This is a genomic window from Mesorhizobium sp. M0145 (assembly GCF_040322355.1).
Classification (GTDB): domain Bacteria; phylum Pseudomonadota; class Alphaproteobacteria; order Rhizobiales; family Rhizobiaceae; genus Mesorhizobium.
Genome location: NZ_JAMYTK010000001.1, coordinates 389,730 through 446,861, shown reverse-complemented (window position 1 = coordinate 446,861; position 57,132 = coordinate 389,730). Strand labels below are relative to the sequence as shown.

The 57,132-nt window shown below is 62.7% G+C and carries 49 protein-coding genes (1 of these 49 cut by a window edge); 25 read left to right on the top strand and 24 right to left on the bottom strand.

What is annotated here, in order from left to right; all coding sequences use genetic code 11:
- The 8 genes from phnC to phnG all read right to left on the bottom strand — a co-directional run.
- Nucleotides 1–625, bottom strand: partial view of a phosphonate ABC transporter ATP-binding protein gene (phnC, locus tag NKJ28_RS02250; protein ID WP_023675197.1) — the 5' portion only. Its footprint begins 224 nt before the window's first position; only the first 625 of its 849 coding nucleotides appear in the window; its start codon is at nt 623–625; its stop codon lies off the left edge, out of view.
- A 235-nt stretch (nt 626–860) separates the two neighbouring features.
- The gene (locus tag NKJ28_RS02245; protein ID WP_352633816.1) at nt 861–1,478 is read right to left on the bottom strand and encodes a DapH/DapD/GlmU-related protein; all 618 of its coding nucleotides are present in this window, start codon (nt 1,476–1,478) and stop codon (nt 861–863) included.
- Nucleotides 1,475–2,182 (bottom strand): phosphonate C-P lyase system protein PhnL, encoded by a 708-nt coding sequence (gene phnL, locus NKJ28_RS02240; protein ID WP_352633814.1) that lies wholly within the window; start codon nt 2,180–2,182, stop codon nt 1,475–1,477. Before phnL ends, NKJ28_RS02245 begins: the two co-directional genes overlap by 4 nt.
- Nucleotides 2,183–2,408: 226 nt before the next feature.
- On the bottom strand, nt 2,409–3,185 hold the full coding sequence (gene phnK, locus NKJ28_RS02235) for a phosphonate C-P lyase system protein PhnK (RefSeq protein ID WP_352633812.1): 777 nt from the start codon (nt 3,183–3,185) through the stop codon (nt 2,409–2,411).
- Entirely contained in the window at nt 3,182–4,141 is a 960-nt protein-coding gene (locus tag NKJ28_RS02230; protein WP_352633810.1) for an alpha-D-ribose 1-methylphosphonate 5-phosphate C-P-lyase PhnJ, read from the bottom strand. Before NKJ28_RS02230 ends, phnK begins: the two co-directional genes overlap by 4 nt.
- Before the next feature lie 265 nt (nt 4,142–4,406).
- The gene (locus NKJ28_RS02225; RefSeq protein ID WP_352633808.1) at nt 4,407–5,519 is read right to left on the bottom strand and encodes a carbon-phosphorus lyase complex subunit; all 1,113 of its coding nucleotides are present in this window, start codon (nt 5,517–5,519) and stop codon (nt 4,407–4,409) included.
- Nucleotide 5,520: 1 nt separating this feature from the next.
- Nucleotides 5,521–6,129: a phosphonate C-P lyase system protein PhnH gene (gene phnH / locus NKJ28_RS02220; protein WP_352633806.1), complete on the bottom strand. Its 609-nt coding sequence runs from the start codon at nt 6,127–6,129 to the stop codon at nt 5,521–5,523.
- A complete protein-coding gene (gene phnG / locus NKJ28_RS02215) occupies nt 6,129–6,590 on the bottom strand; it encodes a phosphonate C-P lyase system protein PhnG (protein ID WP_352613115.1) in 462 nt (153 codons plus the stop codon). The genes phnH and phnG overlap by 1 nt, the downstream gene beginning before the upstream one ends.
- A gap of 135 nt (nt 6,591–6,725) precedes the next feature.
- Here phnG and phnF point away from each other — a divergent pair, with 135 nt between their 5' ends.
- Complete coding sequence (phnF, locus tag NKJ28_RS02210; protein ID WP_023675205.1) at nt 6,726–7,469, top strand: phosphonate metabolism transcriptional regulator PhnF; 744 nt, start codon at nt 6,726–6,728, stop codon at nt 7,467–7,469.
- A gap of 18 nt (nt 7,470–7,487) precedes the next feature.
- Here the strand turns inward: phnF and NKJ28_RS02205 are convergent, their stop codons facing one another.
- From NKJ28_RS02205 to NKJ28_RS02185, 5 genes are all read right to left on the bottom strand, one after another.
- Nucleotides 7,488–8,504 carry a zinc-binding alcohol dehydrogenase family protein gene (locus NKJ28_RS02205; protein WP_023675206.1) on the bottom strand — a complete coding sequence of 339 codons (1,017 nt, stop codon included), beginning with the start codon at nt 8,502–8,504 and terminating at the stop codon, nt 7,488–7,490.
- A 70-nt stretch (nt 8,505–8,574) separates the two neighbouring features.
- Nucleotides 8,575–9,540, bottom strand: coding sequence for an ABC transporter permease (locus NKJ28_RS02200; RefSeq protein ID WP_352448376.1), 966 nt, complete (start codon nt 9,538–9,540; stop codon nt 8,575–8,577).
- Nucleotides 9,537–11,090 carry a sugar ABC transporter ATP-binding protein gene (locus NKJ28_RS02195; RefSeq protein WP_352633803.1) on the bottom strand — a complete coding sequence of 518 codons (1,554 nt, stop codon included), beginning with the start codon at nt 11,088–11,090 and terminating at the stop codon, nt 9,537–9,539. The genes NKJ28_RS02200 and NKJ28_RS02195 overlap by 4 nt, the downstream gene beginning before the upstream one ends.
- A gap of 103 nt (nt 11,091–11,193) precedes the next feature.
- The gene (locus tag NKJ28_RS02190) at nt 11,194–12,189 is read right to left on the bottom strand and encodes an ABC transporter substrate-binding protein (RefSeq protein WP_023675208.1); all 996 of its coding nucleotides are present in this window, start codon (nt 12,187–12,189) and stop codon (nt 11,194–11,196) included.
- A 329-nt stretch (nt 12,190–12,518) separates the two neighbouring features.
- The gene (locus tag NKJ28_RS02185) at nt 12,519–14,024 is read right to left on the bottom strand and encodes a UxaA family hydrolase (RefSeq protein ID WP_023675209.1); all 1,506 of its coding nucleotides are present in this window, start codon (nt 14,022–14,024) and stop codon (nt 12,519–12,521) included.
- 256 nt (nt 14,025–14,280) lie between these two features.
- Between NKJ28_RS02185 and NKJ28_RS02180 the strand changes: the two genes are divergently transcribed.
- The 7 genes from NKJ28_RS02180 to NKJ28_RS02150 all read left to right on the top strand — a co-directional run bounded on the left by NKJ28_RS02180 (nt 14,281) and on the right by NKJ28_RS02150 (nt 20,664).
- Nucleotides 14,281–15,183, top strand: a complete 903-nt coding sequence (locus tag NKJ28_RS02180; RefSeq protein ID WP_352448373.1) for a GntR family transcriptional regulator — start codon at nt 14,281–14,283, stop codon at nt 15,181–15,183.
- A gap of 119 nt (nt 15,184–15,302) precedes the next feature.
- A complete protein-coding gene (locus NKJ28_RS02175; protein WP_023675211.1) occupies nt 15,303–15,659 on the top strand; it encodes a DUF2946 family protein in 357 nt (118 codons plus the stop codon).
- A gap of 101 nt (nt 15,660–15,760) precedes the next feature.
- Nucleotides 15,761–16,297: a copper chaperone PCu(A)C gene (locus NKJ28_RS02170; RefSeq protein ID WP_023675212.1), complete on the top strand. Its 537-nt coding sequence runs from the start codon at nt 15,761–15,763 to the stop codon at nt 16,295–16,297.
- A gap of 25 nt (nt 16,298–16,322) precedes the next feature.
- Nucleotides 16,323–16,841, top strand: coding sequence for a YcnI family copper-binding membrane protein (locus NKJ28_RS02165; protein WP_352633799.1), 519 nt, complete (start codon nt 16,323–16,325; stop codon nt 16,839–16,841).
- A 56-nt stretch (nt 16,842–16,897) separates the two neighbouring features.
- On the top strand, nt 16,898–18,526 hold the full coding sequence (locus tag NKJ28_RS02160; protein ID WP_352633797.1) for a copper resistance CopC/CopD family protein: 1,629 nt from the start codon (nt 16,898–16,900) through the stop codon (nt 18,524–18,526).
- A 295-nt stretch (nt 18,527–18,821) separates the two neighbouring features.
- A complete protein-coding gene (gnd, locus tag NKJ28_RS02155; protein WP_352633795.1) occupies nt 18,822–20,246 on the top strand; it encodes an NADP-dependent phosphogluconate dehydrogenase in 1,425 nt (474 codons plus the stop codon).
- A 187-nt stretch (nt 20,247–20,433) separates the two neighbouring features.
- Nucleotides 20,434–20,664: a hypothetical protein gene (locus NKJ28_RS02150; protein WP_095488311.1), complete on the top strand. Its 231-nt coding sequence runs from the start codon at nt 20,434–20,436 to the stop codon at nt 20,662–20,664.
- A 236-nt stretch (nt 20,665–20,900) separates the two neighbouring features.
- Here NKJ28_RS02150 and NKJ28_RS02145 read toward each other — a convergent pair whose 3' ends face one another.
- Together NKJ28_RS02145 and NKJ28_RS02140 are read right to left on the bottom strand one after the other, a co-directional pair.
- Nucleotides 20,901–25,652, bottom strand: a complete 4,752-nt coding sequence (locus NKJ28_RS02145; protein ID WP_352633793.1) for an NACHT domain-containing protein — start codon at nt 25,650–25,652, stop codon at nt 20,901–20,903.
- 477 nt (nt 25,653–26,129) lie between these two features.
- Nucleotides 26,130–27,179 carry a LacI family transcriptional regulator gene (locus NKJ28_RS02140; RefSeq protein WP_352633791.1) on the bottom strand — a complete coding sequence of 350 codons (1,050 nt, stop codon included), beginning with the start codon at nt 27,177–27,179 and terminating at the stop codon, nt 26,130–26,132.
- A gap of 393 nt (nt 27,180–27,572) precedes the next feature.
- On the opposite strand from NKJ28_RS02140, the gene NKJ28_RS02135 reads away from it, so the two are divergent.
- The 8 genes from NKJ28_RS02135 to NKJ28_RS02100 all read left to right on the top strand — a co-directional run bounded on the left by NKJ28_RS02135 (nt 27,573) and on the right by NKJ28_RS02100 (nt 35,813).
- The gene (locus tag NKJ28_RS02135; protein WP_352456792.1) at nt 27,573–28,811 is read left to right on the top strand and encodes an ABC transporter substrate-binding protein; all 1,239 of its coding nucleotides are present in this window, start codon (nt 27,573–27,575) and stop codon (nt 28,809–28,811) included.
- Nucleotides 28,812–28,918: 107 nt separating this feature from the next.
- The gene (locus tag NKJ28_RS02130; protein ID WP_352633789.1) at nt 28,919–29,812 is read left to right on the top strand and encodes a carbohydrate ABC transporter permease; all 894 of its coding nucleotides are present in this window, start codon (nt 28,919–28,921) and stop codon (nt 29,810–29,812) included.
- Entirely contained in the window at nt 29,805–30,740 is a 936-nt protein-coding gene (locus NKJ28_RS02125) for a carbohydrate ABC transporter permease (protein WP_352620230.1), read from the top strand. The genes NKJ28_RS02130 and NKJ28_RS02125 overlap by 8 nt, the downstream gene beginning before the upstream one ends.
- A gap of 5 nt (nt 30,741–30,745) precedes the next feature.
- Nucleotides 30,746–31,858, top strand: a complete 1,113-nt coding sequence (locus NKJ28_RS02120; protein WP_352448362.1) for an ABC transporter ATP-binding protein — start codon at nt 30,746–30,748, stop codon at nt 31,856–31,858.
- An 87-nt stretch (nt 31,859–31,945) separates the two neighbouring features.
- A complete protein-coding gene (locus NKJ28_RS02115) occupies nt 31,946–32,692 on the top strand; it encodes a sugar phosphate isomerase/epimerase family protein (protein WP_352568260.1) in 747 nt (248 codons plus the stop codon).
- Between the two features lie 12 nt (nt 32,693–32,704).
- Nucleotides 32,705–33,853 (top strand): Gfo/Idh/MocA family protein, encoded by a 1,149-nt coding sequence (locus NKJ28_RS02110; protein WP_352633787.1) that lies wholly within the window; start codon nt 32,705–32,707, stop codon nt 33,851–33,853.
- Nucleotides 33,854–33,991: 138 nt separating this feature from the next.
- Nucleotides 33,992–35,038, top strand: coding sequence for an L-glyceraldehyde 3-phosphate reductase (mgrA, locus tag NKJ28_RS02105; protein WP_352633785.1), 1,047 nt, complete (start codon nt 33,992–33,994; stop codon nt 35,036–35,038).
- A gap of 82 nt (nt 35,039–35,120) precedes the next feature.
- Entirely contained in the window at nt 35,121–35,813 is a 693-nt protein-coding gene (locus NKJ28_RS02100) for a molybdate ABC transporter substrate-binding protein (RefSeq protein WP_352568257.1), read from the top strand.
- A 47-nt stretch (nt 35,814–35,860) separates the two neighbouring features.
- On the opposite strand, the gene NKJ28_RS02095 is transcribed toward NKJ28_RS02100, so the two are convergent.
- Entirely contained in the window at nt 35,861–36,190 is a 330-nt protein-coding gene (locus NKJ28_RS02095; protein WP_352577436.1) for a DUF2934 domain-containing protein, read from the bottom strand.
- 190 nt (nt 36,191–36,380) lie between these two features.
- On the opposite strand from NKJ28_RS02095, the gene NKJ28_RS02090 reads away from it, so the two are divergent.
- Nucleotides 36,381–36,731, top strand: a complete 351-nt coding sequence (locus tag NKJ28_RS02090; RefSeq protein ID WP_023675228.1) for a hypothetical protein — start codon at nt 36,381–36,383, stop codon at nt 36,729–36,731.
- A gap of 67 nt (nt 36,732–36,798) precedes the next feature.
- Here NKJ28_RS02090 and NKJ28_RS02085 read toward each other — a convergent pair whose 3' ends face one another.
- On the bottom strand, nt 36,799–37,887 hold the full coding sequence (locus NKJ28_RS02085; RefSeq protein WP_352633783.1) for a S1 family serine peptidase: 1,089 nt from the start codon (nt 37,885–37,887) through the stop codon (nt 36,799–36,801).
- A gap of 391 nt (nt 37,888–38,278) precedes the next feature.
- Here NKJ28_RS02085 and NKJ28_RS02080 point away from each other — a divergent pair, with 391 nt between their 5' ends.
- Nucleotides 38,279–39,361 carry a trypsin-like serine peptidase gene (locus NKJ28_RS02080; protein ID WP_352456782.1) on the top strand — a complete coding sequence of 361 codons (1,083 nt, stop codon included), beginning with the start codon at nt 38,279–38,281 and terminating at the stop codon, nt 39,359–39,361.
- 84 nt (nt 39,362–39,445) lie between these two features.
- On the opposite strand, the gene NKJ28_RS02075 is transcribed toward NKJ28_RS02080, so the two are convergent.
- The 3 genes from NKJ28_RS02075 to NKJ28_RS02065 form a co-directional block, all read right to left on the bottom strand.
- Complete coding sequence (locus NKJ28_RS02075; protein WP_352448354.1) at nt 39,446–40,150, bottom strand: DUF4760 domain-containing protein; 705 nt, start codon at nt 40,148–40,150, stop codon at nt 39,446–39,448.
- On the bottom strand, nt 40,147–40,527 hold the full coding sequence (locus tag NKJ28_RS02070) for a hypothetical protein (RefSeq protein WP_352568253.1): 381 nt from the start codon (nt 40,525–40,527) through the stop codon (nt 40,147–40,149). Before NKJ28_RS02070 ends, NKJ28_RS02075 begins: the two co-directional genes overlap by 4 nt.
- 102 nt (nt 40,528–40,629) lie before the next feature.
- The gene (locus NKJ28_RS02065) at nt 40,630–42,831 is read right to left on the bottom strand and encodes a caspase family protein (protein WP_352633780.1); all 2,202 of its coding nucleotides are present in this window, start codon (nt 42,829–42,831) and stop codon (nt 40,630–40,632) included.
- A 211-nt stretch (nt 42,832–43,042) separates the two neighbouring features.
- On the opposite strand from NKJ28_RS02065, the gene NKJ28_RS02060 reads away from it, so the two are divergent.
- On the top strand, nt 43,043–43,447 hold the full coding sequence (locus NKJ28_RS02060; protein ID WP_023675234.1) for a Fur family transcriptional regulator: 405 nt from the start codon (nt 43,043–43,045) through the stop codon (nt 43,445–43,447).
- 261 nt (nt 43,448–43,708) lie between these two features.
- Here the strand turns inward: NKJ28_RS02060 and polA are convergent, their stop codons facing one another.
- On the bottom strand, nt 43,709–46,657 hold the full coding sequence (gene polA, locus NKJ28_RS02055) for a DNA polymerase I (protein ID WP_352634306.1): 2,949 nt from the start codon (nt 46,655–46,657) through the stop codon (nt 43,709–43,711).
- Between the two features lie 449 nt (nt 46,658–47,106).
- Between polA and NKJ28_RS02050 the strand changes: the two genes are divergently transcribed.
- From NKJ28_RS02050 to NKJ28_RS02030, 5 genes are all read left to right on the top strand, one after another.
- Nucleotides 47,107–48,492 carry a M20/M25/M40 family metallo-hydrolase gene (locus NKJ28_RS02050; RefSeq protein WP_352633778.1) on the top strand — a complete coding sequence of 462 codons (1,386 nt, stop codon included), beginning with the start codon at nt 47,107–47,109 and terminating at the stop codon, nt 48,490–48,492.
- Nucleotides 48,493–48,595: 103 nt separating this feature from the next.
- A complete protein-coding gene (locus NKJ28_RS02045; RefSeq protein ID WP_023675237.1) occupies nt 48,596–49,216 on the top strand; it encodes a ribonuclease D in 621 nt (206 codons plus the stop codon).
- Between the two features lie 43 nt (nt 49,217–49,259).
- Nucleotides 49,260–49,511: a hypothetical protein gene (locus NKJ28_RS02040; protein ID WP_023675238.1), complete on the top strand. Its 252-nt coding sequence runs from the start codon at nt 49,260–49,262 to the stop codon at nt 49,509–49,511.
- A 291-nt stretch (nt 49,512–49,802) separates the two neighbouring features.
- Nucleotides 49,803–52,055 (top strand): transglycosylase domain-containing protein, encoded by a 2,253-nt coding sequence (locus NKJ28_RS02035; RefSeq protein ID WP_352633776.1) that lies wholly within the window; start codon nt 49,803–49,805, stop codon nt 52,053–52,055.
- A gap of 61 nt (nt 52,056–52,116) precedes the next feature.
- Nucleotides 52,117–52,869 carry an SDR family NAD(P)-dependent oxidoreductase gene (locus NKJ28_RS02030; RefSeq protein WP_352633774.1) on the top strand — a complete coding sequence of 251 codons (753 nt, stop codon included), beginning with the start codon at nt 52,117–52,119 and terminating at the stop codon, nt 52,867–52,869.
- Between the two features lie 87 nt (nt 52,870–52,956).
- On the opposite strand, the gene NKJ28_RS02025 is transcribed toward NKJ28_RS02030, so the two are convergent.
- Nucleotides 52,957–53,409 carry a hypothetical protein gene (locus NKJ28_RS02025; protein WP_352633772.1) on the bottom strand — a complete coding sequence of 151 codons (453 nt, stop codon included), beginning with the start codon at nt 53,407–53,409 and terminating at the stop codon, nt 52,957–52,959.
- A gap of 177 nt (nt 53,410–53,586) precedes the next feature.
- Between NKJ28_RS02025 and NKJ28_RS02020 the strand changes: the two genes are divergently transcribed.
- Nucleotides 53,587–54,354, top strand: a complete 768-nt coding sequence (locus NKJ28_RS02020; protein WP_352633770.1) for a hypothetical protein — start codon at nt 53,587–53,589, stop codon at nt 54,352–54,354.
- Between the two features lie 297 nt (nt 54,355–54,651).
- Here the strand turns inward: NKJ28_RS02020 and NKJ28_RS02015 are convergent, their stop codons facing one another.
- Nucleotides 54,652–56,406 carry a cation:proton antiporter domain-containing protein gene (locus NKJ28_RS02015; RefSeq protein ID WP_352633768.1) on the bottom strand — a complete coding sequence of 585 codons (1,755 nt, stop codon included), beginning with the start codon at nt 56,404–56,406 and terminating at the stop codon, nt 54,652–54,654.
- A gap of 225 nt (nt 56,407–56,631) precedes the next feature.
- Complete coding sequence (locus NKJ28_RS02010) at nt 56,632–57,081, bottom strand: baeRF12 domain-containing protein (RefSeq protein WP_023675241.1); 450 nt, start codon at nt 57,079–57,081, stop codon at nt 56,632–56,634.
- Nucleotides 57,082–57,132: the final 51 nt, after the last annotated feature.

Below are 57,132 nucleotides of genomic sequence, written 5' to 3'. Positions count from 1 at the left end.
CCAGCGTATGCAGATTTGTGATGACGGTGATGCCCTCGCGCAAATTGATGTCCTGCAGCGAATCCATCACCACCTTGGCGTTGAGCGGATCGAGCGAGGCAATCGGCTCATCCGCCAGCAACACCTTCGGCTGCTGCATCATGGCGCGCGCAATCGCAACGCGCTGCTGCTGGCCGCCGGAAAGGGTGCCGGCCGGCTGCAGGGCGGTGCGGGCGATGTCGAGGCGCTCGAGGGCTGCAACCGCCTCGGCGCATTCACCGCGGGAGAACATGCCAAATAGGTTGGACAGCGTCGAGCGGTGGTTGAGCCGGCCGAGCAGCACATTGGTCAGCACATCGAGGCGCGGCACGAGATTGAACTGCTGGAAGATCATGGCGCAGTCGCGCTGCCATCGCCGGAGCGGCGAGCCGCGCAACCCGGAGACCTCGACGCCGTTGAACAGGATGGATCCCTGGCTGGGATCGATGAGGCGGTTAATCATGCGCAGCAACGTCGATTTGCCGGCGCCGGAGCGGCCAATGATGCCGACCATCTGGCCTTGCGGAATCGCGATGTGAACATTGCTGACGGCGGTGTTCTTGCCGAACCGGCGGGTGACGCCGCGGATTTCGAGCGTAGCTGACATGGTGCAGGCTCCAGTCCAATCGCAATTGAAGGTCTGTTTACCCTGGCTAGCGCAGCCGCATGAACCTGCGGTGTCGGAACGATGTCAGTTTTGTTACTGCCCACAGCCTGGAGCGGGGCGGGATCAACTCGGCGCGAGAAGCTCGAATGGTGAATGGTGATAAGAACGGCTTCCCTGAGCCTCGAAACCTGTCCGCTGCCCCCATTCACATTCACCATTCACCATTTCACGACCCTCAGCCGCCATATTTCTCCAGAAACGCCTCCGCCGACAATTCCCGAAAATCGTCGAGCGCGGCGCGCAGCCTTGCGTGGTCCCAGTCCCACCAGGCGAGCGCCTGGTAGCGCTCCGCGGTGCGGCGGTCGAAGCGTTCGCGGATCGGCTTGGCCGGTACGCCGGCGACGATGGTGTAGGGCGCGACGTCCTTCGACACCACCGCACCGGCACCGACCGCCGCGCCATCGCCGACGGTGACGCCCGGCAGGATGGTCGAGCCGTGGCCGAGCCAGGTGTCGTGGCCGATGGTGACGCGTTTGGCGCGGCGCTTGGCGAAGAATTCGCTCTCGTGCTCGGCGTCGTCCCAATAATCCGAGGCGCGATAGGTGAAATGGTGCAGCGTCGGCCGCCAGGTCGGATGGTTGGTAGCGTTGATGCGCACGCTTGCGGCGATGTTGGCGAATTTGCCGATCGTTGCGCACCAGACGCCGCAGTCCTGCATCATGTAGGAATAGTCGCCGAGCGTGCTTTCGGCAACCCGGCAGCGCTCGGCGATCTCGGTCCAGCGGCCAAGCGTCGAGTTCTCGACTTCCGCCGTCTCGTGGATCAGCGGCGCCTCCGACAGTTTCCTGGTCATGCGGCGATTTTCCCGGCGGCGAAGGCGGTCACGTCGATGACGCGATCGGCGACCGCCTCACGCACGTCGTGATCGTGGAAGATGCCGAGCAAAGCGACCCCCGCTGCCTTCTTGGCGGCGATCAGGGAAATCACCACATCGCGGTTCCTGGCGTCGAGCGAAGCGGTCGGCTCGTCGAGCAGCAGGATCGGGTGCTCGGTGATGAAGCCGCGCGCGATGTTGACGCGCTGCTGTTCACCGCCGGAGAACGTCGCCGGCGGCAGCGCCCAGAGCTTCTCCGGCAGGTTGAGCTGCGCCAGCAAGGCGCGTGCCTTGCCGTGCGCGACCTCGCGCTCCTCGCCGCGCTCGACCAGCGGTTCGGCCACGACATCGAGCGCAGAGACACGCGGCACGGTGCGCAGGAACTGGCTGACATAGCCGATGGTAAGCCGGCGCACGGCAAGCACGGTGCGCGGGCTGGCCGAGGCGAGATCGATGAGCCCGCCCTCGTGCTGGACGATGATCTGGCCTTCATCGGCGGCATAATTTCCGTAGAGCATTTTCAGGATCGAGCTCTTGCCGGCGCCGGACGGGCCGCCGAGCACGGCGCATTCGCCGGCCCTGATCGCGAACGAGACACCGGCGACCACCGGCAGTTTGATGCCGTCGCGCAGATGCATGGTGAAGCTCTTCGCGACATCGGAGACAACGAGCGGGGTTGCCATCAGAGGGTTCTCCAATCGTCATTCGTCTGCGGGCCAACACCCCCCTCTGGCCTGCCCTCTTTGCCAAAACTTGCCATCTCCCCCTCAAGGGGGGAGATTGGCAGTCGCATTCGGTTTCGCCATTCTCCTGTGTCGCAGAACGGGCGGGCCATAAAAGCTGCTGATCTCCCCCCTTGAGGGGGAGATGGCCGGCAGGCCAGAGGGGGGTACGCCGGAGCAATCATCGTCACACCTGCAGAATCGAGGAGACAAGCAACTGGGTATAAGGCGCGCGCGGATCGTCGAGGACGCGGTCGGTGAGGCCGCTTTCGACGACGCGGCCGTCCTTCATCACCATCATGCGCTGCGACAACAGCCGCGCCACGGCGAGATCGTGGGTGACGACGATGGCGGCCAGGCCGAGATCGGTGACCAGGCCGCGCAACAGATCGAGCAGGCGCGCCTGCACCGAGACGTCGAGGCCGCCGGTCGGCTCGTCCATGAACACCAGCCGCGGCCCGGTGACGAGGTTGCGGGCGATCTGCAGGCGCTGGCGCATGCCTCCGGAAAAGGCGCGCGGCTCGTCGTCGATGCGGTCTTCGTCGATCTCGACACGAGACAACCAGTCGAGCGCCGTTGCGCGGATCCTGCCATAGTGACGGTCGCCGACCGCCATCAGCCGCTCGCCGACATTGGCGCCGGCCGACACCGTCATGCGCAACCCGTCGGCCGGGTTCTGATGGACAAAACCCCAATCGGTGCGCATCAGGAAGCGGCGCTCGGCCTCGCTCATGCGGTAGAGTTCGCGAAACTGGCCGTCGCGCATCCGGTAGCTGGCGGTGCCGGAGCTGGGCAGCAGTCGAGTTGACAGGCAGTTGAGCAAAGTCGTCTTGCCGGAACCGGATTCGCCGACCACCGCCAGCACTTCGCCCGGCCACAGGTCAAAAGTGACGTTCTCGCAGCCGACGCGCGAGCCGTAGAATTTGGACAGCGCCGAAACGCGCAGCAGCGGTTCGTCGGTCATTGCTTCTCCTTACCCTCCCCCTCGTGGGGAGGGTCGGCGCGTAGCGCCGGGGTGGGGGGTGAGGCGGTGGCAGTACCCCCACCCGCGCCTTCGGCGCGACCTCCCCACAAGGGGGAGGTAGGGGCGTTGCGCCGCTTCTCGCAATAATCGGTATCGGAGCAGACGAACATGTGGCCGCCATGGTCGTCGAGGATGACCTCGTCGAGATAGACGTTCTCGGCCGCGCACAGCGCGCAGGGCTGGTCGAAGGTCTGCACCTCGAACGGATGGTCCTCGAAATCGAGGCTGACCACATCGGTGAACGGCGGCAGCGCATAGATGCGCTTTTCGCGGCCGGCGCCGAACAATTGCAGAGCCGGCGAACGGTGCATCTTCGGATTGTCGAATTTCGGCGTCGGCGAGGGATCCATCACATAGCGGCCCTCGACCTTGACCGGATAGGCATAGGTGGTGGCGATGCGGCCGTGCCTGGCGATGTCCTCGTAGAGCTTGACATGCATGAGGCCGTATTCCTCCAGCGCATGCATTTTGCGCGTTTCCGTTTCGCGCGGCTCGAGGAAGCGCAGCGGCTCGGGGATCGGCACCTGGTAGACCAGCACCTGGCCAGCACTGAGCGGATATTCAGGTATGCGGTGGCGGGTCTGGATGATGGTCGCCTTGGCCGTCTCGGTGGTGACCGCGACATTGGCCACTTTCTTGAAGAAGGCGCGGATCGAAACCGCATTGGTGGTGTCGTCGGCGCCCTGGTCGATGACCTTCAGCACATCGTCCGGGCCGATGATCGAAGCGGTGACCTGGACGCCGCCGGTGCCCCAACCATAGGGCATCGGCATTTCGCGCGAGGCGAACGGCACCTGATAGCCAGGAATGGCGATGCCCTTGAGGATCGCCCGACGGATCATCCGCTTGGTCTGTTCGTCAAGATAGGCGAAGTTGTAGGTGGCGATGTCGGTCATGGCGATCGCTTCCGCTCTGTGCTACCGAATTGAGTTCCAAGACACGGAAAAGGGGCTGGGCTCCGATGACCCCGACCGGATGGATGCGCCTCGGGATCCTGTTGCTGGTGTTCGTCGGGGTGGTTGCCTTTGTGCTTCGAAGAATGGTTCTTCCTGAGCCGAGGGAAGGCGCGCAAGGCGAGACCATTGGCGGCAGTAGCGGTTACGGCGGATCCGGAGGCCATTCCCCAGACGGGGGAGGTCACGGTGGTGGAGCTAACTGAAGTCATTCCGCTGCCTGCCTCTTCTCTTCGCCCCTGCCGGAATTTTCGCGGGCGTCGTGCTCGGTGCGCATGCGGCGCACGAGGTCGAGCTCGGCCTGGAAGTCGACATAATGCGGCAGCTTCAGATGCTCGACGAAGCCGGTCGCCTGGACATTGTCGGAATGCGAGATGACGAACTCCTCGTCCTGGGCGGCGGCGATGACATCCTCACCCAACTCCGAGGCGCGCAGCGCGCGGTCGCATAGTGCCATGGCCATCGCCTTGCGCTCGCTCTGGCCGAAGACGAGGCCGTAGCCGCGGGTGAATTGCGGCGGCGCCTTGGCCGAGCCCTTGAACTGGTTGACCATCTGGCATTCGGTGACGCGGATGCTGCCGAGCGGCACGGCAAAGGGCAGTTCCGGCACGTCCAGTTCCAGTTCGACCTCGCCGATGCGAACCTCGCCGACGAAGGGATGGTTGCGCGCGTAGCCGCGCTGGGTGGAATAGCCGAGCGCCAGCAGAAACCCCTCGTCGCCGCGCGACAGCGCCTGCAGGCGGATGTCGCGCGCCATCGGGAATTCGAGCGGCTCGCGGGTGATGTCGCCGGGGACATGATCCCCAGGCATGTCGCCGTCGGGCTCGATCAGGCCTTCGCGGGCGAGGATGGCCGAGACGCGCGGCATGGCTTCCGCCTCGCCTGCACGCTGCTCCGGCTCGGCGACATCGCCGCCGGCGGCAAGTTCGGGATCGAGCAGCCGGTGGGTGTAGTCGAAAGTCGGGCCGAGCAACTGGCCGCCGGGCAGGTCCTTGTAGGTCGCCGACACCCGCCGCTCGACCAGCATCGTGCCGGTGTCGATCGCCCTGGTGTAGCCGAAACGCGGCAGCGTGGTGCGATAGGCGCGAACCAGGAAGATCGCCTCGATAATGTCGCCGCGCGCCTGGACGATCGCCAATGCCGCCAGTTCCCTGTCGTAGAGCGAACCTTCGCTCATCACCCGGTCGACGCCGAGCGCCAGCTGCTCGACGATCTGGTCTAGACGAAGTGCCGGCACCGAACGGTCGCCGCGCCGGCGGTCGGCGAGCAATTTGTGAGCATTGCGAATGGCCGTCTCGCCACCCTTTACCGCCACATACATGCTACACCTCCATGATCTTGATGCGCGTCGTGCGCGGCAGGCAGGCAATTGCGTCGAACGTGGCGAGAATGATATCGACGCCACGCGGAAAACGCTGGTTGTTCTGCTTCCATTGCTCGACGAAATGGCGCGGCATTTGCGCCGGCGCGATCGTCGCCGTCTTCTCGATGCCCGGGCCTTCGAGCACCAGCGCAGCGCCGGAGATGAGATCGCCGACCTCGAGGATCAGCGTCGTGGAGCGATCGGGATAATCCTGGGTGCCTTGCGAAAACCCGTCGAGCGCCATCATCTCGGCCGGCGTGGCGATCAGCGCGAAATGCGCGTCGGCCGGGGTGTTGGCCAGCGGCGCGCCGGTATGGAAGCCAAGCCAGGATTTCACCGCCGACACCTGCAAAGCCGGGTCGAGCCAGAGCGGCGTGTCGTTGTCGCACAGCGCCAGCGCAACGGCGCCGGCGGTGGCCGACAGCGGCGCCGGTGGGTGGGCAAGGGCCGGCAAGGGCTGGACGCTGCCCGGCCGCGCCATCGCGTCCATCACGGCACGGAATACGGTCTGGGCATTGAATACCGGATCGGCGAAGCCGCCTTCAATGGATTGAGTGGCGATATCCATCAGTCTTCTCCGCGCACCATGGTGAAGAAATCGACCTTGGTCGCCGCCGTCTCGGCGCGGCGCTGTTCACGCGCCTTGGCCAGTGCCGCCTGCAAGGGCGCAACGATCCTGGTCTCGACCTCGTTGCGGTGGGCAGGATCCTGCCAGAGCGCGTCGGCGATTGCAGCCAGCCTTGCCTTCTGCTTGTCGCGGCCAAGCGCGTAGCAGTGGCCGACATGGCCGGACGCAAGCCGCACCGTGGCACGGGTGACCGTCGCCTCGCCGACATTGAAGGGCGCGCCGCCGCCGCCGATGCGGCCGCGTACCGTAACCAGGCCGGTTTCGGGGCCACGCAGAAGTTCCGCTTCGCAAGGCAGGCCGGCTTCGTCCCAGAGGCGGACGATGTCGTCGCCGGCCGATTGCGCCAGCGTCGCCATCACGGCCTTGCGCTCGGCCTGCTCTCGCGCTTCCCGTCCTCGCATGGCCGGTGCTCCTCGTCTGCGTTCATTTGTCTATTGATATAGACAACTATACAAATTATATCCATTATCTAGCGCGTGTCCATGACGGGCACGTGACACGGGCCAAAAGATCGGCGCGAGGAATTGGGGCGGGAGATGATCGGACAAGCCAACAGCATCGAGCGGCGCAGCGGTGTCGCGCTGTGGCGGCAGATCGCCGATCAGATCCTGCATTCGATTGCCGTCGGCGATTTTCCCGAAAATGCGGCGCTGCCGCCGGAGATCGCGTTGGCCGGACGCTATGGCGTCAACCGCCACACGGTGCGCAGCGCTATCGCAGCGCTGGTGCAGGAGGGCGTGCTCAGGGCGGAGCAAGGGCGCGGCACCTTCGTGCTGTCGCGCAAGCGGCTGTCTTATCCGATCGGCGCCCGCACCCGCTTTTCCGAGGGATTGCAAGGACAGGCGTCCGAGCGGCATATCACCTTGCTCGCGTCATCGATCGAGCCGGCCAACCGTCGTGTCGCAGAGGGCTTAGGCCTTGCGACGGGGGCCGATGTGATACGCCTGGAAACGCGCGGCGAAGCCGATGGAATGCCGGTGTCTCGTGCGGCCGGCTGGTTCGATGCCAGGCGCTTTGCCGGCATCGATGCCGCCATGGCGGAAACCGGTTCGATCACCGCATCGCTGGCACGTTTCGGCATCGACGACTATCTCAGGCAATCGACTGTGCTGTCGGCGCGCCATGCCGATGCCGCCGACCTTGCGGACCTCGAGCTGCAGCCCGGCGCCATCGTGCTGGTGACGGTCGCCGTCAACGTCACGCCCGACGGTCAGCCGATACAGTTTTCGGAGTCGCGCTTCCCGGCCGAGCGGATCGAGCTCAAATTGTCGGCGCTCTGAGATGCGGCAGCCCTGGCATCATCCGACTTGAATGACGGCCTTGATCAGGCCGGACTTCTCATGCGCCCAGCGGGCGAGGTCGTGCGGCGTCTCGCCAAGCGTGGTGCGGTGGGTGACCAGCTTTGTCAGCGGCAGCGCGCCGTTGCGGATCGAGGCGGCGACATGGTCGAAATCGGCACGCAGGGCGTTGCGGCTGCCGATCAGCATCATCTCGCGCTTGTGGAATTCGGGATCGGAAAAGGCGATGTCGTCCTTGACGACGCTAACCAGGACCAGCGCCCCGCCGTGCGCGACATGGGCGAAGGCCGACTGCACCGACCGGGTGTTGCCGGTGGCATCGAAAACCACGTCGAAGCCGTCGCCGCCGGTTGCTTCCCGCACCAGGTCGGCAGCAGCGCCCCGCGAGCCGTCGAGGGTCGCGAAGCCGAGTTCGCTTTCGGCGAAACCCAGCCTCTCCGCACTCATGTCGAGCAGCGTCACGTCGAGCCCGGCGATGCGGGCGAACAGCGCCGTGCCGAGCCCGATCGGGCCGGCACCAATGACCAGTGTGCGCGCACCTGGATCAGCGAGCGAGCGCCGCACGGCATGGGCGCCGATCGCCAGGAATTCGACGGCGGCGGCATCGGCCAGCGACAGGCCGTTTGCCGGATAAAGATTTTGCGCCGGCACCAGGATCTGCTCGCACATGGCGCCGTCGCGGTGGACGCCGAGCACCTCGATCCTGACGCAGCAATTCGGCTTGCCTTGCCGGCAGGCGATGCATTTGCCGCAGGCGAGATAGGGATTGACGATCACCGCTTCGCCGACGGCGAGATCGACGTCCTCACTAACCTCGATCACGGTGCCGGAAACCTCGTGGCCCATGATGCGGGGATAGGCGAGGAACGGGTGCTTGCCTTCGAAGATGTGATAGTCGGTGCCGCAGATGCCGACATGGCTGACGGCGACCAGCGCCCAGCCGGCGGGGGGCGCGCCAGGCGCCGGACGGTCTTCGAGGACAAGTTCGCCGGGCGAGCGGCAGACGACGGCTTTCATGCTTCAATCCAGTCGGTTCATGGCACCGCCGGCCCTGCTGTCGCGAGGCCGGCGGTTATTGGGAGGCAGTCTATTTGCCGCGGCGGCGCAGCCCGTCGAAATAGACGATGACGATGATCAGCACGCCGGTGATGATGCGCTGCCAGAAGGCGTTGACGTTGAGCAGATTGGCGCCGTTGTTGATGGTGGCAAGGATGAAGGCGCCGAGCAGCGGTCCGTGCACGGAGCCGACAGCGCCGAACAGCGAGGTGCCGCCGATCACCGAGGAGGCGATCGCCTGCAATTCCCAGCCCTCGGCCTGCGTCGGATTGCCGATGCCGATGCGCGAGGCAAGCAGCACGCCGACGAAGGCCGCACACAGGCCCGACAGCGTGTAGGCCATGTAGATGGTGCGCTGGACGTTGACGCCTGACAGGCGCGACGCCTCGGCGTTGGAGCCGACCGAGAACAGATAGCGGCCCCAGCGGCTGTGGTGCAGGAAGATGTAGGCTGGGATGCCGACCAGGATCACCATCCAGAACAGATTGGGGACGCCGGCGAAGGAACTGCGCGAGAACGTCTGGAAGGCGTCGTTGTTGATCGAGATCGAGTTGCCATTGGTCATCAACAGACCGATGCCGCGCAGCGAGGTCAGCGTTGCCAGGGTGATGATGAAGGGCGGCAGGCCCATCTTGACGATGCCGAACCCATGGAACATGCCGATGGCGACGCCGACCAGCAAGGTGATCAGGATGGCGAGGAAAACCGGTGTGCCGGCGTTGATCAGCATCGCGACGATGACGGTGGCGAAGCCGACCACGGCGCCGACGGAAAGGTCGATGCCGCCGGTGATGATGACGAAGGTCTGGCCGACCGCCAGGATGGCGATCATCGACCCTTGCCGTAACAGGTTGGAGATGTTGTTGGCGGAGGCGAAGCTCGGCGTCGCCACCGACAGGATGATCCATAAAAGAACCAGCAGCGCCAGCAGTGTCAGCCCGAACAGGGCGTTGTAGTTGCGTTTCGGCCTTTCGGCAGCGATCGCCTCGGTGCTCATATCTTCCCTCCCGGTCTTTCTTGTTTCTCGGCCAGCGCCTGGGTGAGGATCTCCTCGTGATCAGCGGTACGAAACCCATGCGTGGCCACCAGCTTGCCGCGCCGGAACACGTGCAGCGTGTCGGCGAGCTCATAGACCTCGGGCAGGTAGGACGAGATCAGGATGATGCCGGCTCCCTTGGACAACAGCGCGCCGAACAGGCGGTAGATCTCGGCCTTGGTGCCGACATCGACGCCGACAGTCGGCTCATCGAAGATGAATAGCTTGGCGCCGTGGGCGAGCCATTTGCCGATGACGATCTTCTGCTGGTTGCCGCCGGACAGGCTGGAGGCCAGCGCGCCGCGCGTCGGCGTCTTGATGCGCAGGTCGGCGATCTGGCGATCGGCTTGCGCCTTTTCCTGCGCGCGGGAGATCAGCAGATTGCTCGAGATGCGCTTGTAGATCGGCAGATTGAGGTTGAGTCCGACCGGCAGGTTGAGGCAGAGGCCCTGGTCGCGGCGGCTTTCCGGGGCCAGCGCCATGCCGAGCCTGATCGCGTCATGTTCGGAATTGACCTTGACCTCCTTGCCCTCCCACAGGATCTGGCCGGCCGATTTGCGGTGCCGGCCATAGAGCGTGGTGACGAACTCGCTGCGCCCGGCGCCGATCAGGCCATAGAGGCCGACGATCTCGCCGGCACGGACGGACATCGAGACATTTTCGAAACCCTTGCCGGACAGGTTCCTGGTTTCGACGATGGTCGCGCCGGGGGTGAAATGCTCCTTGTGGTAGACCTGCTCGATCGAGCGGTTGATCATCATCTTGACCAGCTCGGCGTCATTGGTCTCGGCAATGTTCCTGGTGCCGACCAGCGTGCCGTCGCGCAGCACCGAGACGCGGTCGGCGAGATCGAACACTTCTTCCATGCGATGGCTGATGTAGATGATGGTGACGCCTTCGCCCTTCAGCCGGCGGATCAGCGTGAACAGCTGGTCGGCCTCCTTGCGGGTAAGATAGGCGGTCGGCTCGTCGAAGATCAGGAATTTGGTGCCGCGCACGGTGGCGCGGGCGGCGGCGATCAACTGCTGCTGGCCGATGGTCAGGTCACCCAGCATGACATGCGCCGGCAGGTCGAAGCCGAGATCGTCGATGATCTTCTGCGCCTGCCTGATCATCGCCCGCTGCTGCAGGATGCCGAAGCGGGAATCCTCTTCGCCGAGGAACATGTTGGCGGCGACGGTGAGATGGCGGCACAGGACGACTTCCTGATGCACGGCATTGATGCCGAGCGCCATCGCCTCATGCGGCGTTGCCAATGCGGCAGGCTTGCCCTCCCAGATGACGTCGCCGGAGGTGCGCGGCATGACGCCGGTAAGAAGCTTGATCAGGGTGGATTTGCCGGCGCCGTTCTCGCCAACGATGGCGTGGATCTCGCCGGCCTTGAAGGCGAGATCGACCGGCTTCAGCGCATGGGTGCCGGGATAGCGCTTTTCCAGCCCGCGGAGTTCGAGGATGGTCCTGCCCGGTTCCAGCGTTGGGGCCGGATGGAGTTCCTGCGCCGTCGACATCATGACAATCCTCCCAGATTGGCCCCCAAAGATTGGCCTCGCGATTGGCACGAGTGGGATGTTTCCGGGGCGAAAGGCCCCGGAAACAGTTCACTTGCGGCTATGCTCAGTCGAGCTTCGGGTTGAGCAGCGCGTCGATCTTCGGATCCTTCATGTTGGCCTTGGTAACCAAATTGGCGCCGGTATCGACATTGGCCTCGACCTTCTCGCCCTTCGAGGCGGCGAGCGCCGTCTTGATGCCGTCATAGCCCATCCGGTACGGATCCTGAACGACGAGAGCCGAAATGACGCCGTCATTGAGGAACTTGATCAGCTTCTCGTCGCTGTCGAAACCGACCAGCCCGACCTTGCCGGCAAGACTGTTCTCGGCGATCGCCTGACCGACGCCCTGCGCCATGATCAGGTTGGAGGCGAAGATGCCCTTGAGGTTGGGGTTGGCGGTGATCAGGTCGGTGGCGATGTTGAGGCCGGTGGTGGCCTGGCCGTCGGCGTATTTGTCGGCGACCAGCTTGAGGCCGGGATATTTGGCGGCGAGCTGTTCCTTGAAACCCTGGGCGCGCTGTTCGAGCGAGCCGGCACCCGGAAGCGCGGTGATCAGGGCGACGTCGCCCTCGACCTTGCCGCCATTGGCTTCGCCGATGGCTGCGGCAAGGCCGTCAGCGGCGACGCGGCCGCCCTGGATGTTGTCGGTGGTCAGGAACGAGGTGAAGGCCTTGGAGTCGGCGCCGGAGTCGATGCCGATGATCTTGACCTTGGTGGCGGCCTCGTCGATCGGCTTGCCGAGCGCCTTGGCTTCGGTCGGCGCAATGACGACGGCCGCCGGGTTGCCGGCGACGGCATTTTCGAGGATCGAGATCTGGCCGTTGACGTCGGTCTCGGCCTGGGCGCCGAGCTCCGGCACGTTGACGCCGAGATCCTTGCCGGCCTTGCGGGCGCCGGCCAGAACGATCTGCCAGTAGAAGGACGTGGTGTCCTTGACGATGATCGGAATGGTCGCGTCGGCCGCGGATGCCGGCGCCGAATGCATCACGCCGGCAAGCATCGAGGCGGCTGCGAGTGCCACGAAGGCGCGGCGATTGAGAATGCTGGTCACGAATTTCATTAGGAGTCCTCCCTAAGTCGCCCGGTGAATGTTACGGAAGCTCCATTCGGATGGCGCGGCCCAAACGGAACTTTATCAATAAAAAACATTTACCGCATTTTGATAGTGCATCACCTCGGTCGGCGCAAGCGATGTTTGATGGCCGCTCGAATGGCTGGGCGGGAAAGCTTGCTCCCTCGGAACTCCGCTGCCAATCTCCTCCAATACGTCGCATGGAATATTAATTCCATCATCCAGTCAATATGGAATGTTCATTCTTTTTCGGGAGCGTTGGAACTGTGACGCCTGGCGATCACGTCCGGTGTTCGCGACTATTGCGCATGTCCGGCTTAGAGCGTCGCTCCGAGATGCCAAGGCACGAACTCGTTGTCGCCGTAGCCGAACTCTTCGCTCTTGGTCTTGCGGCCCGAAGCCGTCTCGACGATCAGTTCGAAGATCTCGCGGCCCATGCCGGCGATGGTCTTTTCGCCCGAGGCGATGACGCCGCAATTCACGTCCATGTCCTCTTCCATCGTGTGATACATGGTCGAGTTGCTGGCGACCTTAATCGACGGCGTCGGCCGGCAGCCGAAGCAGGAGCCGCGGCCTGTGGTGAAGACGATGACGTTGGCGCCGCCCGCCACCTGGCCGGTGGCCGAGACCGGGTCGTAGCCGGGCGTGTCCATGAACACCAGCCCGTGCCCGATGACCTTTTCGGCATAGCCGAAGACGCCGTTGAGCGGCGTCTGGCCGCCCTTGGCGACCGCGCCGAGCGACTTTTCCAGGATGGTGGTCAGGCCGCCGCGCTTGTTGCCCGGCGAGGGGTTGTTGTCGATGGAAGCGCCATGTTTGGCGACATGGTCTTCCCACCATTTCACGTAACCGTCGAGCTTGGCGGCGATCTCGGGGGTGGCGGCGCGATAGGCGAGCAGGTGCTCGGCGCCGTAGATCTCCGTCGTCTCGGAGAGGATGCCGACACCGCCGACGCCGGCCAAAATGTCGACCGCGGCACCCAGCGCCGGATTGGCGGTAATGCCGGACATACCGTCGGAGCCGCCGCATTGCAGGCCGACGACGATCTCGCTGACCGGGATCGGCTCACGCTGAAGCTTGCCGACCTCCTCGGCGATCTCGGCCAGCACGACCAACGCCTTCTCGACCGATTTGCGCGAGCCGCCGGCTTCCTGGATGTTGAAATGACGTTTTCCCGCGGCAACGCCCTTCTGGCCGTAGAGGGTGAGCTGGTTGACCTCGCAGCCGAGCCCGACCATCAGCACACCACCAAAATTCGGATGACGGGCGTAGCCGGCCAGCGTGCGATGCAGCACCATCATGCCGTCGCCGGTGGCGCTCATGCCGCAGCCCTGGCCGTGGACGATCGGGACGAAGCCGTCGATGCCGGGATATTGCGGCAGAAGCGTGCGGTTCGCCGCGTCAGCGATGGCGTGGCAGACGGTGGCCGAGCAATTGACGCTGGCGAGAATGCCGATGAAGTTGCGCGTGCCGGCGCGGCCGTCGGCGCGGCGGTAGCCCATGAAGGTGCGGGCGCGGTCGGCCTCAGTCGCATGCACTGCCTCGCTCGGCGGCACCACCGGCAAACGCCCGCTTTCGAAGACCAGATTGTGCGAATGGACATGCTCGCCGGGCGCGATGTCTTGCGTGGCGCGGCCGATCGCCTGGGCGTATTTGACCACGGCCTCGCCGGCCGCAATCGGCTTGATCGCCACTTTGTGGCCCGGCTCGATCACTGCGGCGGCGACGGCGCCGCCCGGCAGCACGGTGCCGATCTCGATGCGGCCATTGGCGACCGCGACATTGTCGGCGGGAGACAGAAGAATGCTGTTTGCGGCGTTCACGGGAGCTTCCTGGGTGTGTTCCTGGGTGCGCGAGCGGATTGACACGCGGCTCTTAACATATAATGTCTTTTATCGTGAAAAAACATTTTTGCGTCAATTGTTTTTTCGCCAGAGCGCGACGCGTCTTTTGGATGCGAGAAGTAGGCTCTACAACCAAAACTAGCGTTGCGCATGATGTTTTCCGAAAAGGTACCGGTTTCATGCGCGAGAAACGCTTCACACTGGCCGCAAACGCAGATGCGCCACGGGGCAGGGGATGTCGAAGAGCAACAACGTTTACAAGGACGCCTATAATCGCGGTCTGAGGCTGCTCGACGAAACCAGGAGCCTGCCTTCGGAGCCGGAGCTGGGTACGCTGCTCGGCGTCAGCCGCACGACGGTCCGCACTATCCTTGCGCGCATGGAAGAAACCGGGCTGATCGACTGGAACAAGCGCAGCAAGACGGTCCTGCGCGAACCGCGACCGGACGATTTCTTCCCCGAGGAAGAAACCGACACGCTGGCCGAGATCATCGAGCGCTCCTTCATGCGGCGGCTGCTTGCCAGCGGTGCCGAAGCCGGCATGCAGATCAACGAGCTCGAACTGGCGCGCGAGATCGGCGTCGGCACCACCAGCGTGCGCGAATTCCTGATCCGCTTCTCGCGCTTCGGGCTGATCGAGAAGCGCCGCAACAGCCACTGGGTGCTGAAAGGCTTTACCCGCGCCTTCGCGCTGGAGCTGACCGAAATCCGCGAGATGTTCGAACTGCGCTCGGCCGCAGCCTTTGCCGCTCTGCCCGAGGACAGCCCGGTGTGGGCCGACCTCGACCGCCTGGAAGACGAGCATCACCGGCTGGAGCGCGAGATCGCCGTGCGCTTCAACGAATTCTCCGAGCTTGACGAGCGCTTTCACCGGCTGATCCATCGGGCGTCGCACAACCGCTTCATCGTCGATTTCTACGACGTCATCGCCATGATCTTCCACTACCACTACCAGTGGAACAAGGCGCAGGAGCGCGAGCGCAACGAAGTCGCGGTCCAGGAGCATCTCGCCTATATCGCCGCGCTCAAATCGCGCGATCTCGCCAAGGTCGACGCCGCCTGCCGCAAGCACCTGAAATCGGCCCGCCACACGCTGCTGACGTCCATTCCCGAGGGCAGGCAGCCGCAACGCGCGTGATTGTGTTGCGTTGCCGCAGCAACGTTTTGGCGATTTTCCGGCCGCCGGCTCCGTGCTAGAGAGCTGACGTTGCTGCGTGAAGAGGCTGGTTCTTGACCATACGCCGGAGACGATGGAGCATGCCGGTCGCGTTCGCCGCGGCGTGGCTTTTCATGCTCCAGTCGATATTCGGCGCGTTTGCTTCCGGCGTCGCGCCGAACGCCTCGCAATTCGATGCTTTCGGCAACACGATCTGCACCCATGACGGTGCGGCGCAACTCCCCGCCGGCGATCCGCATCAGCAGCACATGCCGGCTTGCTGCATGCTTGGCTGCAATCTCGTTTCGGCGGTCTACGCGCCGCTGGATGCAGCCGGGAGCCTGGCTCGCAGCCTTTCCATCGAAACCATCGCCTTTTTCCTGCCGGCCTTCCGGCATCGCGATTTCGCCCGCGCCCGCACTCCGTCCAATCCGCGTGCACCACCGGCGACGGCCTGATCCGTTCTGGTTCGCGCCGCGCAGCGCTTTGCCGGCGCGTTTATCGACATCGTTCGCGACCGGCAATCGGCGCGATCCCCCTTAAAGTCCACGGAGCAATCATGTCTCACTCTTTTCGCGCTGCCGCATCCAGCCGCAGGCGCTTCGCACTGGGTAGTTTCGAGCAGCGTCTCGGCATCGCCCTTTGCGTTCTTGCCCTCCTGTTCGCCAGCGCCCAGACGGTGTTGGCACACGAGTTCAAGCTTGGCGATCTCGAGATCGGGCACCCCTGGTCGCGCGCCACGCCAGCCGGCGCCAAGGTGGCCGGCGGCTACTTCACCATCACCAACACCGGCAGTGCGCCGGATCGCCTGCTGTCGATCACCTCCGACATTTCGGCCAAGGCCGAACTGCACGAGATGGGCGTCAGCAATGGCGTCATGACCATGCGGCCGGTCACCGGCGGCCTCGAAATCCCGGCTGGCGGCAAGGTCGCGCTGGCGCCTAACGGCTATCATTTGATGTTCATGGATTTGAAGCGGCAGCCCAAGGAGGGCGAAACGTTCTCCGCCACGCTGACCTTCGAGAAAGCCGGGCCCGTGCAGATTGAATTCGCCGTCCAAGGCATCGGCAGCGCGGCGCCCCAGGACGACGACTGACTTGGCCGCTTCGAGAGGTACCGTCATGAAGAAATCTCTTTTGCCCGGCTGCGTGCTTCTTGTCCTCGGGACCAGCGCGGCCTTTGCCCACATCACGCTCGAAACGCCGGAGGCGGCGGTGGGCTCGACCTACAAGGCGGTTCTTCGGGTGCCGCATGGCTGCGAGGGCAAGGCGACGACCGCGCTGCGCGTGCAGATCCCGGAAGGGGTGCTCTCGGTCAAACCGATGCCGAAGCCGGGTTGGACACTGCAGGTCAAGAACGGCAAATACGAAAAGTCCTACCAGCTCTACGGCCAGGCACTGACCAGCGGCGTCAAGGAGATCGACTGGAGCGCCGGCAGCCTGCCGGACGAGTTCTACGATGAATTCGTCTTTCGCGCGACGCTGGCGTCCGACCTGCCGGCAGGCCAGACGCTGCATTTCCCGGTGGTGCAGGAATGTGACGGGGTTGCCGATCGCTGGATCGAAATTCCGGCGGCCGGGCAGGCTGAGGACGCGCTGGAATTTCCGGCGCCCGGCCTCAAGCTGCTGCCGAAGAAGTGATCCTTACGCGGCGCGCTCTATCCGAAAGAGCGCGCCGCTGTCTTTGTGGCGGTGACATGAGCCCGGCATCCATCCTGCGAACGGCCTGCACAACCGGCCGGCTTGCCATCGGCCTGCTGGCTGCGATTGTGCTGCTTGCCACCATTGCCGCGCCAAACGCAGCCTTCGCCCATGCGGCGCTGATCAAGGCCGAGCCGGCTGACGGTGCGGTCCTGGCGCAGAGCCCGTCGCAGATGTCGCTGACCTTCAGCGAGCCGGTTTCGCCGCTGGTGCTGACGCTGGTGCGGCCCGACGAGACGTCGATCCCGCTGAGCTCTTTCCGGCTCAGCGGCCAGACCGTCGAGATCGACAATCCGCAGGCGCTGACGTCGGGCACGCATGTGCTGAGCTGGCGGGTAATCTCCGCCGACGGCCATCCGGTCGGCGGCTCGGTGCTGTTCTCGGTCGGTGCGCCGAGTGCTGCACCGGCCGCCTCCGAAGCTGTCGACCGGGCGCTTCGAACGGCGATCTGGATCGGCAAGGTTTTTCTATACATCGGCCTGTTTTTCGGTGCCGGCGGTGCCTTTGCGCTAGGCTGGCTGGCGCAAGGCGGCCGATCCGGCCAGAACATGATCGTCGCCGCGATCCTGTGCGGGCTGGCCGCCGCACTTTTGTCGCTCGGTTTCCAGGGGCTGGATGCACTCGGCGCGCCGCTTGCCCGGCTGGCGCAGCCGGTCATCTGGCAGACCGGGCTTGGCACCAGCTTCGGCTGGACGGTGCTGATCGCGCTGATGGCGCTCGGCCTGAGCCTATTATCGCTGGTCGTGCCGCCCGCCGACGCAAAGCCGCTGGCCTTGGCCGGACTGGTTGGCGTTGGCGCAGCACTTGCCGCCAGCGGGCATGCCAGTGCCGCCGAGCCGCAATGGCTGACCCGGCCGATGGTGTTTCTGCACGCCACTGGTATCGCGATTTGGTCCGGGGCGCTGGCGCCGCTCGGTCTTGCCTTGAAACGGCAGCCGGACAAAACCGGGCCGTTGCTGCGCCGGTTTTCACGAGCGATCCTGTTCGTCGTGGCGGTGCTTGCGGCAGCCGGCATCGTGCTCGCCGTCATCCAGGTGCAAACGCCGTCGGCGCTGGTCCATACCGCTTACGGCCGGCTGCTGCTGCTCAAGCTGGTGCTGCTCGTCTTTCTGTTCACGCTCGCCGCCGTCAATCGCTTCAAGCTTACGGCCCCGGCTGAGGCGGGCGAAACGGAAGTCCAGCGGCGGCTGGCCTGCTCGATCGCCATCGAGGTGCTGATCGTGCTGGCGATCTTCGGCGTTGCCGCCGGCTGGCGCTTCACGCCGCCGCCGCGCGCGCTGGCGATCGCCGCGGCACAGCCGGCGTCGGTGCATATCCACACGCTGCAAGCGATGGCCGACCTCAGCATTGCGCCCGGCCATGCCGGACCTGTTGCCGCTTCGATCTTCATCATGACCGGCGATTTCGGCCCGCTCGACGCCAAGCAGGTAACGCTGGTGCTGTCAAAGCCCGATTCCGGCATCGAACCCATCAGGCGCCCGGCGACGAGGCTTGGCGACGGCACCTGGCGCGTCGACGATCTCGTCATTCCGGTCGCCGGCCGGTGGACGGCGCGGCTCGATATCCTGGTCTCGGATTTCGAGATGGTGAAGATAGAGGCGCCGATCGACATCAGGCCGGAGTGACGTGCTGATATTCAGGTGATGCCGGCCTGCAAATGGCGGTATCCTGCGCTTCTGGTGATCACGTACTTTGAGTACGCTCCGCTCCGGTTCTCGGAAACCACCTGTTGGGTCGCTTACGCGCCCGTCTTCGACTCCGGCGCGGCCTGACCTGAAGCTCAGCACGCCTCAGGCTGCAACACAATTCGGCGAGGCGGTTGACGCGGCCGCGAACCCCCGTCAATCATCGCCATCAAGAATGGGCGTCCAACCCAATCGCGGGCTCAAACCAACAAGATCCGAAAGCAGGGAAGAAACGATGGAAAAAGCCGAAATAGGCCTGATCGGCCTTGGCACGATGGGCTCCAACCTGGCGCTCAATATCGCCGAGAAGGGGCACCGCATCGCAGTCTTCAACCGCACCGCGGCGCGCACCGATGCCTTTGTCGAAAATGCCGGCGCGCTTCGGGATAGGGTGGTGCCCTGCTACAGCCTCGAAGAACTGGCCGCCGCGATCCGGCCGCCGCGGCCGATCATCATCATGGTGCTGGCCGGCAAGCCGGTCGACGAGCAGATCGCGGCATTGCGCGGCGTGCTGTCGGCCAACGACATCGTCATCGACGCCGGCAATGCCAATTTCCGCGATACGATGCGGCGCTTCTCCGAGCTTACCGATTCGGGCCTGACCTTCATCGGCATGGGCGTGTCCGGCGGCGAGGAGGGCGCACGCCACGGTCCCTCTATCATGGTCGGCGGCACCGAAGAGTCCTGGAAGCGCGTCGAAAAGGTGCTGACCGCGATCTCGGCCAAGTTCAAGGGCGAGCCTTGCGCGGCGTGGCTTGGCACCGACGGCGCCGGCCATTTCGTCAAGACCATCCACAACGGCATCGAATATGCCGACATGCAGATGATCGCCGAGATCTACGGCATCTTGCGCGACGGGCTCGGCATGGGGCCGAAAGAGATCGCTGAGGTGTTTTCCCAGTGGAACACGGGCAGGCTCAATTCGTACCTGATCGAGATCACCGCCAAGGTGCTGGCCGCCGACGATCCCAAGACCGGCAAACCGGTGGTCGACATCATCCTCGACCGCGCCGGCCAGAAAGGCACCGGCAAATGGTCGGTGATCGAGGCGCAGCAGCTAGGCATCCCGGCCACCGCGATCGAGGCGGCTGTGGCGGCACGCGTACTGTCGTCGATCAAGGACGAGCGGCTTGCCGCCGAAAAGGTCTATGCCGGCGGCGTGAGCAAGATTTCCGGAGACAGGGACGCCCTGCTCGCCGATCTCGAGCTGGCTCTGTTTGCTGGCAAGATCGCCGCCTACGCGCAAGGATTCGCGGTGATGAGCGGCGCGTCGAAGGAATTCAACTGGAACCTGCCGATGCCGGTCATCGCCAAGATATGGCGGGCCGGCTGCATTATCCGCTCGCAATTGCTGGATACGATGGCGGAGGCCTTCGGCGCCGGCGGTGCAGCCACCAACCTGTTGATGGCGCCGGCTTTCGTCTCATTGATGCAGGAGGCACATCCGTCACTTCGCCGTGTCGTCGCAAGGGCGGCCGAAGCCGGCTCGCCGGTGCCGGCCCTGTCATCTGCACTTGCCTATTTCGACAGTTACCGGCAGGGCCGGGGCACCTCGAACCTGATCCAGGCGCAGCGCGATTTCTTCGGCGCGCACGGCTTCGAGCGCATCGATGGGCAGGGCGCTTTCCATGGGCCCTGGGGGAGCGGAGCGGGCGGCTAGCGCCGCGACTTGGACCTAGAGTCCAATTTTGCGGTTGTCAGAAGGCAGATATCTCCAGCCACCAACTGGGTGTCGGTTCGCGCCAGGAACCTGCTATGCCGGTAGAGACGATTGACGGCCTCATCGGTATCGGCGGAGCCGCGAATCTGTGGTAAGCCGCCGCTCAACCAACCAAAGGACGACACCTGTGAGCGAACCGACCGTGGCCCAGGCGACCGAAAGTATCTATGCATCGCTCCGGGCGGACAATGCCGACATCGACGCACATATCGCGACCCTTAAAGCGGCGCTGACACGAGAAGGGATAAAACAGGCGGTGTTCGATCCGACCAAGTTGGCGCAGAACAACCGCTCGGGGCGCAAGTTGATGCAGGCCTATTTTCGGCAGCGCGGCGTGAGCGTGAGGTTTTCGGACTAGTAGAGCCGCGCGCGGGTGATCTCAAGCGTGCCGTTTCTCGGGCCGGTCCGGCGGTTCGCCATCTGGACGTCGGGACTGCGCCTCATGGCGGACATCCAGATCAACTTTGCTGTTTCCTGAAAGCCGACATCACCGGTCACCATGCTGCGGGTCGCGGGCGGGTCGTGCGCTGGCTTGGCTCACCTCTACGCCAGATGAGAGCCGGTCTGTGCAAATAGTACGGAAAACCAGCAATCCTACTGAAGAAGCTCAGGTAAGCTTTGAAAAAGACGCCGTGCCTCCGGCCAACCCGCTTCAACAAAGAGAGCAAGGCAATCAACTAGCTTCCGTCGCCTTACTTCGTCTTCAAAAACGCTACGATAATCCGCCAGATACCATCCGATAAGCTTCACAAAAAGAGTGGCACCCATGCTTTCGTGTTCGTAGCGAGCAACTCCAGTGGTCCTTAACATCGCCTCGCTAATTAAATCAAAGCATTGTTCGGGATCGACCTCCATGAGAAAGCTTAGGACTGACAAGAGATGGTGAACTGACCCTGGAGTGCCTAGCGTCGTCAGTTTCGAGATAAACGGCGCATACTCCTTGAGGAACCTGCGTTTGGCGTCGACACCGGCAAGCTCAGGAGAGATTTCATCATGACCTACCGCATAGTAGATTTGGTCAGCAATTTCATTAAACAATTTAAGGGCAGAAACTTCTTCTGGAGTTGGCTCATTACCCGACGAAGGCCACGATTTCACCGCTGGTTCGAGAGCAGCGATTAGAATCCAGAGAAAATCTTGAGTTCTCCGGCGTAGTGTCACTTTTTCCGGGTCCTCATCATCAAAACCAATGATCAGCCCATTGCGGATATCAAATAGAGCCGACTGAAGACGCTCTTCTTGCTCTTTATAATTTTGCGTCCAATCGAACAGCAGTGCCTTAGATGTGGGGAGTTCTTTGTTAACTGCAAAAAAAACGATGAGCCCTGTCAGCGGATCGTCGCCTTTCTTTGGAAACCTCACGTCCGCAACGGGAATAGCCAACGCTTCCAACCGTTCGGGGTTTCGGCCAGCTAGTCTCGAAAGAGAGGCGATTGCCTGTTTCAAATTTGTAGCGTTCTTTTCTTTCTTCAGAAATTTTTCCGCAAGAGTCCACATCTCCTCTTCGGCTATTTGTTCGATCCAAGGAAGGACGCGAACAAGCTGAAAGCGGACAGCCGGATGAGGGTCATTTAGGAGTATATCTTGATAGCGCTCTCTAACTAATGGCCAAAACTCGGATTGAGTGGCGAGGATCGCTAATGCTTGAGCGGCTTCGATTCTTGGCGATGGTGATCCCCATGACGGAAAATCTGCGAATCTTTCCTCGGTTTCGTCCTTCAACTCGGGATCGCTGTGATGTGTCAGTTCCAGCAACCACCCGAGCGCGGCATCACGCTTCTCCGTAGGTACGAGTCCCTTAGATAAGGCAATCCCAAGTCCTTCTGCCAGCGCATCTGACATCTCCTGATCAAGCGCAGCCCCCATTGGACCAGCTTGAGCGACTGCGTCGCCAAGGGCCAAAGTTGAGTTCCACAAGAATGCTCCTCGATCCAGCGTCTCCTCTGCCTTAAAGGCATCGCGGGCGGATCGCAGATCGCTAACCAGGGCTAATAATGGTGCGACATCATGCGCCTTAACGTCTATCCCTTCCCGTTCAAGCCAATGCCGGTCAGATGCCGTCCAACCAGAGTTGAATTCGAGAGGCTTGCCGTTTTCAAATATGCTGCTACCCGTCTTGGCATCACGTAGGAATGCCCGTGCTGTTTCGGTGACGAGTTGGGACTCGCCTATCGTTTCAAATAGCGTTCCAATAATCTCAACGCGCACTTCGTCAGGCCGCGAGAACTCAGCGAAATTAAGCTGAAGCCAATCAGTCTCAGCTTGGGCACGTTCGTCTGATGACAGATGTGGGAACGTCGCAGCTATCGCGGAGATAGCGCTCCGGCGGGTATCAAGCGATTTAAGCATCGGCACACTGGCTGCCGTTTTCCAAATCTCCCTCCCAAGGATATCGGGCTTGGATGCTGCGATCTCGAAAACTGATCGCCACGCTAGACCAATGCCTGTTTCACTCAGAATCAGTTCAGGCACTTGCGTCAAAAGCGCCTGGTCGTCAGCCGTCGCTCCCCATGCACTTACCGCGCGGTAGAGCTTCGCGTAGTCGTCATGTTCCCTATCGTCTGCGTTCCACGCCCATATATGGCTGTAGTCCTGCTCGAACTCCCTCTCTACACCGGCAATCGAGACCCTTTGAACCTCCTGGCTTTCCCTGGCAGGATGTGACCTTTCGCGCTCACCTCTGATTGCGGCAGCGAAGGCACGTAAAGCGATCCGTGGATATCGCAACAGTAACTGAGGAAAATCGCTAGCGAGCGAATGTGTCGACATCGCAAAATCTTGGGCGGCATTAGACGTGAGCGAGAGTATCCAACTGCCAGACATTGAGGTGACTTGGTCTCTACTAAACTCTCCTCCACGAAAAACTCGATAAAAAAGCTGAACAACAAACTCTTCGTCATGCTCCGCGAGACTCAGACTTTCGCGCGCCAGCCACGGCACCTCGATAAAGCCAAGTTTTGAAAACCGCGGCTGCGAGAATATCTGATCCAACCTCTTCCGCGAGGCACCTGGGTCTGTTCCTATGGTCTTCGCGACGAACGGCACAACGTGTGATGCAAGCCATCGGATACGGCTCTCATCTGTCGACATGGCGTCGAACAGCACACGAGACGCCTTACCCAAGGACCTCAGCGCTTCGGGGCTCGGGTTGTCCTCGATCAGCATTCCAATCAATGCTCGAAAACTACCGAGTTGTTCGGGATTGGGATCACCAAGCGCCTCTAAAAGTGTAGCCCAAGCATCCACCGCTATCGGCTGCTTGAGCTGCGACTTCGTCATCAGCGAGCCGACGATGTGCTGAAATGCCCGATTCTTTGACGGATCGACTTTCGTGAGGGCATCCGCCAATGGCGTGAGGTCGTCGCCATTGTGAACCGACTCGACGGGCAGGCGGGCGACTTCGATACGAACGATTGGATCGATAGCATCATCGCCAATTAGCGATACGACAAAAGACCAATATTCCTCCGCGCTAAATGTAGCCTTCAGAGCTTCAAGCCAGTACCCTAGCGATGGAGTGACTAGGAGGCCTGCGCCGCTCGCCCGGCTCAAAAATTCTAATGCCGCTACGCGGTCTGGCAACAAGATCAATCGCGCGACGGCATAGTCGAATAGGACGTGATGCCGGAAGCCGATGCGGCGTGTCTGCTCTGTAACTAAAACGCCAACACGTTGAAGATCGTCAACAGCTTTCGCCGCTGTATCAGGAACGTCTGTTTCTGGGAGATCGATCGACCGAGCGGTGAGCATGCGCGTCACTACGGTCTTTAGACTTGTGACGGCCGGAAGGCCAAACTCGCTGATCCGTTCATCCCAATATCGCTCCAGCAGTTCTCCTCGCGTCGCTACCGAAGACAATGTACTTGCGGCCACACCGCTGTGCAGCAGGTCGCCAAGGAGGGCAAGATTGAAAGGGTTGCGGGCCAGGCCTTCCATCTTTGGTCCGCCTGCCTCGATCGCAGACGCAAGGATTGGCGATTTGACAGCGACATCCGCCTTTTCAACATCCGAAAGGAGTCCAATATGGATGTGTCGGACGGCGGAAAAATTCGGATCGGCATAAGCCGCTTGTGGAGCAGTTCCAGCGAAAAGCCGTCGCCACTCCCTGCCAAGACGGAGATCGAATGTTCTGACCGATGCAATGACATGCCAACCCGGAAGGGTGGACACTTCTTCCACGAGACGTTTGTAGGTGGCTTCGGCCAATCCTCCGCGTGCGGCATCAAGTGCGTCAAGCACGAGATATGCCGGTCTGTCGCCGGGCATCTGAGCGAGTACATCGATCAGCGAGTGTTGAAGGCCAATATCAATCCGCAGGGCGTCGGCCGAAATAGATACTGCCTCTACTGTAAGGACAACAACGGTAGCTTCCTTCGCAAGCTCTTGCGCTACTTCGCGAACGATGGCTGACTTGCCTGAACCCGGTTCACCGGTGATGGCGAGTAAGCCTCCCCGCGCCGCCTGGACGGTCATTGCCGTCACGGGTCTAGCAATGGTGAAGTGACCCTCCGGGCTCGTTATTTGTGTGAAACGCTCGAGACGCCCCATGACGCCTGCGCTATAGGTGTTCAAGCGCTGTACATCGTCGCGATAGCTTGGCGGCTCGACCAGGCGAGCTTTGCCAGCTAGCGCCAGACGGATCGCTGCTGCATCTCCGCCCGTTCCGTTACCGGACGCAGTCGCGGCCCACGAAATTAGTGCCTCAAGCAGGGCGGCTTCATCCCCTACAACTGCTACAACATCGCGCAATCCATCTTCGACAGTCTGGCGTTGCCCGTCACCCACGACGACTACAGAACAACACGCCAAAATAGACTGTCGTTCGGCGGGTTTGATCCCGATACCGGCGTGAGTGTTCCATGCGGCATCGATCAGCCCAGAGAAGGTCCTTAGCGCTGAGCCCAGGCTATTTGGCATGGCGGTTGCGGCGCCGGTACGGTTCCGATCGAGTGCTTCGCGTAGATTGTTCGCAACCGTAGCTGCGGTCGTCGACCCAACGGCGAGAACCAAGCGATCACGCGACGGATCAAAATCCCTACGCACTCCGCCGTCGATTATGCCATCGCGAAACTGTCGCACGAATTGGTCGGCGGCTGACGCCAGCTCACTCCCAGGATTTGATGACAGGCTAATCGTGCGTTTGGCCTGTACATAAATCTCGCCACGATCAGTCTCGATTAAAAGATCATCCACGGCCGTGGGCGTCTCAAATCGAATAGTACGTGGCACTCCAGGAAGCCCACCTGCCACACGTGAGACCGGGCGTTCGGCCAGCAGCAGCCCAGCCACGTACGCACCCACCTCGGCCTGAAAAACCACCCCTCCGGACGTGCCCCGCCCGCTCATCGTACAAGCCCCTGTGCCAAGAATTTTTCCATGAGAACAAAAGTAGAATATGGGGCACTGACGAGCAATCGACATCCGAAACTTGTCCCCAATGTTAGTAAAATGGTTCTCTGGATATCCCGTCAGGCAACTTTGGGCGGTAGCCGGGTAAATCCGGCGTTAGTTCAAGCGGGTGGGGTCGCGCCTAACAGTAGGGTATCTGGGACGTCTGCGACGAGACGCGGTCATTGATCCAAGGCTGCCGTGCTCATCCGACTTATCTGCACCATCCAGATGTGCTAAGCTTGGCTGTGATTCCACGCCGGAGATGAGGTCGGCGGGCGAATGTCGGCTCTCCGGTGCAGTCAGCCCGGACCGGACCATCCGCTTCCGGCCAAAGGCTGCCAGTCAGCAGCGCATTTTCCAGCCAAGTGGAAGAATGCGGCTAAGACAAACAGATAGAGCGGGATGCCCAGCTCAATTTGAACATATCCCGCTCTAGTCGGGACGGCGATAGGCCTGTACTTCACCCGGCTCGCTGAGGCTTTGCAGGGTGCCGGGTGCGGCGCCGCCGATCCAGCCCAGCACCGAGCGGGCGAGTTCGGCGCCGGCCAGTCGGAAGTTCTCGTTGACGACCAGCAATTCGCTGCGAAACAGGTGCAGAAGCTCCGACGATTGTTTGGACACCACATCGACATCGCGGCCAAGCTTGAGGCCGGCGTCTTCGATGCCGGCGACGATGGCGAGCGTCGCGGCGGCGGCGCTGCTGATGAAACCGTCCGGGCGGCTTTCGCGGCGCATCAGCTGCCCGGTCCGCATTCTGATCTGCTCGATCGAATGATCGATCGAAACGGTGTTGAACGGAATCTCGCTGGCGCCGACCTCGCTCAGCGCATCGGCAAAGCCTGCGAGCGTGTGGCCGTGATAGGTCAGCTCGACCGGCGGCGCCAACAGAGCCAGGCGGCGGCGGCCGAGGCCGGCCAGATGGCGCACTGCCTCGGCTGCGAAAGCGTAATTGTCGAAATCATGGTAGGGATGGATCAGCCCCATATCGGTGCGGCCATGCGTGGCAAAGGGGATGCCGCGCTCCAGCATATAACGGGCCCTCGGATCGTTCGGCTGCGTGCGCGAAATGATGACGCCGTCGGCTGAACCGGTTTCCACGAGGTAGCGGATCGGGTCGAGCGGATCCTGCGAGCGCGAGTAGGGTGTCACGATCAAATGGTAGGGCGTGTCGGCAATGACTTCGGAAACGCCGTAGATGATATCCGAGACAAAGCTCATGATCTCGTGCTCGGTGTTGAGCACCAGGCTGATGACATTGGTCTTGCCGGTGCGCAGGCGGACGCCGGCACGGTTGGGGCGATAACCGATCTGCTTGGCGACAAGCTGGACGCGCCGCCTGGTCTCGGCGCCGATCTCGGGCGCATCCTTCAGCGCGCGCGACACGGTGGTGACGCCCAGCCCGGTCATGAAGGCGAGCGTCTTCAGTGTCGGCCGGCCCTGGCCCGACGCTTCGTCGGCCTTCTCTTTTTGATGCCTGTTCATTCATCCCGCCCCGTCAGGCGCATAACAGTTGCCGGACAGGCCGGCAATCGGCCGGCCGCGGGTTCGCCGCGGGCCCTCACCGAATGAAACCGCTATATACTGAAACGTTACAGATTGTCACGACCATCGCCATATCACTGGTGACAGATGCAGAACGAGCGGTGCTGCAGTCGGTGCAAAACCGTGATTGGAACGGGCTTTTCCGATTTTTTGGCGTCGCAGCATTCCATTTTGCAGTGCAACCCCTCTTGTTGCGATGCGGTAGGCCGACGCGCCGTGCGATTTTATTCGCGCTTCGAAAAAACTTGATGCCACCTTCGCCTGAGGGGTTGCGCGCCTCCAGCAATTGCCGTATCGAAAATCTGTAACGTTTCAGATTCTGGGAGGAACGAAATGCGATACCAACTCATGACTGCTGCGCTGGCTGCGACGGTCGCGCTGCAATTTGCCGGCCCGGCGGCCGCGACGGATCTGGAAGTCACCCATTGGTGGACCTCCGGCGGCGAGGCGGCAGCGGTCGCCGAACTCGCCAAGGCTTTCGACGCAACCGGCAATCACTGGGTTGACGGCGCCATCGCCGGCTCCGGCGGCACGGCGCGGCCGATCATGATCAGCCGCATCACCGGCGGCGACCCGATGGGCGCGACCCAGTTCAATCACGGCCGGCAGGCGGAAGAATTGGTGCAGGCCGGGCTGATGCGCGACCTCACCGATCTCGCCACCAAGGAAAAGTGGACGGAAATCGTGCAGCCGAAGAGCCTGCTCGACGGCTGTACCCTCGACGGCAAGATCTATTGCGTGCCGGTCAATATCCACTCCTGGCAGTGGCTGTGGCTGTCGAACGCCGCCTTCGAAAAAGCCGGCGTGCCGGTGCCGAAGAACTGGAATGAATATGTCGCTGCGGCGCCCGCGCTTGAAAAAGCAGGCATCCAGCCGCTCGCGGTCGGCGGCCAGCCCTGGCAGGCCTCCGGCGCTTTCGACGTGCTGCTTGCGGCGGTCGGCGGCACCGACGCCTTCCTCAAGGTCTACAAGGACAAGGACGCGGAATTCGCTGCCGGGCCCGAGGTCGCCAAGGTCTTCAAGGCCGCGGACGACGCTCGCAAGATGGCGAAGAACACCAATGTGCAGGACTGGAACCAGGCCACCAACCTGGTCATCACCGGCAAGGCGGGCGGCCAGATCATGGGTGACTGGGCGCAGGGCGAGTTCCAGGTTGCCGGCCAGACCGCCGGCAAGGACTATACTTGCCTTCCGGGCCTCGGTCTCAACGAGGTCATCGCCACCGGCGGCGACGCTTTCTACTTCCCGCTGCTGAAGGATCCCGAAAAATCGAAGGCACAGGAAGTGCTGGCCCACACGCTGCTCGATCCCAAGACGCAGGTCGCCTTCAATCTCAAGAAAGGTTCGCTGCCGGTACGCGGCGACGTCGACCTCAAGGCGGCGAACGACTGCATGAAGAAGGGGCTCGAAATTCTCGCCAAGGGCAATGTCATGCCCTGGACCGACCAGCTGCTTTCGCAGGATACGCAGAAGCAGAAGGAGGATCTTTTCTCCGAGTTCTTCGCCAAGCAGGACATGACCGTGGAAGATGCGCAGAAGCGCTTCGCCGCCATTGTCGGTTCGGCCGATTGAGCGATCGACCGACCGCCTCACTCCCGCCCCTGCAAACGCAGGGTCGGGAGCTCGGGTCAAGGCCTCTTGACCCTCCGGCCCTTACCCGATCCAGCGCGGCTGTGCAGATGAGCAAGAGCGAACGCCCTAGCCAACTCTTTCGCAACCTCAATGCGAAAATCGCCTCGATCCCAATGATCCTCACCGCGCTGGTGATCTTTGTCGGCGGCAGCGCGTGGACGGTGCTTTATTCCTTCACCAGTTCGAAGCTCCTGCCACGGCTGAATTTCGTCGGGCTCGACCAGTACTACCGGCTGTGGTCGGTGCCGCGCTGGCTGGTCTCGATCGAGAACCTGCTGATCTACGGCGTGCTGTCGCTGCTGTTCTCGCTGGTGATCGGCTTCCTGCTTGCCGCCCTGCTCGACCAGAAGATCCGGTTCGAAGACACGTTCCGGACCATTTTCCTCTATCCCTTCGCCCTGTCCTTCATCGTCACCGGTCTCGTCTGGCAGTGGCTGCTCAACCCCGAGTTCGGGATCCAGGGAGTGGTGCGCAGCCTCGGCTGGGAGAGCTTCAGCTTCAATCCGCTTTATGATTCCAGCATCGTCATCTACGGCATATTGATCGCCGCTCTCTGGCAAGGCACCGGGCTCATCATGTGCCTGATGCTGGCCGGCCTGCGCGGCATCGACGAGGATATCTGGAAGGCCGCGCGGGTCGACGGGATACCGACCTGGAAGACCTATCTGTTCATCATCATACCGATGATGCGGCCGGTGTTTATCACCACGCTCGTCATCATCGCTGCCGGTATCGTCAAGATCTATGACCTTGTCGTCGCCCAGACCAGCGGCGGACCCGGCATCGCCTCCGAAGTCCCGGCCAAATATGTCTATGACTACATGTTCTTTGCCCAGAACCTCGGCCAAGGGTTCGCCGCTTCGACGATGATGCTGGTGTCGGTGATCATTGTCATCGTGCCGTGGGCCTATCTCGAGTTCGGAGGCAAGAAGCGTGTCTGACCATACCGTTTCATTGCCCGCTATTGCCGGCGCCGGCGGGCTCGAAGCCTACGGGCCGAGCGGGCCGAAGCCGCGGCATATGTTCTCGCGCCGCAACATCTTCCTTTACGGCACGCTCATCGTGGTGGCGCTCTACTATCTTTTGCCGCTCTACGTGATGGTGGTGACATCGCTCAAGGGCATGCCCGAGATACGCCTCGGCAACATCTTCTCGCCGCCGATGGAGATCACCTTCGAGCCCTGGGTCAAGGCCTGGTCGAGCGCCTGCACCGGGCTCAACTGCGACGGGCTGTCGCGTGGCTTCTGGAATTCGGTGCGCATCACCATCCCGTCGGTGATCTTGTCGATCGCGCTCGCCTCGGTGAACGGCTATGCGCTTGCCAACTGGCGCTTCAAAGGTGCTGACACCTTCTTCATCATCCTGATCGTCGGCGCCTTCATCCCCTATCAGGTGATGATCTATCCGATCGTCATCATCCTGCGCGAAGTCGGCCTTTACGGCAGCCTCAGCGGCCTGGTGATCGTCCATTCCATCTTCGGCATGCCGATCCTCACACTGTTGTTCCGCAACTACTTTACCTCCATGCCGGAGGAGCTGTTCCGGGCAGCGCGTGTCGACGGCGCCGGCTTCTGGGGCATTTATTTCCGCATCATGCTGCCGATGTCGCTGCCGATCTTCGTCGTCGCCATCATCCTGCAGGTGACCGGCATCTGGAACGACTTCCTGTTCGGCGTCGTCTACACCCGCCCCGACACCTATCCGATGACGGTGCAGCTCAACAACATCGTCAACTCGGTGCAAGGCGTGAAGGAATACAACGTCAACATGGCAGCCACCATCCTGACCGGCCTGGTGCCGCTGATCGTCTATTTCCTGTCCGGAAAATTGTTTGTGCGCGGCATCGCCGCCGGCGCGGTGAAAGGATGATGGCGATGAACGCAAACGGCAGCATTGCGGCAAACGGCACCAGCGTCTCGATCCAGAACCTGTCGCTGAATTTCGGTGCGATATCGGTGCTGCAGACGCTCAACCTCGATGTTGCCGAAGGCGAATTCATCGTGCTGCTCGGCCCGTCCGGCTGCGGCAAGTCGACCTTGCTCAACTGCATTGCCGGGCTGCTCGACGTTTCCGAAGGCCGCATCTTCATCAAGGGCAAGAACGTCACCTGGGAAGAGCCCAAGGATCGCGGCATCGGCATGGTGTTCCAGTCCTACGCGCTCTATCCGCAGATGACGGTGGAGAAGAACCTGTCGTTCGGGCTGCGCGTTGCCGGCCTCGCCAAGGACGAGATCGCCAAGCGCATCGCCCGGGCCGCCGAGATCCTGCAGATCGAACCGCTTTTGCATCGCAAGCCGGCGGCGCTGTCCGGCGGCCAGCGCCAGCGCGTGGCGATCGGGCGCGCACTTGTGCGTGACGTCGATGTCTTTCTGTTCGACGAACCGCTCTCCAACCTCGACGCCAAGCTGCGCGCGGAATTGCGCGTCGAAATCAAGCTGCTGCATCGCAAGCTCGAGAACACCATGATCTACGTCACCCACGACCAGATCGAGGCGATGACGCTGGCCGACCGTATCGCGGTGATGAAGGGCGGCGTCATCCAGCAGCTCGATGCGCCGCAGACCATCTATAACCGGCCGGTCAACCGGTTTGTCGCCGGCTTCCTCGGCTCGCCGGCAATGAACTTCCTCGACGGCAGACTGGAGCAAGCTGCAGGCGACTGGCACTTCGTCGCCGAGGATGTGCGGATACCGCTTGCCACCTATGCTTTCGAGAAGGACCCGGTGCCAGGGCCGGCCGTGTTCGGCATCCGCCCCGAGCACGTGGCGTTCAACAGCGGCACGGGATGGCCGTTCGCAGCCACGGCAAATGTCGAGGTCGTCGAGCCCATGGGTTCCGACACGCTGGTCTGGCTGAAGCTCGCCGGCCAGAATTTCACGGTGCGGGTGACAGCCGAGCGCACGCCAAACAACGCCGAGGCGGTCGGCATCGGTTTCGACCCGATGCGCGCCTCGCTTTTCGACGCCGCCACAGGTAACCGCCTCTAGAGCATGATTTAGCCTCCCAAGACTCTTCCACTCCCCCAAGACTCATCCCCCCAAAACTAACCATCCACAAGAAAACGGACAGAGACGATGAACTGGTCATTCCAACTTTACAGCGCCCGCAATTTCCAGCCCTGGGAGGGCGTGCTCAAGATGCTGGGGGAGCTTGGTTACAGCCAAGTCGAAGGGTTCGGCGGCGTCTATGACGATCCCAAGGCGTTCCGGGCCGAACTCGACAAGAACGGCCTTGCCATGCCGACCGGGCATTTCTCGATCGACGCGCTCGAGAAGGATTTCGACGGCGTGCGCAGGACGGCCGACGCGCTCGGCATCACGCTGCTCATCTGCCCGTTCCTGAACGCCGAGTTCAGACCGGCCGACACAGCCGGCTGGCGCGGCTTCGGCGAACGCCTGGCCAAGGTCGGCGAGACGGCCAGGAAAGCCGGCTATGGCTTTGCCTGGCACAACCATGATTTCGAGTTCAAGGCGCTTGCCGACGGCTCGGTGCCGCAGGACCATATCCTGTCCTCCGCGCCCGACATCGGCTGGGAGATGGACGTCGCCTGGGTGGTGCGCGGCGGCGTCGATCCGCTGCCCTGGATCGAGAAGCACGGCAAGCGCATCGTCGCCGTCCATGTCAAGGACTTGGCCAAGCCGGGCGAGGGCCTCGACGAGGACGGCTGGTCCGACGTCGGCCACGGCACCATCGACTGGCCCGGCCTGATCAAGGCGCTACACGCCAAAAGCGCCGCAAAATACTACGTCATGGAACAGGACAATCCCAACGATATCGAGCGCTTCGCCCGCCGCTCGATCGCAGCCGCCAAGACCTATTAGGAGCACACCAGCATGGCAACAAAACTTGGCATCGGCGTCATCGGCTGCGGCAACATCTCGAAGGCGTATTTCTCGCTGGCGCCGCTGTTTCGCGGCATCGAGATGCGCGCCTGCGCCGACATCAACATGGAAGCGGCGAAAGCGCGGGCAAAAGAGTTCAAGCTGCGCGCCGAGACCGTCGAGGGGCTGCTCAAGGCCGACGATATCGACATCATCGTCAACCTGACCATTCCGGCGGTGCATTACGAGGTGTCGAAGCAGATCCTCGATGCCGGCAAGCACGTCTATTCGGAGAAGCCCTTCGTGCTGTCGGTCAAGGAAGGGCTCGACCTGAAAAAACGGGCGGAAAGCAAGGGGCTGCGCATCGGTTCGGCCCCCGACACCTTCCTCGGCGGCGCGCACCAGCTTGTCCGCGACCTCATCGACACCGGCAGGCTCGGCAAGGTCACCAGCGGCACATGTCATGTGATGAGCCATGGCATGGAGCATTGGCACCCCAATCCGGACTTCTTCTTTCAGCCGGGCGCCGGGCCGGTGCTCGATATCGGACCCTATTACATCACCAACCTGATCCAGCTGATCGGGCCGGTGAAGCGGGTCGCGGCCTTCGCTTCGATCCCGATGACGGAACGCATCATCAGCTCGAAGCCGCGCGCCGGCGAAAAGATCCCGGTCTCCACGCCGACGACGATCCACGGCGTGCTGGAGTTCGAGAACGGCGCCGTGGTGACGCTCAACACCAGCTGGGATGTCTGGAGCCACGGCCACGCGCCGATGGAACTCTATGGCGAGGCCGGCACGGTGTTCGTGCCGGATCCGAACTTCTTCGGCGGCGACGTGCGTTTCACCGAGGCCGCCAAGCCGGTCAAGAAGCTGCCGAAATGGCCGCATCCGTTCGGCGTGCCCAACGAGATGCATTCGCAAGGCATGATGGCCAACTACCGCACCGCCGGCCTTGCCGATATGGCGATAGCGATTACCGAAGGCAGACCGCACCGCTGCTCGATGGAACTGGCGCTGCATGCCGTCGACGTCATGACCGGCCTGTTGCGCTCGGGCGAGACCGGAAAGTTCGTTGCCATGCAGACCAGCTGCGAGCGGCCCGCGGCACTCGGCGTCAAGGCGGCGAAGGAGCTGCTGGCGAAGAAGAAAACGAAGTAGGCGGCGCACCTCCCAAGGACCGCAACAGCCTCTCCCCGTTTGCGCGGGGAGAGGCTAAGGGTGAGGCTGGAGCCGACTTGCCCGTCATCGCGTCGGCAGCCGTCGGGCGCGTTTCGATATGAGATATGAGGATTTCCCATGCCCTATGTCCCCGCCGAGAACCGCTACAAAAAGATGATCTACAATCGCTGCGGGCGCTCCGGCTTGAAGCTGCCGGCGATCTCGCTTGGGCTGTGGCACAATTTCGGCGACGACACGCCGCATAGAACCAAGCAGGCGATTACGCGCAAGGCCTTCGACCTCGGCATCACGCATTTCGACCTCGCCAACAATTACGGCCCGCAGCCCGGCTCGGCGGAGCGGGCGTTCGGCGAGATCCTGCGGAAGGACTTTGCCGGCTATCGCGACGAGCTGATCATCTCGACCAAGGCCGGCTACGAAATGTGGGCAGGGCCTTATGGCGAATGGGGCGGCCGCAAATATGTGCTGGCCAGCCTCGACCAGAGCCTGAAGCGGATGGGGCTCGACTATGTCGACATCTTCTATTCGCACCGCTTCGACCCCGACACCCCGCTGGAGGAAACGATGGGCGCGCTCGATCACGCGGTGCGCTCGGGCAAGGCGCTCTATGCCGGCATTTCCTCCTACAATTCCCAGCGAACACGCGAGGCCGCCGATATATTGAAGCAGCTCGGCACGCCTTGCGTGATCCATCAGCCGAGCTATTCGATGCTCAACCGCTGGGTCGAGGATGACGGCCTGCTCGATACGCTGGAGGGGCTTGGCGTCGGTTGCATCGTGTTCTCGCCGCTGGCGCAGGGCATGCTGACCGACAAATATCTCGGCGGCATCCCCGATGGCAGCCGCGCCAGCCAGGGCAAGTCGCTGCGCCCGGCATTCATCAACGACAAGTCCGTCGCCAATATCGAGGCGCTGAACGCCATCGCCCGTCGCCGCGGCCAGACGCTGGCGCAGATGGCGCTGGCCTGGGTGCTGCGCAGGGGCAGGGTGACGTCGGCGCTGATCGGCGCCAGCCGGCCGGAACAGGTCGAGGATTGCGTCGGCGCGCTTGAGGCGCTCGACTTCAGCGATGCAGAGCTCGCCGAGATCGACAGCTTTGCCCGCGAGTCGGACATCAATCTCTGGGCGGCATCGGCCGAGCGCAAGGGTCCGCCAAGGAAGTAGGCGACTTCGGCATCTGGTCGCCGAATGAAGGCTTAGATACGCATTCCAAGGAAGGTCGTTACGATCGATTCGGGGTTAGGCCATGAATCAGGAAATCCGGCTTTTTGGCGCCATTGCGGTCCGCCCCGCCGTCGTTGCGCTCATACCTCGGTTCGAAGCGGCCACGGGATTCACAGTTGCGGTCAAGTGGGAGCTCAATCCGACCGTAAAGAAGCAGATTGAGGCTGGGGAAGCTTTTGACCTCGTCATCACCAATCCGAACCTGGTTCAGGATCTGGCTGCCTTGGGAAAGGTCAAGGCGGGGAGCCAGGTAGCGTTCGGCCGGATAGCAATGGGGGTGGCGGCCAAGGCTGGCAGTCGACCGCTCGACATCGGGTCCGTGGAAGCATTCGAACAGGCGTTGAAGAGCGCCAGATCGATCGCCTACGCCAGTGAAGGAACCAGCGGTGGCTACTTCTCCGGTTTGCTGGAACGTTTGGGGATAGCGGATGAGGTGAAGCCCAAGCTGGTGGCCATACCAGGAGGGCAGACAGCGCCGGCCGTGGGACGTGGGGAAGCCGAGTTGGGGGTCGTTCCCGTGACTTCGATTCTCGCGGCCGCTCCCGAGGTCATGCTTGTCGGTCGGTTTCCGGAAGAACTCCAGAGTTACGTTGACTTCGCCATTGGCATCAGCGCCGATTCAACGGACGCAGAAGCTGCCAAGCAGCTGTCGGAATTTCTGATGTCGGCAGCCGTTGATGACATCCTGGCGGCAAAGGGTGTCGAGCGCCGCTAAAAGCGTGCTTGATAAGCAGCGCTGGGAATCCCCTTCTCAAACACGCTCTAACCTTCGGCTGCCTTGAGGTTCCGCGCGGCTTCCTCGAGCGTCGCTCTGTCGTTGCCAAGCCTGTCGATCAGCTCTTGCGCCTGATCACCGGTTATCCCGGTGCGCATCGCCAGTGCCTCGACCGTCAGAACGTCGGAACTGGCGATCGTTCCAGTGGGACCGTGCTCGGCCGCGCCATCATCTGCGGGCACCGTTGTCGCGTCGTCGAGGTCAAGCTCATGTTTCGCCTGCTGCCAATGACGCTCATGTGCGCCGTGCGGGCGGCCCTCGCGCACCCAGATTTCATAGGCTCGCTGCCGAATTTTTTCATGCCGATCGTCGTCCATGGCGGTTCCTCCCTTGTGGCGTTTTCACCAACGCGGGGAGCGCCGGAACGATCCGATGTTGATGCCGAATTCGCAGACATGCCGGACAAAAGCCGGTTTCTCACCGAACAAACACCGGACATACGCGTTTTGCGGAGGAACCTGCACAGTGGGCCGGCCGTTGAGCCGAGCCTGAGCAAAGGAGATTACAATGGCCGACGAACCGAACGAATCCGCAGCACCGAAGATGACTCAACGTGAAGCTCAGGAAGCCCTGGAGAAGCAGGTCGCGCAGCTGAGGCGCGAGATCAACAAGATCAACCGAACCTTGGCCGAACGCGCGGAAGAGGCGATTGAGGACGCCGGCGATTGGTATGGCAACGCTGCTGAGCGCGCCTCGCGGACGGCACAAGCCCTGCGCAACAGGGCGCAGACAGTGTCCGGGGTTGTCCAGGAGAATCCCGGCACAATATCGTCCGCCTTCATACTCGGAGCGGCCGTAGGGGCGCTACTGGGCCTCGCCTTGGCCGCCACAGACCAGCGCCGCGATCGCTGGTTCTAGTCCCAACCTAAGGTTCCGGGCCGAAACGGCGGGATTGCTCCCGCCGTCATTCAGCAAATGACACCGGTCAGGGCGTGGCGGGCTTCTGCGCCGTGCCGAGGGCTTTGGGCGCTGCCGGCGCTGCCGTCTTCATCTTCTCTTCGATCCAGCCGGTGTAATTGGCCAGCCGCGTGTAGATGCCGTAGGCGTTCTTGTGGCCGCAGGCGGTGCTGCCGTCGGCCGGACCTTCGCCCCAGCTGACGACGCCGACCTGCACCGGGCCATCGGCGCCGGTCATGAATAGCGGTCCGCCGCTGTCGCCGTTGCAGGCGTCGTGCTCGCCGCTTGCGGTGCCGGCGCAGATCATGTTGCCGGTCAGCGGATCGGCCATGTCAGCTGCAATCGCGTTGGCGGCCGCCTCGATGCCCCTTTCCGAGTAACGCATGCGGCGGGCGAGCTCGCCGAGCGCTGCCTTCAAATCATGCGCATAAATCGCCTTGATGCCGCTGTTGCAGGTTGCGTTCGGCTGGAGGTCCAGGTCGGCGACCATCAGCGCGGTGGGAAACGCTCCGTCCTGCATCTTGCCCCAACCGGTGACCGTCGTCTTACCGGTGTCCGGTGTCGGCTCACGGGCAATTTTGATGGTCGGAGCATCGGCCGGCTCGGCCAGCCGGATCAAGCCGAGATCGTTGTCCAGCGTCTGCTCGCTATAGCCCTCGTTGACGATGATCTCCGCCGCCTTGTAGCGCTTGCCCTCGCTGAGATCGGTGGCGCCGGTGAGCACGGTGACCATATCAGGCGAAATCGGCTCGCCGTCGTCATTGAGGCAGTGCGCCGCCGTCAGCACCCATTGCGGCGCGATCAGGCTGCCGCCGCAGAACTGCGCATTCGCCTGCGAGGCCGGGCTTTTGTCCAGTCTGTTGGTGGTCAACAATGCCACCTGGAACGGGTAAGCGCCCTTCTCGGCCTCTTTGCCGCCGTAGACGCGATCGGCGCCGTCGGGGTTCTCCGCCTTGGCCTTGGCCCTGGCCTCGGCCACGCGTTTCATCGGCGAGATCGCCGCCTCCGGCCGCGCGGCCGCGTCCGTGGCATGAACGGAATTGACGGCCGGCAAGGCCGCCGCGATGCCGAGCAGTGCGGCGGCGGCAATCGGTCTGAACCTATGGATGATCTTCACCTCGAACCCCCTGAGACGATGTTCCCGACAGGTCAGTCGCCGACGCATGATCCACTGAAATGGAACCGGCCGGTGAGATCATGCTCCACGGCGAAGCATGATCCGTCACAAAGCCGAGCACCATTTCTGCTAGTCGTGCTGTCGAGCCAAACCCGCCCAAAATCCTATAGCCCCCCACGGGCTATGTGGAAGCAATTTGTCGTTGCCAATGTTGGATTATTTTAGGCAGTATACCGTTGCAGGCATTTTTGGCGGGGACCTAAACTGGCTGCACTGAATAATGGCCCGGTAAAGGCACCGGTAACCAATTTCATTTTTCTGCGCCACCACGATCTCGACAATATTTCTGTATCTTGATCCAGTCCTTGCTGACTTTTGGGAGAGTCTCACCATGACAAAACTGACACAGTGCATTATTGCGTCCGCGTTGCTTTCCACCGCAATGTGGGCGGTTCCTGCCTTGGCAGCCGATCCAGGTTCCGCCAATGCCGGCAACGGCGAAAGCATGCGGGATGTGACATCGGGCGATTACAAGCCTGGCCGGGCGAAACCGATCGCCCCGCCGAAACTGACCGAGGACGAGGCCAACCGCGCCGCGCCGCTCACCGACGAAGCAACGGCCGTCAAATCCTATGGCATCGTCGGCCGCTCCGCCGATGGCAAGGACATCAAGATCGATCCGAACGAGACGCTGAAGGACCTTGTCATCAAGGAAATGAACGCGCCCGCCGAGGGACAGAAGTCCGAGAATTCCGGGCTGAGCGGAGGCGAAGAGGCCGGCCGCCAGGTGTTCGGGACGGACGACCGGGAGCAGATCAAGAATACCAAAACCTACCCGTTCACCGCGATCGGCTACCTCGAAGGCAAATCGAAGAGCGGCAGCTATGGCAGCTGCTCGGCGACGCTGATCGGCCCGCGCACGGTGCTCACCGCGGCGCACTGCCTCTACAGCCACGAAGACAAGGCCTGGCTGGACGATATCCTGTTCGTGCCGGCTCTCAACGGCAAGACTGCCGACGACGCACCGTTCGGCGCCTTCACCTATGAAAGCGCCTATATCGTCCAGGGCTTCATCGACAATTACCAGGGCTTTTACGGCTCGGTCGTGCCATGGGATCTCGGCATCGTCACCTTGAAGCAGGATGTCGGCACCAACCTCGGCTGGCTGGGCTATGCCAATTATGTGGATCTCGGCGATTTCACCGCCAACATCGTCGGCTATCCCGGCGACAAGCCGATGGGCACGATGTGGAAGGCGACCTGCGAAGTGCTCGCCGAACACATCGCCACCGAGTATTTCCAGTACGACTGCGACACGTATCCAGGATCGAGCGGCAGCTCGGTCTATGCCTACGACAATGGCTCCAAGCAGCGCGTCATCACCGGCGTGAACGTGGCCGAGAGCCCGGATGCCAATACCGCCGTGCGCCTGAACGCCATCAACGTCCAGTGGATCAACAGCCTGTACAAATAGGCTTGCAGAATTTCGGCCGCGATCGTCGCGGAAAACCTGCCGGCGGCGGAGCATTTCCGTCGCCGGCTTCGCATTTTTCGGGGATTATCTGGACTGGGCCGAGGGTGGCGCCTGGCGGACATAGTTCTCGATCGGCTGGGCGAAAGTCGGTGAACCGGCCTTGCGCTCCTTGTCGATATAGCCGGCAAAATAGCTCCAGAAGGAAGCGGCATAGTCGCGGAAATAGGAGTCGGCGACCTCACGCGAGCACAGCCTGCCTTCGACGCAGAAGGAAAGGCGGTTGAGGAAATAGACGATGCGGTCGAAATTGTCGCTGAACTCGGCAAGCGGCATGTCGCCGCCGGTTGCGCTCATCGCTTCGATGCCGATGCGCTGTCTGAACACCTGTTCCTCGGTCGGCGTCGGATTGGCACTGAGCAGATTGCCGTATTTGGCGTTGAGCGCCGCCAGGCGTTGCTTGAGGGCCCGTTGCGCCTGCTGGTAATCCTTGCTTTCCCAGAGCTCGACCAGCGACATCGTTTGCTCGACGCGCTTCTGCTCCTGGTTCGCCAGGAACTGGTAGACCGAAAAGATCAAGGTGAAGATGATCGCCAGGCGCACCAGCAATCCGGACCAGGCATAGACGAGCATGCGCCAGTCGCGATCGGTGAACGGGTTCGCCTCCTTCTTGACCTCGTGATTGCTCACCCACGGCAGGCCTTCGACGGTTTCCGGCAGCGACACCGGCTTCTTTTGCGGTACCGGCGCCGTCACTGCCTGCTGCGTTGCGTTGCCCCCCGCTTTCGTCATCCGCAGCTGTCCAGTTCTATGGTGGCGGACGGGTCGAGCACGATGCCCGGCGCCTCCAGCTTCTTCTTCAGGCAATCCAGCTGCGTGCGCGAAACGATGAACTGCACGTCAGGCGCCACCTGCGCCTTGCTCGGCGACGGCAATGGTTCGACCACGCCGCGCGAGGCGCAGCTGCTGAGATCGACGACAACGGCGGTGTTGCCGGTTTTGGCGATCCGGTCGTACTGGTCGAGAAAGCAGCTCGCCAGTTCGGAGTTGATGACGACCTCCTTGGCGCAGAGGCCGCAAGCCTCGTCCGCCGAAGCATTGGCGGCCAGCAACAGCCCGGCGACAAGGCCGGCGGTTGTTGCGCGCCACGAAAATACGATCCTGTTCACGAACGCCCTCATCCGTTCCGTTCGGCCGCCGGCAGCGGCGGTCGAAGAATGTTCATTATCAGCCGATTAGGCAAGAGGCCCGGCCGGGCACCTGACCCCGCCTCAGGCGCGCGGCACCGTCTCCATCGGGAAGATCATCACGGCGCCCTTCGATCCCTTGTCGTCGGTGAGCCGCATGGCCGAACGCGTCGCCGGCGCCATGCTGATATCGGCCAGCATGTCGGCGAAGCTTGGCTGTCCCAGTCCGCGCGTTACCGAGACAACCCCCTCTTGCGCCAGGAAGCTCAGATCCTGCTTCTCGCTCTGCGGCGGCGCCTCGGTCAAGACGGCGATCATCCGCTCCATGCCGAAGCTGGTGTCGGTGAATTTGAACAGGCCTTCCTCGAGCACGGCGCCTTCGGTCAGGCGCTCGGCAAGAAAATGCTGGATGGAATAGTCGGAGCCGACGTAGAGCACGTTGATGTCGACCAGGTTGGTCGAACCGTTCCTGGCCAGTACGTGGACCTGATCGTCGGGCGAAACACGCGGCACCGTCGACGGTTCGATCGGCTGCAGCGTGTCGCTGTCAAAACGCTTGATCCGGAACTCGACGCTGACCTCTTCCGGCCGATAATCGGAAGCGGCGGCCAGCCTCGACAGGCCGATGGCGCGGAAGATTTTCGTCAGATTCCCTGCGGCGGCCTCGATCAACTTTTCGCGGCCGTCCGGATGAATGACGATCAACGGCGGCTTGTTGCCGTCCTTGAGCGTCATGTCGCCCGAAGCCGGCAGGAACCACAGCGCCGGCGCGTCGGTGGCATCTTCTGCGGCGCCGGCAATGGCGTTCTCGCGCAGCACTGCGAGACGCAGATCTGCGCTCCTGCCCGGCTCGACCAGCGCGATGTGGAACCCTGAGCTCTCCCTGGCCGCCAGTTCGTCGAGAACCGAGTTCGCCAGCGCGGCCTCTTTCTCGAGGCCTTTGGCCGCTGCCGGCCGCGCGACCACGAGCTTGTAGTCGACGGCGAGCTCGGCCAGCCGCGCATAGGCATTGGCGGGGATGTCGGCCAGCTTGAGCGCCGGCTTGCCGCCGAACTCGACCGGCTTGACCCGGCTTTCCAGGTTTTTCGCCGACTGCACCTGGAGATAGCCAAGCGCCTCGGACAGCGGCGACAGCGCCGACGGCAATATTGCGAGCCTGCTGCCCGGGGTGAGGCGATGCAGCAGTCCGGCGCCGATCGTGGCTTTGTCGTTCTCGATGACGATCGGCCATTGCATGACCGCGTCGGTCTTGTCGGTGCCGAAGACGCGGGCGTCGAGTTCCCCTTCGAACAGCGGCGTCGGCCGGGTGCGGCCGTCCGCCGAATATTGCTGCAGCACGGCCTGGCCGAGCTGGCGGTAGGTGATGTTGGGGTTCTCGGCCAGTTTCGACAGGATGGTGAAGGTGAACAGCCCGAAACGCGGTGCATCGGCCGTGCCCTTGGGCAGCGGCATCTCGGGCGTCGTCTCCACCGTCTGCGCCGCGTAGAAGGCGACCAATTTGCCCTTGGTGGTCGGCTCGGCGCCGGTCGGCGTCAGCTTGAAGGCCGGCTTGCGCTGCCCGTCCTCGTCAAAGCCGCGCGGCGCGGCCGACGCAATCTCGTCATAGGCTTTCACCGCAGCCGCCCTGGCAGCGTCGTCGCCGCCGACCAGATCGGCGAACTCGACCTTGCGTTCCAACTCGTCGTCGACCTCGGCGGCGCGCGTCGCAGTGCCGGAATGGCAGCAGTCGAACACGGCCCAGATAAAGGCGCCCTTGTCGCGAATAGCGTCGAGCGCGGTGCCGATCTCGTTGTCGACCAGCGCATTGGGCACGCCCTTTTCGCGGTTCACCCATTTGTCGATGTCGGACGGCAAGAAAATCTCGTCGAGGCCGTCCGTCTCGTCGCCCTTGTTCGCTGCCGGCTGCTGCGCGCCGTGACCGGACAAATGCAGGTAGACGAAATCGTCGCGCTGGACCTTGGCGGCAAGATCGGCCAACGCCGCCTTGATCGCCGCATGTGTCGGCGGTCCGTTGGCGCCTTCGACATCCTTGGCGAGCAGCGTGACGTTTTCGGCCAGGAATTTTACCGGCGCGGGCGTGTTCCCCAGGAGGTAATCGCGCACCAAGCCGGCATCGTTTTTCGGTCCGATCAGCCAGTTTTTCTTCGGCAGGTTCGGGTAATCGGTGCAGGCAACAAGCAGCGCATGGTAGGTGCGCGCCGCTGCGAATGCCCGAAACGGCACCAGGCCGGCAGCGGCCAGCGCGGACGTGCCGGCAAGCAGCGTCCGCCGCGTCACTTTGATCATGATTGCTTCCCCAAGCCCGATCGAATTTCCAAGCACGGCCAGCCTGGCCGAGGATTTTGTCAGTATTTTGAATATGGCGCCGCCGGCCAGCCGACCACCGGCTGCGAATAGAAACAGTAGCAAAAATGGCAGTTCGTCGCTATCTCAGTGGAAGAGGTCCGACTGCTTGCGAAATGGCAGCGATCGGCACGGAGCGGCTTGGAACAGGATCATGGCGGCAAGGGATGTACTGACGAAGAACCAGCTTTGCGTTCTCGAGAAGCTCGAGGCCGCCAGCGGCCCGCTCAGCGCCTATACGTTGCTCGACCAACTGCGCGAGCGCGGTTTTCGCGCGCCGCTGCAGGTCTACCGGGCGCTCGACACGCTGGTGAAATCCGGCTTCGTGCACAGGCTCGAAAGCCTCAATTCCTTCGTCGCCTGTGCCGAGCCGCACGACCACAGCCATTCGATGACGGCGTTTGCCATCTGCGACACCTGCGGCCAGGTGACTGAGTTCTCCGACCACGATGTCGGACACCGGCTCGACGAATGGGTACGCTCGACCGGCTTCGCCGCCAAGAAGGCGGTGATCGAATTCCGCGGGACTTGTGCGAAGTGTTTGGCCGAGGCGGCTTGAAGCCCTGTTAGGCCGCGACATAGCGGTGGCGACCCTTTTGATGTCGGCGGGACAGCGCCCCCCTCTGTCCTGCCGGACATCTCCCCCACACGGGGGGAGATCGGCCATTATCCCCGTTTTCGCCGATCTCCAACGGTGCAAGATGGTATGCAGCGCCGAAGCTGCCAATCTCCCCCCTCGTGGGGGAGATGTCCGGCAGGACAGAGGGGGGCGCGAAAGATCGCTACAGATCGCAATTGGTCGGCCGCGGACGTCCGCACGCTAATGCGCCTCTTCCCAGTTGTTGGCGGCGCGGGCGTCGACGTGCAGCGGCACCGACATCGACACCGCCGGCATGGCGGCGTTCTCCATGACGTGGCACACGACCGGGATCGTCGCCTCGACCTCGGCTTCGACGGTCTCGAAAACCAGCTCGTCATGCACCTGCAGCAGCATGCGGGCAGAAAGCCTGGCTTTTTCCAGCGCCTCGTCCATACGGATCATGGCGCGGCGGATGATGTCGGCGGCGGTGCCCTGCAGGCGTGCGTTGATCGAGGCGCGCTCGTTGAACGCCCGGACCGAAGGATTTGACGATCTGATTTCCGGATAGTGGATGCGGCGGCCGAAAATGGTCTCGACGAAGCCGTGCTCGCGGGCATAGGCCTTGGTCGCATCGATATAGTCGCGGATGCCGGGGAAGCGCTCGAAATATTTCTTGATGTAGTCGCCGGCTTCCTCGCGCGCGATCGACAGCTGGTTGGCGAGGCCAAAGGCCGAAATGCCGTAGATGATGCCGAAATTGATCGCCTTGGCACGGCGGCGCACTTCCGAAGGCATGCCCTCGACCGGCACGTTGAACATTTCAGACGCGGTGATGGCGTGGATGTCGGCGCCATCGGCGAAGGCCTGCTTGAGCTGCGGGATTTCGGCGACGTGGGCCAGCACGCGCAATTCGATCTGGCTGTAGTCGGCGGAAACCAGCTTGTTGCCCTTGTCGGCGATGAAGGCCGTCCTGATCTTTCGCCCCTCCACGGTGCGTACCGGAATGTTCTGCAGATTGGGATCCGAGGACGACAGCCGTCCGGTCGTCGTCGCGGCAAGCGCGTAGGAGGTGTGGACGCGCTTGGTGTCGGGATGGATGAAGCCGGGCAGCGCATCGGTATAGGTCGATTTCAGCTTGGTCAGCTGGCGCCAGTCGACGATCTTACGCGGCAATTCGTGGCCTTCGGCGGCGAGGTCTTCGAGAAGCTGCGCCGAGGTCGACCACTGGCCGGTCTTGGTTTTAGAACCGCCGGGCAGACCCATCCTGCCGAACAGGATGTCGCCGAGCTGTTTTGGCGAGCCGATGTTGATGCGTTCGCCGACCAGCTGGTAGATCTCGTCCTCGAGCCGTGCGGCACCCTGTGCCAGTTCTCCGGAGAGCCGCGACAGGATCTGCCGGTCGACGGAGATGCCGCGCTGCTCCATCCGTGCCAGGACCGGCACCAACGGCCGTTCAAGCCGTTCATAGACCGAGACCAGGCCCTTGGCGGCAAGCCGTGGCTTCAGCACCTGCCAGAGCCTGAGCGCGACGTCGGCGTGCTCGGCCCCGTAAGCCGTCGCCTTGCCGAGGTCGGCCTGATCGAGGCCGACGAAGCTTCTTCCCGAACCGGCCAGTTCCTTCAGCGGAATGGTCGCGTGGCCGAGCCATTTATCGGCCAGCGCCTCCAGGCCATGGCCACCATGAGTGCCGGCCTCAAGCACGTAGGAGATCAGCATGGTGTCGTCATAGGGGCCGATCTCGATGTCGTGACGGCTCATGACGACAAGGCGGTATTTCATGTCGTGCACGATCTTGAGGACGGATTTGTCCTCGAGCAGCGGCTTGAGCAACGCCAGCGCGTCGCGGACCGGGATCTGGTTTTCGACCGCGCCGCCGCCGAGCAGGTCGCCATTGCCGTTTTTATGGGCGAGCGGCACATAGGCGGCATGGCCGGGCGCGACGGCCATGGCAAGGCCGATCAGTTCGGCCCGCATCGGATCGGGCGAGGAGGCTTTAACGTCGAAGGCGACGATGCCTCTCTCCATCGCCTCGGCGATCCAGACCTTCAGCGTCGCGGCGTCGCGGATGCAGGCGTAGGCGCTGGTGTCGATCTTGCGGGCGGTGGCAGCCTCCAGGCGAAGCGCCGAAAGCAGGGATGGGGTGTCGCCTTGCTTGGCTGCGGCCGGGGCTTCGAGTGCCGCTTCGTCCGACGGCGGTGCGCTCTCGGCGGCCGCGGGCAGGCCAAAACCCATATCCGGGCCATGCGCGGTATCGGCACGCTCTATGGTGACGGGGGTGGCTGGAACGTCGCCCGCGTCGGTTCCCGTCGCTTCGGCCACGCGGCGGGTCAGCGTCGAGAATTCCATGGTCTTGAGAAAGCCGATCAGCCTTGGGCCGTCCGGCGCGTGCAACACGAACTCGTCGAGCCCCCCGGTCAGCGGCACGTCGTTCTTCAGCGTCACCAGGTCACGCGAGATGCGCGCCTTGTCGGCATTGGCGATGATCGATTCGCGCCGCTTGTCCTGCTTGATCTCGCCGGCGCGGGCGAGCAGCGTGTCGAGGTCGCCGAACTGTTCGAGCAATTGCGCTGCCGTCTTCGGCCCGATGCCGGGCACGCCCGGCACATTGTCGACCGAATCGCCGGTCAGCGCCTGCAGGTCGATCATTTTTTGTGGCGGCACACCCCATTTCTCGATCACCTCGGGAACGCCGATCTGGCGGTCCTTCATCGGGTCGTACATGGCAACCGTTGGGCCGACCAGTTGCATCAGATCCTTGTCGGAAGAGATGATGGTGGTGTCGGCGCCGGCTTCGCAGGCAAGCCGGCAATAGGTGGCGATCAAATCGTCGGCCTCGTAGCCTTCCGTCTCAAGGCATGGCAGGTTGAAGGCCCTGGTCGCCTGGCGGATCAGGCCGAATTGCGGGATCAAATCTTCCGGCGGCGCCGAGCGGTTGGCCTTGTATTCGGGGTAGAGGTCGTTGCGGAAGGTCTTCGACGAATAGTCGAAAATCACGGCGAAATGCGTCGGCACGATGCCGACATCGGTGTTGCGGGCGTCCTGCGTCAGCTTCCAGACCATGTTGCAGAAGCCGAGCACGGCACTGGTCGGCAGCCCGTCGGACTTGCGGGACAGCGGCGGGAGCGCGTGATAGGCACGGAAGATGTAACCGGAGCCGTCGACAAGGAAGAGATGATCGCCTTTTTTCATGGCACGAGGGATAGCGCGGCGCAGCGCCGCGGTCCATGCCAAAGGCGGCTTCCGCCAAGGGTTCCGGCAACACCCTGACAAATGGCGTGCGAGCTTGGCCTGCCATGGCGGCCTGGCCGGAGCTTTGTTCGCTCACGCCTATGTTACAAAAGTGTAATTTTTGTGCCCTTGAATCGCCACGTTCGCAGACACAGATAAACGCCATCGGCAGTTTTCGCCGAAGTCCGGAGCAAGGCCCGTCCCCCGCCTATCCCGGACACTTGCGGCAGCCTATCCCCCCTCTCCGGGCTGCCGCATCGTTTCGAGTAAGGCCGCCGTGGTTCCCCCTCCACCACGGCGGCATTTTTTTGCCTTTCGACAAGATCCTGCCTTGTGGCCTAACGGTCGCGGGCTTTCCGTTTCGCCGTATGGGCTCTAGATTCGCCGCCAGAATCGAAAGGCCCCGCCAGATGTCAGCAGTTTCCCCCGTCCTCGACCGCCTCGACAAGAACTTCGACCAGAGCCTCGAACGTCTGTTCGGCCTGCTCGGCATCAAGTCGATCTCCACCGATCCGGACTACGCCGCCGACTGCCGCAAGGCAGCCGAATGGCTGGTCGCCGAGCTCAAGCTGATCGGCTTCGACGCCAGCGTGCGCGACACGCCGGGGCATCCGATGGTGGTCGCGCATCACGATGGGCCGGCGGGCGCGCCGCATCTGCTGTTTTACGGCCATTACGACGTCCAGCCGGTCGATCCGATCGAGCTGTGGGAAAGCGACCCGTTCGCGCCGGCGGTCAAGGAGATCGAGCCCGGCCACAAGGTGATCACCGGCCGCGGCGCGGCCGACGACAAGGGCCAGCTGATGACCTTCGTCGAGGCCTGCCGCGCGTGGAAGCAGGTGCATGGCGGATTGCCGTGCCGAATCACAATCCTGTTCGAGGGCGAGGAGGAGTCCGGATCGCCGTCGCTGAAACCGTTTCTCGAGGCGAACGCGGATGAGCTCAGGGCCGATTTCGCGCTGGTCTGCGACACCGGCATGTGGGACCGCGATACGCCGTCGATCTGCGTCTCGCTGCGCGGACTGGTCGGCGAGGAGATCACGGTGACGGCCGCCGACCGCGACCTGCATTCCGGGCTCTATGGCGGTGCGGCCGCCAATCCGATCCGCATCCTGGCAAAGATCCTGGCCGACATCCACGATGCGGATGGCCACGTCACCATCCCGGGTTTTTATGACGGCGTCGAGGAAACGCCGTCGCAGATATTGCAGTCGTGGCTGTCGCTCGGCGAGACGGCCGAGACCTTCCTCGGCCCGATCGGCCTGTCGATTCCGTCCGGCGAAAAGGGCCGCTCGCTGCTCGAGCTGACCTGGGCGCGACCGACGGCCGAGTTCAACGGCATTATCGGCGGCTATACCGGCAAGGGCTTCAAGACGGTGATCGCCGCGCAAGCCTCGGCGAAAGTCTCCTTCCGCCTCGTCCACAAACAGGATCCGGAAAAAATCCGCGCCGCCTTCCAGGCATTCGTCAGGGAGCGCGTTCCGGCCGACTGCTCGGTCGAATTCCACCCGCATGGCGGCTCGCCGGCAATCCAGCTTTCCTACGACTCGCCCTTCCTGGCCAAGGCCAAGCAGGCGCTGTCCGACGAATGGCCGAAGCCAGCGGTGGTGACCGGCAGCGGCGGCTCGATCCCGGTGGTCGGCGATTTCCAGACCTATCTCGGCATGGAATCGCTGCTGGTCGGTTTCGGTCTCGACGACGACCGCATCCACTCGCCGAACGAGAAGTACGAGATGAGCTCCTTCCATAAGGGCCAGCGCTCCTGGGCGCGCATTCTCGAGGCGCTGACACGCTGAAATTGCGCCAGACTCAAGTTTTTGTTGATTTTTCGCCGGATCGCGGCAAGGACGGGCACGGTCCGTCGCGCATCGCTGCACGGGGCCGCGACCGGAGAAGACGATGAGCGACATACGTTTCCACAAAAACGATCTGCCCGGCCTGCTGCATTACGATGTCGGGGCGGTCGCCATCGACACCGAGACGCTGGGGCTGAACCCGCATCGCGACCGGCTCTGCGTCGTGCAGATCTCGCCGGGCGACGGCTCGGCCGACGTCATCCAGATCGCGCCCGGCCAGAAGAAGGCGCCGAACCTCGTCAGCCTGCTCAAGAACCGCAGCATCACCAAGCTGTTCCATTACGGCCGCTTCGATCTGGCCGTGCTCTACAATGCCTTCGGCGTCATGCCGGAGCCGGTGTTCTGCACCAAGATCGCGTCGCGGCTGACGCGCACCTACACCGACCGGCACGGGCTCAAGGACATCTGCTTCGAGCTTCTCGGCGTTGGCCTGTCGAAGGCGCAGCAATCATCCGACTGGGCCGCCGAGACGCTGTCGCCCGAGCAGCTCGAATATGCCGCCTCCGACGTGCTCTATTTGCACCGGCTGCGCGACGTGCTCAGCGCGCGTCTGGCGCGCGACAACCGGACCAGGGAGGCCGATGCCTGCTTCCGCTTCCTGCCGACGCGTGCGAAACTCGACCTGATGGGCTGGGATGAAGAGGACATCTTCGCCCACAGCTGATGGCCTTCTGGCACTTTAACGCCGTCGGCCGGGAGGAATTGAAATGGCTGCCCGAAAATCAATCGAAACGGCACCGAGGGACGGCTCCAAGGTCACCGTCTACTGGCAGGACAGCGACGGCGTGATGAACGAGAGCATCGCGCAATACCGTTCGCTCGACCGGCTGAAGGCGGCCGGCGGCGACTGGGACGAAAGCGACGCCGGCTGGTGGGCCTATACGGACGGCCATACGCAAAGGAAGATCGAGCCGATCAGCTGGCGGCCGGCCTCCGACGATGCGGATGCCGACGACTGAGGGTTGTCGCAACCGCCGAACTGAAGTGATTATTCTTAGGCAAAGCAAATTTTGTTCTTGCTTTGTGCCTGCAGCTATGCTACTAATTTCGCTATGGTGCTCATTGGCTCCAACGACCCGCCCGCCGAGGCGGGTTTTTCATTTCCGGCTTTGGCGCTGTCGCGGGCCGCAGCCGTTCGGCAAGCGACTGAATACAGTTTATTTCGATTTTTCCCGACTTAACCCGCCTTTAAACCGCCGCATCTAGTCTTCAACCCCAACGCCATAGGCATGGGGAAGACAGCACAGCGCATGGCGAACCGGAAAGACAGCCGCATCGAGCCCAGCTTCGAGGCATCGCCGGGGGCGAGATCCTCGGCCGGTTTTTCGGTAAGCGAGGAGGACCGCGTCGTGCCGAGCAACCGAAAAGCCGCTGCAAAGCGCAAATCGTCCAAGGTCAAGCCGCCGCGCGGCGGGCGCGGCAAAAGCCGGCGCGGCGTGTTCGGCGTGCTTGCCCGGCTGTTCTACTGGTGCTTCGTGCTGGCCATCTGGGGCGGCATCGCCACTGCCGGCATCGTCGTCTATTACGGCGCGAAAATGCCGGCGGCCACCACCTGGGCCATTCCCGACCGCGCCCCCAACATCAAGATCGTCTCGGTCGACGGCCAGCTGCTTGGCAATCGCGGCATGAGCGGCGGCGAGGCCGTCGGCCTGCACGAAATGTCGCCCTATATTCCCGAGGCCGTCATCGCCATCGAAGACCGCCGTTTCTATTCGCATTTCGGCATCGACCCGATCGGCCTTTCCCGGGCCATGGTGACCAATGTGCTGGGCGGGCATTTTTCGCAGGGCGGCTCGACGCTGACCCAGCAGCTGGCCAAGAACCTGTTCCTGACGCCGGACCGCACGCTGGAACGCAAGGTGCAGGAAGTGCTTTTGGCGCTGTGGCTGGAGCACAAGCATACGAAGGACCAGATCCTCGAAATGTACCTCAACCGGGTTTATTTCGGCTCTGGCGCCTATGGTGTCGAAGCGGCCTCGCGCCGCTATTTCGGCAAGAGCGCGCGTGACGTCACGCTGTCGGAGGCCGCCCTTCTCGCCGGCCTGCTCAAGGCGCCGTCGCGGCTGTCGCCGGCGCGCGACCCGAAGGCGGCCGAGCAGCGCTCGCAGCTGGTGCTCGCTGCCATGCGCGACGAGGGCAAGATCAGCGCCAAGGAGCAGACCACGGCGATGAGCGCGCCGGCGACACGCGCGCCGTCCTACTGGACCGGCTCGGAAAACTACGTCGCCGATACGATCATGGAAGAACTGCCCGACCTGATCGGCGACGTGCGCCGCGATATCGTCGTCGACACGACTGTCGACCTGACGCTGCAGAAACTCGCCGAGCAATCGATCCGCCGGCTGATCGACCAGAGCGGCAAGAAGCTCAATGTCAGCCAGGGCGCGCTGGTGTCGATCGACAATTCCGGCGCGGTGCGCGCGATGGTCGGCGGTTACGACTATTCGACCAGCCAGTTCGACCGCGCCTCGGAAGCGCGCCGGCAGCCGGGCTCGGCGTTCAAGCCGTTCGTCTACATGGCGGCGCTGGAATCCGGCCGCACGCCCGACAGCGTGCGCAACGACGCGCCGATCAAGATCGGCAACTGGACGCCCGACAATTACGGCGGCAAATATTTCGGCAAGGTGACGCTGGCGACGGCGCTGGCAAAATCGCTGAACTCGGTGGCCGCGCAGCTGACCATGGAAGTCGGGCCGAATGCGGTGGTCGAGGCGGCGCACCGCATGGGCATCCAGTCCGAGCTGACGGCCAACACTTCGATTGCGCTCGGCACCTCGGAAGTGACGCCGCTGGAACTGACCTCGGCCTATGTTCCCTTTGCCAATGGCGGTTACAAGCCGGACATCCATTTCATCCGCCGCGTCACGACGAGCGACGGCAAGGTGCTCTACGAGAACAATGGCGGCGGCGCGCCGCGCGTCGTCAAGCCCGATGTCGTCGGCATGATGAACTCGATGATGACCGGCACGGTCGAGATCGGCACCGCCAGGAAGGCGGCGTTCGCCTGGCCGGCAGCCGGCAAGACCGGTACCAGCCAGAACTCGCGCGACGCGTGGTTCATCGGCTATACCGCCAATCTCACCACCGGCGTCTGGTTCGGCAATGACGACGGCAGCGCGATGAAGAAGGTCACCGGCGGCGCACTGCCGGCGCAGGCCTGGCATGAGTTCATGGTCGCCGCGCATGAGGGCGTGCCGGTGCGGCCGCTGCCCGGAACCTGGAAGTCGACGCCGCCCGACACCATCGTCCCGGACGACATACCGTCCGACACGCCGCCGCCGGCGCCGGTCGCTTCCGTTGGCCAATCGGCGCCGCCTGTGGCAGCCACCCAGTCGGCTTCGCGACCCGTGCGTCCTGCCGAGACGGTCGATGCCGGCGGCCTGGCCATGCCGGGGGTCGACAGCGCCACCGGATCGATCAAGCACCCGGTGCCGCCCGGCAATGTCGGCGGCCCGGTCAAGAAGCGGCAGACGTCGATCCTGGACATCCTGACAGGCGGCTGAACAACAGGCCCCCTCGCCACCGCTGCCGCGTTCCGCTACATCTCCCGTTTGGAGACCGCGAATGGCAGAGACCGACACCAGAAAAACCATCGTGCTGACCGGCGCCAGCCGCGGCATCGGCCATGCCACGGTCAAGCGCTTTTCACGCGAAGGCTGGCGCGTCATCACCTGCTCGCGCCAGGCCTTTGCCGACGACTGCCCGTGGCCGGCCGGACCGGAAGACCACATCAAGGTCGATCTCGCCGACCAGGAGGATGTCGGCATCGCCATCTCGGAAATCCGCCACCGGCTCGAGGCGCATGGCGGGCAGTTGCATGCGCTGGTCAACAATGCCGGCATCTCGCCCAAGCTCAAGGACGGCAACAGCCGCATGAACTCGATCGACACGCCGATGCATGTCTGGCGCGACGTCTTCCAGGTGAATTTCTTTGCGCCGATCATGCTGGCGCGCGGACTGTTCAAGGAATTGGCATCGGCCAAGGGCTCGATCGTCAACGTCACCTCGATCGCCGGCACCCGGGTGCACCCCTTCGCCGGCACCGCCTATGCGACGTCGAAGGCGGCACTCGGCTCGCTGACCCGCGAGATGGCGCATGATTTCGGCCCCCACGGCATTCGCGTCAATGCGATTGCGCCGGGCGAGATCGACACCGCGATCCTGTCGCCGGGCACGGAAAAGATCGTCGAGACGATTCCGCTGAGACGGCTGGGCACCACGGCGGAAGTTGCCGATATCATCTTCTTCCTGTGCTCGCAGCAGGCGTCCTACGTGACCGGCTCGGAAATCCACATCAACGGCGGCCAGCACGTGTAGAAGGCTTTCCAGGCGAGCTATCCAACGTGCGGTTCCGTTCCCAGTGGCGACCTGCGATTCGGTAGATCGGTCGCGGTATGCTTGATTTCAAACCAGTTCGGCAGTCACTTTACTAAAAAGCTGTGTTCGCATCGCTCCGAAGTTGCCCTCTGCCGAGTTCATAAATGTCTGAATGCGCATTGTTGTGCCGCGGTAGGAAAAACTGGCGGAATGGTTGAACTCACCATTGCCTTCAATCCGTTCGAAGAGGCAAACCCCATCGCCTAGCTGCGGAGTTACACCTACGCCCTTGGCTACCACCATGCCATGCTGGACGATGGCATCCTGATCGGTGCCAAGCTTCGGTTCATGCCGAAGGTCGGCGAGTTGCCTGGCGAAGTCGTCATTAGTACTTTTGAGGGTTTCCAGCCTTTCCCTGTAGTGAAATCGCCCTGCGGCAAATCCCAGGGCGAGCGCTGCCGTCATCAACCCGATAAAGAACTGCGGATTCGCCGTGACGATCGCCCAATGGTCAAATATCGCTTTCACGATTTCCTGCACGGCTTATCCTCCTGATAACCGCAACCGCCCCCGTTGTGGTACGTGGGTGGCCAGTTCATCCTATTGAGGAAGGCCACAGAACCGCGAGATTCGGCTTTCGCTCGAGTTCACATACTCGGCTAGGGGCGGGACAATCACAAGGCGGGCAAAGTAGGATGGGTGAGGAAGCGGTGGGCCATGAGAAAGATCTTCAGCTGGGTCGGGTTTGGATTTGTCCTGACCGGGATCTATTTTGTAGCAGTGGTCTGGGTGATCTGGAGCTCAGGGCCTGAAAGCTACATAAAAATTAAAACCGACTTGCAGTTGAATGAGTTCGCGGATGCTTTGGCTGGCATGTTCGCTCCCCTGGCGTTTCTTTGGCTATTTATCGCAACAATGGTTCAATCTCAGGAGCTTGCCCTTCAGCGCGACGAGCTTCGCCTAACGAGACTTGAGTTCCAGCAAAATCGTCAGGTCGCCAAACAACAGGCGGCCGAGGCGCACAACCAAGCGAAATTCATTGGGGAACAAACCACGATTCTACAGAGGGCTGAAACAGACAAGCTGGTCGAGGTCCAATTGGAAGGTTTTCTGCGTCGGTGCTTCGAGATTGCAAGTCGTTCCCTAGCGGTCCAATCCGGTGAAGGATATCGGCCGTTCCATTTTCAATCCGAACCGAAAAATGGCCTGCGAACCGCCGCTTATACAGTTACCAAGGCAGCCTCCGGCATCCGGGAAGTGATGGGGAATCACCCAGGTAGTCGTCTGATTGCCAGCAAGCGTGATTTAACGGAGCTTCAAGACCGACTGCTAGAGATGCGTGAGTATTTGGCGGTTTCATCTTTTAGACTGCAAGCCAAGTTCCGCAACGAAGGGTTTGAGGATCTCGTCGACCAGATGCAGTTTCTTGCTCAGATGTGCTCTACGTCCGCACATGAGGAACCCGAACCGTCGACTGAGTTTTGATCGTCTGGCTAGTCACTCCCTGGCAGTTTCATCGTTGAGGTCATCGTCAACCCAATGTGCAGGCAATCTTGCCGGGGCGCTAATCCAGCCTAACCACTGCAAAACCCGCACAACTGCTACGATCACCTTGGCGTCACCGGGAAATCTAGTCATCAGGTTTTCGCGCAAAATGGGCCGCGATGATCCACAATTAAACGCGCACACGGTGCATGTCATTCCTCGGATGGCCGGCGGCGGAAAACCGAATCTCCACCGGGACGGCACGCGGTCATTCTCAGGCCGGCCAGATGAATTGGGTCAGACCGCCCCCGTCACCACTTCGACGATCCCACGGGCGATCTCGCGTTCGCCCATGATGACGGTGTCGGCACCAAGGTTTTTGAGGTGCTCGACCTCGGCATCGGAATGGGCGCGGGCGATGATTTCGATTGTCCGATTGGCGGCGCGGGCGCGCAGCACGACCTGCCCGGCCTCGAAGGCGTTGGGAATGGCCAGGATCAGCCGCTTTGCGCCCTCGGGATTGGATGCGGCGAACACGTCGCCACTCGCCGCGTTGCCGGTCACGGTTTCGACTCCTTCGGCCTTGAGCTTCGCCAACGTCTTGTCGGCATCCTCGATGACGAGGAAGGGCAGGGCGGCCTGCTTCAGCGCCGTGCCGACGAGACTGCCGACGCGGCCGTAGCCGATCAGGATGGTGTGGCCGGTCAGCCTGGTCCTGGGCGGTGGGCCATCCTCGTTAGCAGGCGCCGCGACCGAAGCCACCTGGCCGGGCTCGGTCGCCGGGCCGATCGGCCTTGCTTCGCCGGGCGGCGCCGTCCTGCCGGCGCGTGCTTCCAGCCAGGGTTTCATCCGGTCGACGGCAAGAAACATCAGCGGATTGAGGACGATCGACAGGATGGCGCCGGCGAGGATGAGGTCGCGGCCTTGTTCGGGCAGCAGTTTCAGCCCGACGCCGATTTCAGCCAGGATGAACGAGAATTCGCCGATCTGGGCTAGGCTTGCCGAAATCATCAATGCGGTTGCGACCGGATAGCGGAAGACGACGACGATGACGAAGGCTGCCAGCGACTTGCCGACAACGATGATGGCCAGCGTCGCCAGGATCGGCCAGCCATTGCTGATCACGCTGAACGGGTCGAACAGCATGCCGACCGAAACGAAGAACAGCACGGAAAAGGCGTCGCGCAGCGGCAGCGATTCCTCGGCCGCCCGGTGGCTGAGCTCGGATTCGCTCATGATCATGCCGGCGAAGAAAGCGCCGAGAGCCAGCGACACGCCGAACAGCTTGCCCGCGCCGAAGGCGACGCCAAGCGCAATCGCAAGCACCGCCAACCGGAACAGTTCGCGCGATCCGGTATGGGCGACGTAGTGCAGGATCCAGGGGATAAGCCGGCGGCCGACCACCAGCATGACCAAGACAAAGGCCGCGACCTTGGCCAGTGTGATGGCGACGACGCCCCAGACGCCGTAGCTCGCCGGCAGCGACAGCAGACCGCTGGAGTGCACCTCCACCTGCTCTTGGCCGCCGAGCACGCCGGCCAATGCCGGCAAAAACACCAGCGCCAGCACCATCGCCAGATCCTCGACGATCAGCCAGCCGACGGCGATGCGGCCGCGCTCGGTCTCGATCAGCCGCCGCTCCTGCAGAGCGCGCAACAGCACCACGGTCGAGGCCACGGAAAGCGCCAGGCCGAAGACCAGTCCCGCGCCCATCGACCAGCCGAGCATCCAGGCAAGGCCGGCGCCGAGGGCTGTCGCGAAGCCGATCTGCACAATGGCGCCGGGCACGGCGATGGCGCGGACCGACAACAGGTCCTTCAGCGAGAAATGCAGGCCGACGCCGAACATCAGCAGGATGACGCCGATCTCGGCAAGTTCATTGGCGAGGCCGGCATCGGCGACGAAACCCGGCGTGTTCGGTCCAACCAGAACGCCGGCGATGAGATAGCCTACCAGCGGCGGCACGCGAAAACGGTTGGCAAGTGCGCCGAAGACGAAAGCCAGCCCCAGACCGGCGACGATGGTGGCGATAAGGGGCGTGTCATGCGGCATTGTCTATGGAGCGCCTTCAGGAATCGCGATGTCGGACATGCGCCGTCCAAAAGCCGCCGCCGTGGCAGTATGGAGGCTGCGACAGTCGCGAGACAACCCGCAATCCCATTAAATCGATGGCAAGGCGGCAAAAGACGGAGAGCCGGCAAGCGTTGCCACCCGGCGCGGCCTGCTCCAAGCAGGGCGCTTGCTACGGAAACGAAAGTTGCGCGCCGCCGATGCCGATCAGGTCGCCTGCAGCAGGTTCTCGATATCGGGTATGCTGTGGTTGGTCAGCGTCTTTGGAATTTCGGCCGTTATCTTGTCGGTGACCTCCTTGTGCAGTTTCCTGCGCATGTCGCCCAGCACCGGCGGCGGCGCGATCAGCACGATCTCCTTGAAGCTGCCGCGATGCGCGAGCTTGTAGAGCCTGTCGGCAATCTCTTCGGCAAAACGCTCCTTGCCGAGACGGTGCCAGTCGGTGTCCTCGACCGCACTGCGGTGGACGGAAGGGCCGTCGCTGTAGCGGCCGGGGCGGTCCGTGCCTTGTTCTCGGGTTGCCGGATTTTCCTGCTCCATCTCGTGCACGACCTGAAGGTCGGGATATTGGACGTCTCCACGATTCTCGAGGAACAGCGCCTTTTCGCCATCTGCCACCACGATCCACAGTCCGCGTTTCAGTCTGACGTTGCTCATGGGGCGCTCCTTTTTTGATTTTTCGAGCCCATCGCCGGGCCTTTGCCGTAG

What these genes read in the sequence shown, in the direction of transcription:
- NKJ28_RS02245 (WP_352633816.1), bottom strand. Translation starts at nt 1,478, where the DNA reads ATGACCAGGAAACTGTCGGAGGCGCCGCTGATCCACGAGACGGCGGAA.
- phnL (WP_352633814.1), bottom strand. Translation starts at nt 2,182, where the DNA reads ATGGCAACCCCGCTCGTTGTCTCCGATGTCGCGAAGAGCTTCACCATG.
- phnK (WP_352633812.1), bottom strand. Translation starts at nt 3,185, where the DNA reads ATGACCGACGAACCGCTGCTGCGCGTTTCGGCGCTGTCCAAATTCTAC.
- NKJ28_RS02230 (WP_352633810.1), bottom strand. Translation starts at nt 4,141, where the DNA reads ATGACCGACATCGCCACCTACAACTTCGCCTATCTTGACGAACAGACC.
- NKJ28_RS02225 (WP_352633808.1), bottom strand. Translation starts at nt 5,519, where the DNA reads ATGTATGTGGCGGTAAAGGGTGGCGAGACGGCCATTCGCAATGCTCAC.
- phnH (WP_352633806.1), bottom strand. Translation starts at nt 6,129, where the DNA reads ATGGATATCGCCACTCAATCCATTGAAGGCGGCTTCGCCGATCCGGTA.
- phnG (WP_352613115.1), bottom strand. Translation starts at nt 6,590, where the DNA reads ATGCGAGGACGGGAAGCGCGAGAGCAGGCCGAGCGCAAGGCCGTGATG.
- phnF (WP_023675205.1), top strand. Translation starts at nt 6,726, where the DNA reads ATGATCGGACAAGCCAACAGCATCGAGCGGCGCAGCGGTGTCGCGCTG.
- NKJ28_RS02205 (WP_023675206.1), bottom strand. Translation starts at nt 8,504, where the DNA reads ATGAAAGCCGTCGTCTGCCGCTCGCCCGGCGAACTTGTCCTCGAAGAC.
- NKJ28_RS02200 (WP_352448376.1), bottom strand. Translation starts at nt 9,540, where the DNA reads ATGAGCACCGAGGCGATCGCTGCCGAAAGGCCGAAACGCAACTACAAC.
- NKJ28_RS02195 (WP_352633803.1), bottom strand. Translation starts at nt 11,090, where the DNA reads ATGATGTCGACGGCGCAGGAACTCCATCCGGCCCCAACGCTGGAACCG.
- NKJ28_RS02190 (WP_023675208.1), bottom strand. Translation starts at nt 12,189, where the DNA reads ATGAAATTCGTGACCAGCATTCTCAATCGCCGCGCCTTCGTGGCACTC.
- NKJ28_RS02180 (WP_352448373.1), top strand. Translation starts at nt 14,281, where the DNA reads ATGTCGAAGAGCAACAACGTTTACAAGGACGCCTATAATCGCGGTCTG.
- NKJ28_RS02175 (WP_023675211.1), top strand. Translation starts at nt 15,303, where the DNA reads ATGCCGGTCGCGTTCGCCGCGGCGTGGCTTTTCATGCTCCAGTCGATA.
- NKJ28_RS02170 (WP_023675212.1), top strand. Translation starts at nt 15,761, where the DNA reads ATGTCTCACTCTTTTCGCGCTGCCGCATCCAGCCGCAGGCGCTTCGCA.
- NKJ28_RS02165 (WP_352633799.1), top strand. Translation starts at nt 16,323, where the DNA reads ATGAAGAAATCTCTTTTGCCCGGCTGCGTGCTTCTTGTCCTCGGGACC.
- NKJ28_RS02160 (WP_352633797.1), top strand. Translation starts at nt 16,898, where the DNA reads ATGAGCCCGGCATCCATCCTGCGAACGGCCTGCACAACCGGCCGGCTT.
- gnd (WP_352633795.1), top strand. Translation starts at nt 18,822, where the DNA reads ATGGAAAAAGCCGAAATAGGCCTGATCGGCCTTGGCACGATGGGCTCC.
- NKJ28_RS02145 (WP_352633793.1), bottom strand. Translation starts at nt 25,652, where the DNA reads ATGAGCGGGCGGGGCACGTCCGGAGGGGTGGTTTTTCAGGCCGAGGTG.
- NKJ28_RS02140 (WP_352633791.1), bottom strand. Translation starts at nt 27,179, where the DNA reads ATGAACAGGCATCAAAAAGAGAAGGCCGACGAAGCGTCGGGCCAGGGC.
- NKJ28_RS02135 (WP_352456792.1), top strand. Translation starts at nt 27,573, where the DNA reads ATGCGATACCAACTCATGACTGCTGCGCTGGCTGCGACGGTCGCGCTG.
- NKJ28_RS02130 (WP_352633789.1), top strand. Translation starts at nt 28,919, where the DNA reads ATGAGCAAGAGCGAACGCCCTAGCCAACTCTTTCGCAACCTCAATGCG.
- NKJ28_RS02120 (WP_352448362.1), top strand. Translation starts at nt 30,746, where the DNA reads ATGAACGCAAACGGCAGCATTGCGGCAAACGGCACCAGCGTCTCGATC.
- NKJ28_RS02115 (WP_352568260.1), top strand. Translation starts at nt 31,946, where the DNA reads ATGAACTGGTCATTCCAACTTTACAGCGCCCGCAATTTCCAGCCCTGG.
- NKJ28_RS02110 (WP_352633787.1), top strand. Translation starts at nt 32,705, where the DNA reads ATGGCAACAAAACTTGGCATCGGCGTCATCGGCTGCGGCAACATCTCG.
- mgrA (WP_352633785.1), top strand. Translation starts at nt 33,992, where the DNA reads ATGCCCTATGTCCCCGCCGAGAACCGCTACAAAAAGATGATCTACAAT.
- NKJ28_RS02100 (WP_352568257.1), top strand. Translation starts at nt 35,121, where the DNA reads ATGAATCAGGAAATCCGGCTTTTTGGCGCCATTGCGGTCCGCCCCGCC.
- NKJ28_RS02095 (WP_352577436.1), bottom strand. Translation starts at nt 36,190, where the DNA reads ATGGACGACGATCGGCATGAAAAAATTCGGCAGCGAGCCTATGAAATC.
- NKJ28_RS02090 (WP_023675228.1), top strand. Translation starts at nt 36,381, where the DNA reads ATGGCCGACGAACCGAACGAATCCGCAGCACCGAAGATGACTCAACGT.
- NKJ28_RS02080 (WP_352456782.1), top strand. Translation starts at nt 38,279, where the DNA reads ATGACAAAACTGACACAGTGCATTATTGCGTCCGCGTTGCTTTCCACC.
- NKJ28_RS02075 (WP_352448354.1), bottom strand. Translation starts at nt 40,150, where the DNA reads ATGACGAAAGCGGGGGGCAACGCAACGCAGCAGGCAGTGACGGCGCCG.
- NKJ28_RS02065 (WP_352633780.1), bottom strand. Translation starts at nt 42,831, where the DNA reads ATGATCAAAGTGACGCGGCGGACGCTGCTTGCCGGCACGTCCGCGCTG.
- NKJ28_RS02060 (WP_023675234.1), top strand. Translation starts at nt 43,043, where the DNA reads ATGGCGGCAAGGGATGTACTGACGAAGAACCAGCTTTGCGTTCTCGAG.
- polA (WP_352634306.1), bottom strand. Translation starts at nt 46,657, where the DNA reads ATGAAAAAAGGCGATCATCTCTTCCTTGTCGACGGCTCCGGTTACATC.
- NKJ28_RS02050 (WP_352633778.1), top strand. Translation starts at nt 47,107, where the DNA reads ATGTCAGCAGTTTCCCCCGTCCTCGACCGCCTCGACAAGAACTTCGAC.
- NKJ28_RS02045 (WP_023675237.1), top strand. Translation starts at nt 48,596, where the DNA reads ATGAGCGACATACGTTTCCACAAAAACGATCTGCCCGGCCTGCTGCAT.
- NKJ28_RS02040 (WP_023675238.1), top strand. Translation starts at nt 49,260, where the DNA reads ATGGCTGCCCGAAAATCAATCGAAACGGCACCGAGGGACGGCTCCAAG.
- NKJ28_RS02035 (WP_352633776.1), top strand. Translation starts at nt 49,803, where the DNA reads ATGGCGAACCGGAAAGACAGCCGCATCGAGCCCAGCTTCGAGGCATCG.
- NKJ28_RS02030 (WP_352633774.1), top strand. Translation starts at nt 52,117, where the DNA reads ATGGCAGAGACCGACACCAGAAAAACCATCGTGCTGACCGGCGCCAGC.
- NKJ28_RS02020 (WP_352633770.1), top strand. Translation starts at nt 53,587, where the DNA reads ATGAGAAAGATCTTCAGCTGGGTCGGGTTTGGATTTGTCCTGACCGGG.
- NKJ28_RS02015 (WP_352633768.1), bottom strand. Translation starts at nt 56,406, where the DNA reads ATGCCGCATGACACGCCCCTTATCGCCACCATCGTCGCCGGTCTGGGG.
- NKJ28_RS02010 (WP_023675241.1), bottom strand. Translation starts at nt 57,081, where the DNA reads ATGAGCAACGTCAGACTGAAACGCGGACTGTGGATCGTGGTGGCAGAT.